Raw genomic sequence first — 57671 nt, forward strand, 5'->3', positions numbered from 1 at the left:
GGACAACCAAAGACAGTCTTTCCAAGTCTAAATACACTGACCGTGATTGCTTGTCTGATCCCTTTCGGGATCGTTCGAGCGATCCGAACCGTGGCGCTGTCTGTCGAGGGCGCGTCATGGGTCAAAGACTTCCGGCCAGGAGGCCAAGGGACGGGTTTGAGGTTTGAACCACCTCACGCAAAAGGGCCTGTCTTCTTCTGGATCGGATCAAGCGCGAGAAGGGCGTTTGGTGGATGCCTTGGCAGCAAGAGGCGATGAAGGACGTGGTACTCTGCGATAAGCCTGGGGGAGGTGAGAACAGCCTTTGATCCCGGGATCTCCGAATGGGGCAACCCACCTGACAGTTGATTATAATTGCCCTTGGGCAGCTTATAATCTTCTGAACCAGGTACTTAATACCTGAATACATAGGGTTTTAAGAGCGAACGCGGGGAACTGAAACATCTCAGTACCCGTAGGAAAGGAAATCAACAGATACTCCCCCAGTAGCGGCGAGCGAACGGGGACCAGCCGAGCCGTGAGAGTGAGCAGAACCAGTTGGGAAGCTGGGCGATATGGGTGACAGCCCCGTATGCGAAGCTTGATCGGACGTATCAAGTAGGGCGGAACACGTGAAATTCTGTCTGAAGATGGGGGGACCACCCTCCAAGGCTAAGTACTCCTTGCTGACCGATAGCGAACCAGTACCGTGAGGGAAAGGTGAAAAGCACCCCGACAAGGGGAGTGAAACAGTCCCTGAAACCGGACGCCTACAAACAGTCGGAGCTTCTTCGGAAGTGACGGCGTACCTTTTGTATAATGGGTCAACGACTTGGTCTCACGAGCAAGCTTAAGCCGTTAGGTGGAGGCGCAGCGAAAGCGAGTCTTAATAGGGCGCATGAGTTCGTGGGATCAGACCCGAAACCGAGTGATCTAGGCATGTCCAGGATGAAGGTGCGGTAACACGCACTGGAGGTCCGAACCCACACCTGTTGAAAAAGGTCGGGATGAGGTGTGCCTAGGGGTGAAAGGCCAATCAAACTCGGAGATAGCTGGTTCTCCGCGAAATCTATTTAGGTAGAGCGTCAGATGAATACCTTCGGGGGTAGAGCACTGGATGGGTAATGGGGACCCACAGTCTTACTGATCCTAACCAAACTCCGAATACCGAAGAGTACTATCTGGCAGACACACGGCGGGTGCTAACGTCCGTCGTGGAGAGGGAAACAACCCTGACCTGCAGCTAAGGCCCCTAATTCGTGGCTAAGTGGGAAAGCATGTGGGACTTCCAAAACAACCAGGAGGTTGGCTTAGAAGCAGCCATCCTTTAAAGATAGCGTAACAGCTCACTGGTCTAAACAAGAGGTCCTGCGGCGAAGATGTACCGGGGCTCAAGCCACGAGCCGAAGCTCAGGGTGTGCACTTTGTGCACGCGGTAGCGGAGCGTTCTGTCTATTAACTCCATGTCTCTTATGTTTTGTGCGAGGCCCGTTTGCGCTCAAGTAGCGAAGCGGTAGCGCAAACAAAACAACGGAGACACGGAGTTTGCGATGAAGCCGGCGCGTAAGCGATCCGGTGGAGCATTCAGAAGCGAGAATGTTGACATGAGTAGCGACAAGGAGTGTGAGAGACACTCCCGCCGAAAGTCCAAGGGTTCCTGCTTAAAGCTAATCTGAGCAGGGTGAGCCGACCCCTAAGGCGAGGCCGAAAGGCGTAGTCGATGGGAATCCGGTTAATATTCCGGAGCCAGGAGGATGTGACGGATCGCGGCTGTTGTCTGATCTTATCGGATTGATCAGGCTTCGAAGCGGTTCCAGGAAATAGCCCTCCATTAGATCGTACCCGAAACCGACACAGGTGGACTGGTAGAGCATACCAAGGCGCTTGAGAGAACTGCATTGAAGGAACTCGGCAAAATGCCTCCGTAACTTCGGGAGAAGGAGGCCCCGTTGGCGCGCAAGCGTTGGCGGGGGGCACAGACCAGGGGGTGGCGACTGTTTACTAAAAACACAGGGCTCTGCGAAGCCGCAAGGCGACGTATAGGGTCTGACGCCTGCCCGGTGCTGGAAGGTTAAAAGGAGAGGTGCAAGCCTTGAATTGAAGCCCCAGTAAACGGCGGCCGTAACTATAACGGTCCTAAGGTAGCGAAATTCCTTGTCGGGTAAGTTCCGACCTGCACGAATGGCGTAACGACTTCCCCGCTGTCTCCAATGCAGACTCAGCGAAATTGAATTCCCCGTGAAGATGCGGGGTTCCCGCGGTCAGACGGAAAGACCCCGTGCACCTTTACTACAGCTTCACACTGGCATCAGGTCAGAGATGTGCAGGATAGGTGGCAGGCTTTGAAGCGGGGACGCCAGTTCCCGTGGAGCTTCCCTTGAGATACCACCCTTCGCTCATCTGATGTCTAACCGCGGTCCGTCATCCGGATCCGGGACCCTGTGTGGCGGGTAGTTTGACTGGGGCGGTCGCCTCCCAAACAGTAACGGAGGCGCGCGATGGTGGGCTCAGACCGGTCGGAAATCGGTCGTCGAGTGCAATGGCATAAGCCCGCCTGACTGCGAGACTGACAAGTCGAGCAGAGACGAAAGTCGGCCATAGTGATCCGGTGGTCCCGCGTGGAAGGGCCATCGCTCAACGGATAAAAGGTACGCCGGGGATAACAGGCTGATACTGCCCAAGAGTCCATATCGACGGCAGTGTTTGGCACCTCGATGTCGGCTCATCACATCCTGGGGCTGGAGAAGGTCCCAAGGGTACGGCTGTTCGCCGTTTAAAGTGGTACGTGAGCTGGGTTTAGAACGTCGTGAGACAGTTCGGTCCCTATCTGCCGTGGGTGTAGGAGACTTGAGAGGAGTTGCCCCTAGTACGAGAGGACCGGGGTGAACGCACCACTGGTGGACCTGTTGTCGTGCCAACGGCAGTGCAGGGTAGCTATGTGCGGACAGGATAACCGCTGAAGGCATCTAAGCGGGAAGCCCCCCTCGAAACCAGGTCTCCCTTGAGGGCCGTGGTAGACCACCACGTCGATAGGTCGGAGATGTAAGCGCGGTAACGTGCTCAGTTGACCGATACTAATCGCCCGATTGGCTTGATCCGATCCAGTGGAAGCCAGGACCAGTCCTGGCCGACCGGAAACGGGAAGCCTTTGACCCAGAACAGTCAGAGAATGAGAAAGACAAGTCTCGTGTGTCCTGCCGACCCAGTCAAAGCGGGTGGGCAGGAGGATGCGTTTTCCAGGTTTGGTGGCAACAGCTGCGAGCGAAACACCCGATCCCATCCCGAACTCGGCCGTTAAGCGCCTCGGCGCCGATGGTACTGCGTCTCAAGACGTGGGAGAGTAGGTTACCGCCAAACCTGATAAACGCATCCCAAAGCTTCTCTTCACAAACGTCCCTCCCAAAAGGGACAACCCGATAACCGGCACGGCACGACCAAAAACAACCGTGCCAAAGCGCAGAAAGTCAACCAGACTTTCAAATGGCGCGGGGTGGAGCAGCCCGGTAGCTCGTCAGGCTCATAACCTGAAGGTCACAGGTTCAAATCCTGTCCCCGCAACCAAAATTACCCAAAAGATATCAAACACATAGGTCGCCCTCCGGGCGGCTTTTGCGTGTCGCAAACCCATCCCGAACACTCCCCAAAAATTCCAAAGGCTTACGAGCATCCTCGATTCCTCCGTGCAACACGGATGCGACACGGGACAGCGCCGATGTTCCGTTCATGTTCTTGACTCAAGGGCGCTCATCTACCAGAGTGCGGCTGTGCATGTGAGCAAAAGGCGGCGCCTGGCACCCCGAATACCGCTGCCGACAAGAACCCAGCGCTGGCGCAATGTCGGTTAGGCTGATGAATCCCGGAAACATCCTTGGAGGACGTGCGATGCACGACATGGATATGTTTGCGAGGGTGCCGGCATCGGGTTCGACTGCCGAGCACTCGCCAATAGAGGATCTGCTGGATGCGTTCGAGGATGAGCGCGAAACTCTGTTCAGGGACGAAACCTACCTCGTGCGGGACAACGGCGCCGTATTCAGGCGTGGACGTACAAATGCTCGGAAGAGGAAGCTCGACAACGTCTGGACCTTCGGAGCGCTGAACAAGCATTCCGGCTACCTCGTCGTGAGCGAGCATGTTGTACATCAGATCATCGCCACGGCTTACCATGGCCCGCGTCCGTCCAACGATCACGTTGTCGATCACATCGACACCAACCGCTTGAACAATCGTCCGGAAAACCTGCGGTGGGTCACACGACTCGAAAACCTGCTCTTGAATCCAATCACGCGACAACGGATCGAACAGGCGTTCGGCTCGCTCGAAGCGTTCTTTGCGAACCCCGGTGCAAGCGCAGTGCCCAATCTGGGGTGGATGCGCACCGTCACCAAGGAAGACGCATCGGAGAGCCGCAGGCGCTTGATGGCTTGGGCGGAAAAAGGACAGGGCGTGAAGGGCGGGTCGCTTGGCGAGTGGCTGTTCACAGGGCGCGCTACGCCCTCACCACAACCCGAGCCCGAACCCGAAGACACTCCTTCGCTGAGCCCGGCGGCCTTCCAACGGAGATGGCGCACACCAACCGAGTTTCCGCAATGCCCCGATCAAGTAAGCGCCGAAGCACTTGAGGAATACCTGGAGCGGCTGACTTTCGGCACTGTGTTCGCGCGCAATCGCTACGGCGAGAGCGTCGTCGTGGCTGCCGGGATGGGCAATGACAATACGGTGTCGGTCCTATGCAACACCCAGAACGGCATCAAGGACTGGACCTTGGCGAAGGTGTTCGTGGAAGGAAACGGCTTCTGTCACGAATCCGGCGGCATGTACTTCACCTTGCAGGGGGCGTTGAAGGCGCATTGCGAGGCTATCGGCGAAGAGTTCGGCGAGTCGATAGACGACTACGCGTGAAACGAGAGCCCTACAGCCGCCGGCCCCTTGGCCCAAAGTGGCCGATTACGCCGCCACCGTCGCCACGCCGTCGAGCCGCACCGCCACGCTGGTGACGCCGTTCCTGGCGGTCCACCACCGTCACGCCTATGGGAAAGCGCCTCGCGGCCGGGGTGGTCGCTTCCTTCGCCGTGTTGTCCCACGCCACGCGCGCCGACCGTCAGCTCGGCGGCGCTGGCTTTCGGCAGTTGGAACGAATTCGGGATCTCGATCGTAACCACCCGATTGGGGCCGCCTTCCTGAGATATTGCTGAGCCCTTAAACGACGTCGTTATTGACGTGGATAACGACGTCTTATGGTCGGAGGCGATATATGCGACATGAAGTCATAGTCGGAGTTGAGCGTCGCCGCCGGTGGTCGGACGATGAGAAACTCTCGATCCTCGAAGAGGTCGAGGCGGGATCCACGGTCGCGGATACGGCAAGGCGTCACGATCTGACCCGACAGCACATCTATCAATGGCGCCAGGCATTGCGTCGCAAGGGGCTCTGGCCTCGGTCGGGCAACGCGGTGTTTCTGCCGCTTGAAATGGCGGCATCAGAAGAGAGGGAGATACCGACGCCTGATGGCGGCGCCGGGCGCGGCGAACTCACCATCGTGTTTGCCAACGGCCGCCAGATCCGGTGCGGCGGCGAGATCGATGGTGCGGCTCTTGCGCGTCTGATCCGGATCGTCGAAACGGTATGATTGGACCTGGGACGGGCGTTCGGGTCTATCTCGCCTGTGGTGCCACCGACATGCGGAAGGGGATCGCCGGGCTTGCCGCTCTGGCCCAGGACGTTCTGCGGCAAAAGCCTGCCAGCGGCGCGGTCTTTGTGTTCCGTGGACGCAAGGGTGACAGGATCAAGCTCTTGTATTGGGATGGCCAAGGCTTCTGCCTCTACTACAAGGTTCTGGAACGAGGCCGGTTTCCCTGGCCATCGGCGGCGGATGGAACAGCCCGGCTGACCTCCGGGCAGATGGCCATGCTCTGGGAAGGGATCGACTGGCGCAGACCGGACTGGGGCGCGCCGCCCTCCCGCGTGGGATAGTTCATCCTTCTGATTCCCCTTGTTTTTATGGCCTTCCGCACGTGCGCATGTTAACCATTGGCATGTCGCACGCGTCCCTTGATCTGCCAGATGACCCAGCCGTCCTGAAGGCGATGATCGCTGCTCTGGAGGCGAAGAACGTCCAGATGTCGGCGACCTTGCAGGCCCATGACCAGCTGATCCAGACCTTGCGACTGCGGATCGCCAAACTCAAGAAACAGGTCTTCGGCAAATCCTCCGAAAAGATCGAGCGCGAGATCGAACAGCTCGAACTGGCACTCGAGGACCTGCAGGTGGCTGCGGCCGAAGGCAGTGACGCTTGCCATGACGAAAGCGACGATGTCGAGGACGGGCCCGCGGCTGAAAGCTCCTCATCAACCGCAAAGCCTCGCCGCCGTCCCCGCGTCTCCGAAAGCACGCCACGGGAGCGGCGCGAACTCGATCCCGGCGAGACCTGTCCCGATTGCGGCGGAGATCTACGCGTGGTGGGGGAGGATGTCAGCGAGTTGCTCGAAATGATCTCGGCCCAGCTCAAGGTGATCGAGATCGCTCGGGTAAAGAAGTCCTGCCGCCGCTGCGAGAGGATGGTGCAGAGCCCAGCCCCCAGCCGTCCGATCCCGGGCAGCATGGCGGGCCCCTCGCTTCTGGCCCATGTGCTGGTCTCGAAATTCGACGATCACATTCCTCTTTACCGGCAGAACGAGATCTTCGCCCGCATGGGGGCGGACATTCCCGACACCACCCTGGTGGACTGGTGCGGCCGGGCGATGAAGGTGCTCGAGCCCGTCATCGCGCGGATCGAGGCCGACATCATGGCAAGCGACCTACTCCATGCCGATGATACCCCGATCCGGGTGCTCGACCGGTCTCGTCGGTCTGCCGGTCTCGGCAAAGGGGTCAAGAAAGGCCGGATCTGGGCCTATATCCGCGATCAGAGACCCTGGGTCGGAACGGCTCCGCCCGGTGCTGTCTATTACTTTGCGCCAGACTGGAAAGAAGATCACGTCCGGCGTCATCTCAGGCACAGCAGCGGCATTCTCCAGGCCGATGGCTACAAGGGCTATACCAAGCTCTACGTCCCTGGACCTGATGGCGGTCCCCAATTCCGGGAAGCTGCGTGCTGGGCGCATCTGCGCCGGGATTTCCACGACGTCTGGATCTCGACAAAGTCCGAGATCGCCCGCGAGGCGCTCGATCGGATCGGCAAGCTCTACAACATCGAGCGCGAAATCTCCGGGCAATCTGCCAAAGCTCGCCGCAAGGCCCGCCAAGAGCACAGCAAACCAAAGGTCGAGGCTTTCAAGGCCTGGGCCGAACAACAACTGACGCGCCTCCCCGGCAAGGGCGATCTCGCGAAGGCATTCCGCTATGGGCTGAGCCGCTGGCCCGCATTCTGCCTGTTCCTGGACGACGGGCGCGTGGCGGTCGACAACAATTGCGCCGAGCGTGGCCTGAGGCCAATTGGGATCGGAAGAAAAAACTGGCTCTTCGCCGGAGCCGACACCGGCGCCGAGACCCTCGCCCGTACCATGACACTCATCGAGACCGCCAAGATGAACGGCCTCGATCCCCAAGCCTACTTGGCCGACATCCTCGACCGGATCCATGATCACAAGATCAACCGTCTTGACGAACTACTGCCCTGGAATTGGACCACGGGCATCGCGCCTCACCATGAGGCCGCATGAACCGAGGTGCCTACCGGGCGGTTACTCTCGATCAGCCGACAGGCGCTCGGAAACGAGCTGCGAGCGATGGGATTTCGCAAACTCGCGGCCCGTCCTCGCCACTATGCGCAGAATTCCGAAGCTATTGAGGAGTTTAAAAAAGTCTGCCGGCCAAACTGGAGGAGATCCGCAAGCGCCTCCCGCTTGGAACGCCTTTAGAATTGTGGTGGCAGGATGAATGTCGGGTCGGACAAAAGAACAAGATCACCCGACGATGGGCCCGCCGGGGAACCCGGCCCTCAGCGCCCAAAGATCAGCGCACGAAATCGGCCTACATTTTCGGCGCCATTTGCCCGGAGAGCGGCAAAGGCGCGGCGCTCGTCATGCCATATGCCGATACGCCCGCCATGCAAGCGCATCTCGAAGAGATCAGCACCCAGGTTGCCAAGGGCGCTCACGCCGTGCTCATTCTCGACCAGGCCGGCTGGCACATGTCCGCAAAACTGGTCGTCCCCGAGAACATTACCCTTCTGCCACTGCCGCCACGATCCCCGGAACCTTGCGTCGCTAAAAACAGTCCCCCGGACTGTTTTCTTCACGCTCCTCACCGGTCGAAAACGTCTGGCAATTCCTGCGCGACAATCATCTCTCGAACCGGATCTTCAAGAGCTACGAAGATATCGTCGATCACTGCTGCGATGCCTGGAAAACCCTCACGGACCAACCGTGGCGCATTCGCTCCATCGGCCTCCGCGAATGGGCGTATGAGTTCTGATCAGGTGGCTTTGGTATAACGCCGGCCGACAGTGGAACGCTGATCATCACGACCAACCTGTCGATGGGGCCGACAGCCTGCCATGCAAGTTCAGGTTATCTGGGGCGTGGGAGTCGGGGCGAACGTCTTTGTCCTGCTTCTGGCCGGCGGACTGGCATTACTCCAGACCGCATTGATCGCCGCAGCCCGCCCCCGATCTCACTAGTACTCATGGGCATGTGTCAGTCTCGTCACGCTGATGACGGGAAGATGCGGGACAGTCGCCTAGCGCCTGCCGCAGTGTCTGCCGGTCGAGGACCTGACGGGACCGTGGTTTTTCCTCAACAAGCCACATGACTGAAACGTGACTGCTATTGGGGGCGCGGATCGACCTTCTCTGCAACGACGGCCAAGCAGTCTCCGGATTTCACCAGTCCCGGGAAATGGCGGCCCACCAGAATGCCGGAGCGACGTGCGTGGTAGGTGGCCGCCGGCACGCCGCTGCGCCCCACGGGCCAGACCCGCGCGATCGGCGCGCCTTCCTCGACCTCCTCGCCGAGATCGACGATCGGCTCGATCAGCCCGTCATCCTCGGAGAAGACGAAGCATTCCGCATCCGGCATGTCGAGGCTCTCTGTCGGCTCCACCACCGGCTCGGCCTTCAGGATGCCCGCATGGATCAGGAAGTTCCGCACGCCCTTCCGCGCGATCCCGACCGAGCGCGCCGTGGCCGTGCCCCCGCCGCCAAGCTCGGTCGAGACAAACACCTTGCCGTGGTTCTCCACCGCCGTGTCGAACATGCCGACATTGTCGATCTCGAGCAGCACCAGCGAATAGGGCGCGTTGAAGGCCTGCATGGCGGCGATGCAGGATGCTTCCTGCAGCTTGGCCTCCAGCCGATGCGCCGCCGCGAAGGGCACGAAGTCCAGCGTCTTTCCGCCTGAATGAAAATCGAGCACGTAATCCGCCATCGGCGCCAGAACCGTATCGAAGTAGTCCGCGATCTTCTCGCTCGGGCTTCCGTCCGGCCGGCCTGGAAAAATCCGGTTGAGGTTCGCGCCATCAAGCGGCGACACGCGAGTAGCCGAGCGGAAGGCGGGCATGTTCATGAAGGGCACGATGATCACCCGCCCTTCGATGTCCTTCGGCTCGAGCTCCGAGGTCAGCGCCTGCAGCGCCACCGGCCCTTCGTATTCATCGCCGTGGCAAGCCCCCGTCAGCAGCGCCGTGGAGCCTTCGCCGTTGCGGATCACGGTGATCGGGATCATCACCGAGCCCCAGGCGCTGTCGTTGCGGCTGTAGGGCAGCCGCAGGAAGCCATGATGCTTGCCGTCCTCGTCGAACGGCACGGTGCAGGCGATCGGGTTCGTAGGGCGGGCGGCAGTGGCGTTCACTTGGATCAGTCCTTGACGATGAGCTTGCGCGGTACATTCGCGAGGCATTCCGGCGCCGTGTCGGTGATCGCAATGCTCTCGGTGATCTCGAATCCCCAGTTCTCCATCCAGAGCCCAGTCATGAAGTGGAATGTCATGCCAGGCTTCAGTTCGGTCTGGTCGCCGGGGCGCAACGAGCAGGTTCGCTCGCCCCAGTCGGGAGGGTAACTGAGGCCAATCGGATAGCCGGTGCGGTTGTTCTTGGTGATGCCATATTTGCTCAGCACCCCGAAGAAGGCATTGGCGATGTCCTCGCAGGTGTTACCGGGTCGCGCGGCCTCAAGCCCCGCGTCCATCCCTTCAAGCACAGCCTTCTCCGCATCGAGAAAGTCCTGCGGCGGCTTGCCGAGAAAGATCGTGCGCGACAGCGGGCAGTGGTAGCGCCGGAAACAGCCCGCGATCTCGAAGAACGTGCCCTCGCCGGTCTTCATCGGCTTGTCGTCCCAGGTCAGGTGCGGCGCGGCCGCATCGGTGCCCGAGGGCAACAGCGGCACGATCGCGGGGTAGTCCCCGCCATAGCCCCAGTCCGGATCAAAGCGCAGCGCCGCGTCCCAGATATCCGCCACGAGATCGCACTTGCGGATGCCCGGCTCGATCTTCTCGGCAATGCGCGCATGCATCCGCTCGACGATCCGCGCCGCCTTGCGCATCCTGTCGAGCTCGGCAGCGGATTTCACGCCGCGCAGCCAGTTCACGATGCCGGTCGCATCGACCAGCTCGTTTGGCAACCCTGAGGAGAGCGCCTGGAACCCTTTGGCCGAGAACCAGTAGTTGTCCATCTCGACCCCGATACGGCCCGTGTGCCAGGCGCGTTCCGTGAGCTTCGCTGCGAGATAGTCCATCGGATGTACGTCGGGCGATTGCACGAAATAGTCCGGATAACCGATGATGTCCGGGTCTTCCATGTAGCAGGTACGCAGGGCGCCTTGCGCATCCTGCTCGCGGCCGAACCAGACCGGCGCGCCGAAGGGACCGATCACCACCGCCTGATGCACGTAGAACGACCAGCCGTCATAGCCGGTGATCCAAGCCATGTTGGACGGGTCCGAGGTGATCAGCACGTCGAGCCCGGCCTTCTCCATTGCCGCGCGCACCTTGGTCAGACGGGTTTCGTATTCCTCGTCGGAGAAGCGGAACGTATCGACGATGGCCATGGCTCAACTCTCGAAATTCTGGCCTGCACCCGCGGTATCCGCACGGCTCAAGGCATAGGTGGCAATAACGGTGTCCTGAACGCCGGTCCCGGTCAGATCGGCGATGGTGATCGCCGCGTCTGCGGACCGTCCGGGGGATTTACCCGTGATGATGTCGCCAAGCTCGGCGAAATTCGTCGCTTCATCGACGATTCCCGCCGCGATGGCAGACCGCAGCTCGCCCAACTCCCTGGTCTGCGACAACCGGTCCGGAACGTAGAGATCGGCCCTCTTGAGACAGGCCGGGTCCAGCTCGCTCTTGGTATGCTGGTCCGAGCCCATCGCCGTCACATGCTGGCCTGAAGAAAGCCAGTCGGCCTTGAGGATCGGCTCGCGCGCAGGCGTCGTGGTCACGGTCACATCCGCTCCCCGCACCGCTGCCTCCGCCCCGGAAGCAGCGCTTGCCGCGATGCCGAGTTCATCTGCCATCTCGACGGCCATCGCCTCGGCCTTGGCCATGTCGCGCCCCCAGATGCGCACCTCGCGGATCGGTCGCACGAGGCAGAGCGCGCGGAGTTGCATCCGCGCTTGTAGACCAGTGCCGAGGATTGCCGCCCGGCTCGCATCTTGGCGCGCCAGTAGCCGCGCGGCGACACCTCCGGCTGCGGCCGTCCGCACATCCGTCAGGTATCCGTTGTCGAGCAAGAGCGCCTCGACCTGTCCCGTCTGCGCCGAGAAGACGACCATGAGCCCCGAGGTAGAAGGAAGACCGCGCTTGGGGTTGTCGAAAAAGCCCGGCGAGATCTTGATGGCGAAACTGTCGAAGCCCGGCACATAGGCGGTCTTCACATCGACCTCGCCATTCGCTGCGGCAATCTCCATCGAGAGGATCGGCGGCATCACCACCTCGCCGGACGAAAGCGCCCGAAAGCCCTTCTCGATCTCATCGATCACATCCATGTCGAGGGACACGAGCCCGCGCAGATCCGGCTCGGTCAGCACCCGAATGCCCATCACGCCGCCTCCGCCATCAGATCGACATCCTCGCCGCTCACGATCCGCAGATGCAGCCCCATGTCGATGTTGGCCCCCGACAGCAGCGCCATGGTCGGCCCCTCGGGGCGCAGCTTGCCGGCCAGAAGTGCGGCCACACCCACGGCCGCCGCCCCTTCGACCACCTGCCGCTCTTCCCTGTAGCAGTGCCGGATTCCGGCAGCGATCTCGGGTTCAGAGAGCAGGATCACCTCGTCGACCAGGTCGCGCACCATCGGATAGGTCCAGCGGTTCTCGAGTCCGACGCCGCCGCCGAGCGAATCCGCCAGCGACGGCAGCTCTTCCACCTGCACCGGGCGGCCCGCCTTGAGGCTCTCGGCCATGGCCGCACCTCGGGCCATCGAGATCCCCACGACGCGGATATCGGGCTTGCGCGCCTTGAGCGCCGCAGCGATCCCCGCGATCAATCCGCCACCCGAGAGCGGGATCAGGGCACAGGCGAGATCCGGCACCGCCTCGATCATCTCGAGCCCCAGTGTGCCCTGGCCGGCCACAATGCGCGCATCGTCGAAGGGCGGCACCATGACCATGGCTTCCTCGCGCACCAGCCGGTCTACCTCTACCTGCGCCTCGTCTTGCGACTTGCCGATGATGCGGACATCGCCCCCCAGAGATTCGATGGCGCGCAGCTTGTTGGCCGGCACGAGGCAGGACATGCAGATCACCGCCCGGACACCCGCGACTTTCGCGGCATGTGCCAGCGCCCGGCCGTGATTGCCCGTCGAGGCGCAGACGACGCCACGCCGACGCTCATCTTCGGTCAGTTGAGCAACGGCGTTCGAAGCGCCGCGCAGCTTGAAGGCCCCGGTGATCTGGTGGTGCTCGAACTTCAGCCATACGGGAACCCCGGCAGCTTCCGACAGGGAAGGCGACACCTCCACCGGAGTAGGGCGAATGAATCCCTTGATACGCTCTTGCGCCGCTTCGATTTCCGCCAACCCGACGGTCGTCATGCGCTGTCTCCAACGTTGGTGCTGCTGGTGGGCAGCCGGCCCTCGGCCGCCGCCGTCAGTTCTTCGATACAAGCCAGGTTCGATGTCAGAACCGGCTTGCCTATTTCCGCTTCTATCCTGTCGGCGAGAGCCATGGCGGGTAGGGCCGTGCAGGATATGAAGAGCCCTTCCGCTTCTGGGTGATCCGCTGCCCGAGAAGCTGCAAGGATCGTGGCATCGTCGACCTCGGCCATGCGGCGATCATCCTCCATACCAAGGTAGGTTGCACGCAGGACGTCAAATCCCGCGTCGGCAAAGAAACACGCAACTGGCAGTGCTGTCTCCGCGAGATAGGGAGTGAGAATGGCCAGACGTCGAACTCTGCGCGCAGCAAACCCGCGAGCAGCGGCACCAAGTGGGGTAATCACCGGCACCGCGGGCCTTGCGGCATGGATTGCGGCCTGGATCGCCTCTTCTCCAAGTACGGCCGTTGCCGCAGTGCAGGCATAACAGATTGCTCTGAGGGGCTCCCCCGGCAGGATCAGCTCAGCGGCATGCCCGAGGTGCACCAACATCTTGCGAAGATTCTCGGGTGTGGTCGGATTCGCGTAGGCAACACGCGTCGAATGGAATGCGGCCATCTCTCCCGGAATACACCGGGCAACGTCACGTTCAGTGGTCATGTCCGTTGCCAGCAGGATGAGTCCCAGCCGCGGCAGCGCGGGCCGAAACCCGATTTCGATCATTGCATTCTCGATTTCGATCGAACCTGCTCGGGTTCTCATAGCCGACTCCATCAGGTCCGTGCGGCCTTGGAAATGATCAGACAACAAGGACCGGGCAATCCGCCAGTCCTGTCACCTTGTAGGATACACTTCCGAGAAGGTAGTTTTCGATCGAACCCAGCCCTCGGCTTCCGATCACGATCAGGTCGACATCGTGTTCTTCCGCAAACGCAATGATACTGCGGGAAGGTGGCCCATTCTTGATGAAAGCACGAACTCGGAACCCACGCTTGGTTCCTTCGCCTTTTGCATGGTCGGCGATATCCCTGGCATACTCTCGCATGGCATCGTCAATCTTTTCCGGTTCCGCCGGGCGCACCATAGAGAAAGACGACTCCAGCAGGCTATAGTGACGGAAGACGGTGATTGTCAGGAGCTCCGCGTTGCAGAGTTTCGCCAGTTCGAAACCCTTATCGAGTGCAATTTCCGCGCCCTTGGAGCCGTCATAGGCGACCAGTATCTTCTTGAACATGTCGATGTGCTCTTATCGGAATGCCAGATCACGTAGGAAAAGCGCAATCTGTGGGAAGAAGATCAAGGCGACCGATACTCCCAGCAGCATTATGATGAACGGAGGCGTGCCTTTGACCACCTCCATGTAGGGGCGTTTGAAAACCGCGATTGCTGTGAAGATGTCGCATCCGAATGGAGGGGTGGCAGACCCGATCGCGACTTGCAGCGTGATGATCGTACCCACCAGAACCGGGTCGAGGCCGACGTCGTTCACCACCGGTGCAAAGATCGGCACCAGAACGAGGATCACCACAATCGGATCGACGAACATGCAGCCGATGAAGAAGGCGACCGAGATGACAAAGAGGACACCGATGGGGCCCATTTCCGAAATGCCGACCCCTTCCAGCACCTGCTGAGGGATCTGTGCGAAAGAGATAACCCAGGAAAAGGCGGCGCCCGCGCCCACGAGGATAAACACGACCGCCGTAATCAGGCCCGTCGATTGCGCCGTGGAATAGACGTCCTTGAACGACATCGACCTGAACACGATGAGCTCCAGGATCAATGCGTAAAGCACACAGGCTGCGGCCGCTTCCGTCGGGCTGAATATGCCGCCATAGATCCCACCGATGATGATCGCGGGAAAGCCCAGTGGCCAAAGCGCTTTTTGCACTGCCATGAGACGCTCGCGGGTGGTTGCTTTCGGTTCCGTCGGAACGTCGTGCTTCGTGGCATACCATACGGAATAGCTCGCAAAGAGAAACAGGATCAACAGTCCCGGCCCGATGCCGGCGATGAACAGTTCCGCGATCGACGTGTTCGAGACCACCCCGTAGATGATCATGCCGATCGAGGGCGGGATCAGAAAGGCAATGTCGGAGGAGTTGACGATAAGCGCGAGGACGAAACTGTCATTGTATCCGGCCTTCAGCATCCGAGGGCGAAGGGGAGATCCTACCGCAACAACGGTCGCTTGGGTCGAGCCTGAGACTGCGCCGAACATCGTGCAGGCCGAGGCTGTCGAAACTGCCAACCCTCCTTTGATGTGACCAACAAAGGACATGACCATGTCAATGAGCCGTCCCGCGGACTGGCCGCGTGTCATGATGTCCGCGGCGAAAATGAACATCGGCACGGCAATCAGCGAGGCAGGTCGGATCCCCGCAAGGATCTGCTGCACCATGGTTTCGAGCTGACCGAAACCGCCAAAAAGTCCGTAGAACCCGACGAAGGCCCCGACAATAAGCGGGATCATCATTGGGAAACCCAGAAGCAGCAAAACGATCATGACGGAAAAGATAGTCATTGCCATGGTGCGTCAGACCTCTTTTTCATCTTCTTCGTAGCCCTCGAGTACGAGCGTCGAAAGCCAGATGTCTTTTTCGGTGACATTCTTCACGGCGGTCAGCAAATACTGGAGCCCCGTCATGAAGAAGCCGACGGGCACCCAGACATACATCCACCATACGGGCACCTGCATCGCCGGCAGAATGCGCCCCTGACCCTTGAGTGTCATGACGTAACCGAACGAATACCAGGCCAGACCGAGCATGAAGACCCCGGTGACGATTGCGATGACGATCATCATGACCTTGCGCACTGGCACCGGCAGTGTGTCGAAGATCGCGGACATGCGGATATGCCGACCATGACGGGCAGCATAGCTGATACCTGCAAATGTTATGAGTACGATCAGTATGCTGTTGAGTTCTTCGGAGAAAAAAAGGCTGGACTTGAACGCGAAGCGCCCCACCACATTCGCAACTGTGTTGAGCGCCATCAGAAGTACGCCGGCCGCGAGCATCACGGATTCGATCCGCGCAATCGTGCCGTCAATGACACCGAGAAATCCCGGCAGGTTCGAGTCCCGGTGGTGGGTCTCAGTCACTGTGTCGTTCAAGCGCTGCCCTCTCCATTAAAGCCATTGGTCGTCGGCATGCGGCGTGAGATCCGCATGCCTTCGTAAGCTGGCGTGACTACTGCACTGCCTCGAGGTCGGATTTCATCTGTTCGAGAATGGCCTGGCCGCTGTCGCCCGTCATTTCGATGAAGGCTTCCTCGACCGATGCAGCGGTTTCCATGAAGGGCTGGCGCTCTTCTTCCGAAAGGATATTGATCTGCATCTCGGGCTTGGCTTCCTTGATCTTGTCGAGCGATTCCTCCTGAAGCCCCTGCTGGTATTCGAGGATGTACTCGAATGCCGCGTCTGTCGCGTTCTGGATGAGTGTCTGCTCCTCTTCACCCAGCCCGTCATAAAAGCCCTTGTTGGCCATGACAGCAGTGGTGAAGTTGTTGTGACCAATGCAGGTGATCACGTCTGTGACCTCATACATCTTGGTCGATTCCAGGAAGAAACCGGGGTTCTCCTGTCCCTGGATGATGCCGGTCTGGAGTGCGCCGTAGACCTCGCCCCAGGGCAGCGGCGTCGGCGTCGCGCCAAACGCCTGGTAGCTCTCAACCAGAAGTGGGTTGGTCATCACCCGGAACTTCACCTCGTTGAGGTCTTCCGGGCTGTGCACCGGTTCCTGCGTGGTCATGCAGACCTCGCCCTCAGGGAACATTGTCAGAAGCTCAAGCCCCTGCTCGGCATAAAGCTCGGGGAACATCTCGTTGATTGCCTTCGACGAGCGGAAGAACTCGAAGAGCTGCTCCTCGTCCTGGGGCAGGAGATACGGCACGAAGAAGACTTGGGCCTCGGGGATCAGCGCTCCGGTGAAGCCGGGCGACTGGTCCACGAACTGCAGGATGCCGGCCTGTGCCTGTTCCATGATATCCGCGCTCTCGCCGAGTGTGCCGAATGGGAACAGCTGGACCTCGTGGTCGGAGTTGGCCTCGATCTCCTCCTTGAACTTCTGGGCGTACATGCCCTGAACTTCGGTCAGCGCCTCTTCGAAGGCATAGCGCCAAGTGTCGGCATTGGCTGCCCCTGCAGCGAAGAGACCAACAGCAGTGGTTCCAAGAATTGCTCGAAGTCGTGACATACAACGTCTCCCACGTATGAATTGATGGGGTCGGCAAAAACCTCCCAGAAGGTCTTCACTCAACCCCGCAATGGAACCGCATGTTCCATTCGAATTTCGAATTGTTTGGGCCGGTCACCTGCTTTTCCCCCACAGGATCCAGCGCGTCTCACTCGCGTGCAAGCGTGAGACAGGCGCAATTGCGTGTCAATTCCGATATTGAATCATGACAATTCTCAGGATGCTTTCGGAGAGTTTCGTGCCCTTCTGCCGAAGAAACGGGCGCAATCCTGTTCAGAGCGCGAGCATGGCCGGCTCTGGTCGGTCCCTGTACAATTGAGCGAGAATTGAAAGTCCGCGCGCGAGTGCTGAGGGTTCTGGCGCCCCTAAGCTGACACGTATGCCGTTCTGGCGCAGGCCGGGCTCGCCAATCACGAAGGCGTTGCCAGGCGCGACAGCCACTCCTTGGTGTCGGGCATGAGCAACGAATGCATCTTCGTTCCACCCATCTCCCAGGGGCAACCAGATATGCAGGCCGTTGCTGGTGGAATTATAGGGAAGGCCCTCAAGGGTCCGGGCGGCGATCTGGTTGCGGTGGCGCAGCGCGCCTTGTTGCCAGCCTAGAAGCTCTGCGGCGGTGCCGTCCTCGACCCAGCGGCTCGCGATCTCTGCCATGAGGGGCGTCGCCATCCAGTTCGTGACCAAGTGCCTGTTCATGCCCGAGGACACCATTGTTTCCGGAAGCACGAGATAGCCGTAGCGCAAGCCGGGCAGAAGACACTTCGTGAAACCTGTCACGTAGAATGCCAGATCGGGAGCGAGTGCCGCGAGCGGTTTTGGGCGGTTCGGCTGAAGTGGGCCGCCGGCATCGTTTTCTATGATCATCACGCCATGACGCCTGGCGATGTCGCAAAGCGCATGTCGTCTCTCAATCTCCATGACCTGCGCCAGCGGATTCAGTCCGTTGGGCACGAGAAAAAGAACGCGAACATCCTGGTTCCGGCAGGCCGAGGCGAAGGAGTCTGGATCTACCCCTCGCTTGTCCGAGCGCACTCCCCCCAGTCGTAGGCCGAGATACCGGGCAAGTGGGGGCAGGGTGTGATGGCTGAGATCCTCGGCCAGAACCAGATCGCCCGGATTGGCCGCCGTCATCAATGCCACCGACAGAGCGGAGGTGCTTCCGTTGGTTGGAAGGACATGTTCCGCGCGTGTGGGTACGCCGCACCGCTGAAGCCATTTGACCGCCGTCCGCCGGTGGCGCTGCAATACCGCCCGGGGGCGGAAGGAAAAGAGGGCATCCACCGGCAGGTCCTGCGCCAATGCTGCGAGGGCCTCGGACATTTTCTGTGCCTGGATGTCGGACGTGACGGGAGTGAGCATGGAGCAGTCGATTGCCGTCTCGCTCGCGCGCAATTGCTGCCAAGGGGTGCGTGCTTCCGTCGGGCCCTCACGCACGAATGTTCCGCGCCCGACTTCGCCGGCAATGACGCCAAGCCGAGCCAATTCCTCGTAGGCACGGCTGATGGTTTGCACACTGACACCGAGCTGGAACGCGAGATCCCGGTGCGTGGGCAGCCGATCGCCGGGACGGACTTCTCCTGCCTCGATCGCTTGAATGAGCGCCTGGGCCAGGAAACGATACACGGGCCGCCGAATGGCAGCCGGCTCTGGGGGCCAGATTGTCATGCCTTTATGCTGGACAGGATTAAGACATTTGGCAAGGTTGCGGCACTTTTTAGGCGACCGCGCGTTTCAGGTAGCGGATGCGCCACTAAACTGATTTCAGCGGTCGGGCCACCGCGACGGATACTGCGGAGAAGTCGACTCGATCGAACAGACGGGGGGAAGAGCGATGGACGACAACACGCAGAACGACAAAGAGCAGCAAGTCCGAGAGACGAGCGAGCAGCGAGAGCCGCTTGGCGGCATGCGATTGGGAGGCCTCATCGCGGGCCCGGCCATCGCTCTTCTCCTCCTCATAGTTCCTGCGCCGGAGGGCATGGAGCCGGAGGCCTGGCGGATGGTTTCCGTCGCCTTGTGGATGGTAGTCTGGTGGCTGACAGAAGCTGTCCCGATCCCGGCAACCGCATTGCTGCCGCTCGTGCTGATGCCGCTGCTCGGCCTGATGGAGATGCAGGAAACCGCGGCTCGCTATGCCCACCCGCTGATCTTCCTCTTTTTCGGGGGCTTTCTTCTCGCTGCGGCCATGCAACGTGTCGGCCTGCACAAGCGGATCGCCTTGCGTATCGTCGCGGCGGTCGGCACGACGCCCTCGCAGATCATACTGGGCTTCATGCTCGCGACGGCCTTCCTTTCCATGTGGATATCGAACACTGCCACCGCGATCATGATGTATGCGGTCGGCCTCTCGGTCATCGACTTCGTGAGCGAGCATACGGATGACGACCGTACGGTCCGCAATTTCGGTGTCGCCCTGATGCTGTCGATTGCTTACAGCGCTTCGATTGGCGGTGTCGGGACCTTGATCGGCACGCCCCCAAATGCCCTGCTCGCAAGCTTCATGCAGAGCAACTACGACATCGAGATCAGTTTCGCGAACTGGATGCTGCTGGGAATTCCAATCGTCGTGATCATGCTTCCGATTGCCTGGCTTCTCCTGACGCGGGTCTTGTTCGCAACAGGCAAGATTGCGATCGAGAACCCTGCCGATTCCATCGCCCATGAAATTAAGGCGCTTGGTCCTCTGGATCGCGGTGAGAAGCTTGTCGGTGTGGTCTTTCTGGGGGCAGCCTTTTGCTGGATCTTCCGGGGGCCGATCACCTCCCTGACCGGACTTGCATTGGATGACACGCTCATTGCCATCGCTGCCGCCCTCATTCTTTTTGCTGTTCCCGTCAGTCGCAGGGAGAACCGCTTCGCGCTCGACTGGATCGCGGCACGCGATATCCCCTGGGGGGTGTTGCTCCTGTTCGGCGGAGGTCTCGCGCTGGCCGGCGGCTTCTCGTCCACGGGGCTGGCCAACTGGATCGGCAATTCGGTCGGCGGGATCGAGGTCTCTACGGTCCTGCTCATCCTTCTGGTCACCATCGCCATCGTCTACCTGACGGAGATCACGTCGAACACGGCCTCGACCGCGACCTTTCTGCCCATCCTCAGTGCCGTCGCGGTCGGCCTGTCCCTCGATCCAAGGGTGCTGGCTGTGCCGATGGCCATAGGGGCCTCAATGGCGTTCATGATGCCCGTGGCCACTCCCCCCAACGCGATCGTATTCTCCTATCGGCGCATGGACCTTGCGGACATGGTGAGGGCAGGGTTTCTGCTCAATATCATCGCAATCTGCGTGACATTCCTGCTGTTCTGGCTTCTGGGAGGCTTTGTCTTCGGCATCGAGATCTGAGCTCCGCCATGGATTGACATGCCCTTTCAAGCGGGAAACTGTGCGGCTCATGTCCCGCATTGCCCTCGACGACCGCGACCTGAGGATCCTGGCTGTTCTCAGCCGGGAGGGCCGCATTTCGAAGACCGAACTGGCCAGGCGCGTCAATCTTTCCGCGACGCCGTGCTGGGAGCGGATGAAGCGCTTGGAGGAAGCCGGGCTCATTCGCGGTTATCGGGCTGACGTGGCGCTCGCGCGGCTCGCTTCCCACGTGGTCGTTTTCGTGATGGTCGAACTGGAAAGCCACCGTTCGGAGGCTTTCCAGACCTTCGAACGCGCAGTCGCGCTTCATGACGAAATCATCGCGGTCTGGGCTCTTGGCGGTGGGTTCGATTATCTTCTGCAGGTTGTGGCGAAGGACATCGATGCCTACCAGCGCCTGATTGATGCGCTGCTTGAAGCGCATGTCGGCATGCGGCGCTATTTCACATACATCGTGACAAAGGATGTGAAGGCCGGTCCACCCCCCTTCGAAATGCTCTCGGTCGGCGCCACGACCTCTGACTGAGATCTGCCGCGGGTTGGTCGCGGCCATGATGGACCAGGCGAAATGACGCTCCGGAGGATTTTTCTCTCTTAGCACCGGACAAAAGAGAGATCCTCTGCATTGGCAGTATTCTTCGGAGAATCTTTCGCGGCAGATGTCGGTATCTTTGAGGCAGTTCAGAACACCAAGCCCGAAAGAGGTTCCCATGCTCGCCGTGAAGACCCATGCCGAAGGCCCGATGTCCGGTCTCGCCGACCGGTCTCTGCTGCGTCATTTCTCGTATATCGATGGTCGCTGGGTCGGGGCGCGCTCCGGCGCCTCCCTGGCAGTGACTGACCCTGCGAATGGCGGGCTCATCGGCCATATCGCCAGCCTTTCCGGTGAAGAGAGCCGCGAGGCAGTCGATGCGGCCGACTCAGCATTTCCGGCCTGGGCCGCCATGCTTCCGCAGGCGCGCGCGGCCCTCCTGCGCCGCTGGTTCGAACTGGTGCGTGAAGCCCGTGAAGATCTTGCCCGCATAATGACCTTCGAACAGGGCAAGCCGATTTCCGAGGCCCGAGGTGAGATCGACTATGCGGCCTCCTTCCTGGAATATTATGCCGAGGAAGCCCGCCGACCCAATATCGAAGGGGTCACCTCGCACCTGCCCGACGCCGAGGTTGAACTCTGGCGCGAGCCCGTGGGTGTGGCCGCCCTGATCACGCCGTGGAATTTCCCATCGGCCATGCTGACCCGCAAGGCCGCCGCAGCGCTCGCTGCCGGCTGCACGGTGGTCGCGCACCCCTCCGCCGAGACGCCGTTCTCCGCACTGGCGTTGGCCGAGTTGGCAGAGCGGGCAGGCATTCCAGCGGGGGTCTTCAACGTCATCACCGGGGAAGCTCCTGTCGTTGTGGAGCCTTGGGTCGAGGACACCCGTGTCCGCGCGCTCTCCTTCACCGGCTCGACCGAAATCGGCAAACTGCTCTATCGCCAATCCGCCGACACGGTGAAGCGCCTGGTGTTGGAACTTGGCGGTCATGCGCCCTTCATCGTGTTCAAGGGCGCGGATCTCGACAAGGCTGTGGATGAGGCGATCAAGGCCAAGTTCGCCACCACTGGGCAGGACTGTCTCGGTGCCAACCGCTTTTTCATCGAGCGCCCGGTCTACGAAGAGTTCTGCCGAAAATTCGCAGAGAAGACCGCGGCCCTTACACTCGGGCCGGGCATCGATGATTGCGATCTTGGCCCTCTGATGAACGCCAAGGCAGTCGCGAAACAGGAGGAGCATGTGGCCGATGCGGTGAACCGCGGAGCGAAGCTGATCACGGGCGGGAAGGTCTCGGATCACGGACCGCTCTTCTTTGAGGCAACCGTGTTGACCGATGTTCCGGCGGAAGCTTTGATCATGCATGAGGAAACCTTCGGCCCCGTGGCTGCAATCTGCGCCTTTGATACCGAGGAAGAAGTGGTTGCACGGGCCAACGCCACCGAATACGGCCTTGTCGCCTACCTGCACAGCCATGACCCTCGGCGAATTTACCGCGTGAGCCGCGCCCTGCAGTTCGGCATGGTGGCGGTCAACCGCACCAAGGTTACCGGCGCGCCGATCCCCTTCGGCGGTATGAAGCAATCCGGCCTCGCCCGAGAGGGTGCCCGTCACGGGCTCGAGGCCTTCACCGACATCAAATACGTCTGCCGCGACTGGGCGTGACGGGAAAGGAGTTTTTGAAATGCTGACGAACGACCAACTTGCGAATTGGGATCGCGAGAACTTTTTCCACCCTTCGACCCACCTGGCCCAGCACGCCCGCGGCGAAACGCAGAGCCGGATCATCACCGGCGGCAAGGGCGTCTATATCGAGGACCGCGACGGCAAGAAGATGCTTGATGCCTTTGCCGGCCTCTACTGCGTCAATGTAGGCTATGGCCGCCCCGAAATCACGGATGCCATCGCGGAGCAGGCGAAAGAGCTTGCCTACTACCACGCCTATGTCGGCCACGGCACCGAGGCGTCCATCACGCTTGCCAAGATGGTGCTCGATCGCGCACCCGCGGGAATGAGCAAGGTCTATTTTGGCCTATCAGGATCGGATGCCAACGAGACCAACGTCAAGCTCGTCTGGTATTACAACAACATCCTTGGACGCCCGGAGAAAAAGAAGATCATCTCGCGTTGGCGCGGCTATCACGGCTCGGGTCTCATGACCGGCTCGCTGACCGGGCTCGAACTTTTCCACAAGAAATTCGACCTGCCGCTCTCCCAGGTGATCCACACCGAGGCACCCTACTATTTCCGCCGCGACGACCTCTCCATGAGCGAGGCGGACTTTGTGGCCCATTGCGTCTCCGAACTCGAGGCACTCATCGAGCGCGAAGGCGCTGATACCATCGCGGCCTTCATTGGTGAGCCGGCGCTTGGCACCGGTGGTCTCGTGCCCCCGCCCGCGGGATACTGGGAAGCGATCCAGAAGGTGCTCGAGAAGCACGACATTCTCCTGATTGCGGATGAGGTCGTAACGGGCTTCGGCCGCCTCGGCACGATGATGGGCTCGGACCACTACGGCCTGCGCCCCGACATCATCACCATCGCCAAGGGTCTCACGTCGGCCTATGCGCCGCTCTCGGGCTCGATCGTGGGTGACAAGGTCTGGAAGGTGCTCGAGCAGGGCACGGACGAGCTTGGCCCCATCGGCCATGGCTGGACCTATTCGGCACACCCGATCGGCGCCGCGGCTGGCATCGCGAACCTCCAACTCGTGGATAGCCTCGGGCTGGTCAAGAACGCGGGCGAAACAGGCGCCTATTTCAAGCAGGCGCTCATCGATGCGCTCGGAGACCACCCGAATATCGGCGATATCCGCGGCGAAGGCCTGCTCTGTGCCGTCGAGTTCGTCGCCAACCGCGAAGGTCGCGTCTACTTCGATGCGTCGGAAAAGATGGGGGCACGGCTTGCCTCCGCTCTGCTGGCGGAAGGCGTGATCGCGCGCGCGATGCCGCAGGGCGACATCCTAGGGTTTGCCCCGCCGCTCTGCATCACCCGCGAGGAAGCGGACAGGGTGGTCGGTGCGCTTGCGAAAGCCGTCAAGTCCGTGCTGGGCTGAACCGCAACCGCCCAAACAAAAAAAGGAGATGCGGATCGAACCGCATCTCCAGATCTCTCGTGCCAGAGCTGCCCAGCCGACATTCCGCCAAGCGGGGCAGCAAACAGGCCTGAGGCTGACAGGCCCCTTAGCGGGTTCTGCCCTTGCCCCACATGTCAATATCCGCACCGAGTTCGGTCTTGAGACGGTCTGATGCTGCGGTCAGAGCATTCAGAACGGACTCGTCAAGCTTGATATCGAGAAGCTTCTTCAGGTCGCGGCTCTGCTGACCATTGCGCGTGCCGACGATCACGCCACCGACGGCCGATTGCGCCTTCAGCCATCCGATGGCGAGCTCCTCCATGCTGAGGCCCGTGTCCTCGGTCATCTTCCAGAGCGCGTCCAGAAGCTCCTGACCGGCCTCTTCGGCACCCTCTTCCTTGTGCGTCACCTCGGCCCACTTGCGATAGTCGAACATCCGGGTCCGGGCCCGGCTGACGGGGAAGTCCTGGAGCGACTTGTATTTGCCGGCCAGAAGCCCCTGCATAAGCGAGGAGTAGCACATGATCGGCACACCAGCCGCTTCACACTTGGGCAGGACTTCGAGCTCGATAGCGCGGAAGAAGAGGTGATAGGGAAGCTGATTGACCGAGATCTCGCCGAGAGCCAGCGCGTCGTCGATGTCCAGGCTCCCGAAATTCGACACGCCGTAGTAGCGGATCTTGCCGTCTTCCTTCAGCTTCTTGAGCGCGCCGATGCTGTCGGCCAGGGGCACGTCCCGGTTCGGCCAGTGCAGCATGTAGAGGTCGATATAGTCCGAGCCCAGGTTCTTCAGACTGCGCTCGCAGGCCGTGATGATGTCATCGGGCGCGAGATTTTCCCGGGCCACCTTCGAGGAGATGACGAGTTCTGAGCGCTTGTCGCCCAATGCCTGGCTCAGAAGCTGCTCGGAATAGCCGGCGCCATAGGCCTCGGCGGTATCGAAGAAATTGATCCCGACGTTGAAGGCTTCCCGAAGGGCCTCGATCGAATCCTTCTCTTCCTGCGCCCCGAAGGCTCCGGCACCACCCATGCATCCGTATACGATAGGACTTGTTACCAGATCGGTCTTGCCGAATGTCGCGTTCACTTTGGTCACCTCATTTTGGAATTGAGCATTGCCTGTGGATCACCAGCTCCACAGGGTCCCGTCTTCCAGTCGGCTGACTGGCAGATAGGAGCGGTTGTAGGGGTATTTCGCCGCAGCCTCCTCATCGAAATCGACGCCCAGTCCCGGACGGTCGCCGACATGTAGCATTCCATCGACCATTTTCAGGTCGTGAGAGAAGACCTCGTTCGATTTCTCCGTGCCGAACCCGACGAATTCCTGGATGCCGAAATTGGGCGCCCAGATATCGATATGGGACTGGGCGGCATAGCAGATCGGCGAAAGATCCGGTGCCCCGTGGGGCGCGATCCGCACGTGATAGAGCGCGGCGAAATCCGCGATGCGCCGAAGCGCCGTGATCCCGCCCGCATGGGTGGAGGCCGTGCGGATATAGTCGATCCACTGGTTTTGGATCATGTCCTTGCAGTCCCAGATCGTGTTGTAGATCTCACCGATCGCCAGTGGTGTCGTGGTGTGATCGCGCACGATCCGGTAGCTTTCCTGGTTTTCGGCCGCCACCGCGTCCTCAAGAAAAAGGAGGTCGTAGGGCTCGAGCATCTTGCCCAGCCTTGCCGCCTCGATGGGAGTGAGGCGGCTATGGACGTCATGCAGGAGATGCAACTCGTTCCCGAACCGCTTCCGAGCTTCCACGAAGAGCTCCTCGATGGAGTTCATGTATTTCTTCGTTGACCATGGATGCTCCGGGGGCAGGGGGCGGTCATTCTGAAGCTCGAAATAGTCCTTCTTGTCTCCCAGAACGCCGTAGCTGCCATCGAGCCCAGGCACCGAGGACTGCAAGCGAATGGCCTGGTAGCCCTGACCCACGAGTTCGCCTGCCCGATCTAGCGTATCCTCGACCGTATTGCCGGTGGCATGCACATAGACGCCGACCCCCCGCCGGCTCTTTCCGCCTAGAAGCTCATAGACCGGCAGGTCGGCCGCCTTGCCCTTGATGTCCCAGAGCGCCACGTCCACCGCCGCGATGGAGGCCATGTTTATCGGACCTTTACGCCAGTAGACACCCTTGTAGAGGTATTGCCAGATGTCCTCGATCTCGTGCGCATTCCGACCGATGAGACAGGGCGCGACGTGCTCCCTTAGATAGGTCGCCACAGCCTGTTCACGTCCGTTGACCGTCGCGTCGCCCAGTCCGTAGATCCCGCTTTCGGTCGTGATCTTCAGCGTGACGAAGTTCCGGCCCGGGCAGCTGACGATCACCTTTACATCCTCGATGATCAGCTTTCTGTTCCCGCTCATTCGTTCTGTCCTCTGGTCGTGCCGGATCGTGTCGGCACCGTAGTTGGAATTGCGCGCAGCCGATCCTTCAGCCGTAGATCTCGTCGACCAGCGCCTTTAGATGGGCGAGGTCGTGTCTGGCAAAAGGCAGCACATCGTCGCCCATGCGCTGGCCATGAACGCCGGCCTGCTGGCTGTATTCGATCGGCATGCAGAATGTGCCGTCGAAACCGATGCGATGAAGCTCGGTGACAAGCTCGCGCCAGTTGTACCCGCCATGATCATTGGTCGACCAATGCACAACGTATTCCGCCGGAAGCTCCGGCCCGTTGGCACGCAGATGCATGGCGCTCTTGAAGTTCACAAGGCCGTTCAGCAGCGGCCTCGCGATGTCGATGGCCATCTTTACCGGCTCTCCATCCACGGCGCAGTGCCCCATGTCGAGCACGCCGCAGACCTGTGCCGGGTCGTAGCCTTCCAGCAGATGTGCGAGCCCTACCGCACTGGCCACATGATAGCCGTAGTGGTTCTGCACTCCGATCGCGACGCCGTGCCGCTCGAGAGCCGGAAGCAGCGCATCGAACGTGCGGCGGTAGGCATCGACCGACGCGCGGTATCCCTTCTCCATGTCAATCGGCGCACAGATGCGGATGATGCCGACGCCTGCCTCTCCGCAGGCAGCGATGGTGTCCTCGTCCGTGTTGCCGGCAATGCTCGGTGTCGAAAGACCATGTTGCTTGAGCAGTTCGACAGCCGCGGGCAGCCCCTGGCGAACATTCTCCGGCTCGACCTGGTATCCGGGGCGCACGGCCAGTTCGACGCCGTCGAACCCCAGACCGGCCAGTTTTTCCGCAAGCTGTGGAAGCGGCTCGTCCCAGGGCTTGGTAAACGCCGTGATCTGGGGTCGTTTCATGATTTCTCCGTGCACGCTTGAATCTTCGATGGAAAGGGGCAGGGCTGGGGTCAGCCCTTCAACCCCGTGGTTGCGATCCCGTCGATCAGTTTCCGCTGGAAGACGAAGAACACGATGAACATCGGAACCAGCGAGAGGAGCGACATGGCGAGCATCGGACCCCAGGAACTCGCCCCGCGCGCTGCCTGCAAGAGACGCAGACCCTGCGGAACCACGTAGTTCTCGATCGAGGTCAGGTAGATCAACGGCGTCAGGAAATCCTCATAGGTCCAAAGGAACGAGAACACGGCCGTCGTGACAAGCGCCGGGGACATCAGGGGAAGGATGATCGAGAAGTAGATCCGCACCGGACCCGCGCCATCAATGGCCGCCGCCTCATCCAGCTCACGCGGGATACCGCGGATGAACTGCACCATCAGGAAGACGAAGAACGCCTCGACCGCGAGGAATTTCGGCGTGATGATGGGCAGGATCGTGTTCACCCACCCAAACGCGTTGAAGAGAATATACTGCGGGATCAGCGAGGCATGGACCGGCAACATGATCGTCATCAGCATTAGCGCGAAGAGCGGTTTCTTGAAGGCGAAGTCGAGGCGAGCGAAGGCGTAGGCGACGAAGGAGCACGAGAGCACATTCCCGACCACCGCCAGCGCCGAGATGACGAAACTGTTGGCGAAGAAGATCTTGAAGGGTGCTGCCACTCCCGCCCAGCCCCGAGCATAGTTTTCCCACTCGAAGTGTCGCGGGATAATGCTGGTGTCCGAAAAGATGATCTCCGAAGGCTTGAACGAGCTCACGGCCAGCCAGATGAGCGGATAGAGCATCAGAAGCCCGAAAGTGATCAGGAACGCGTGCATCATCCAGCGTGTGCGGGTCTTTGACTGGGCCGTCACCTCTTCGATGTCGCCGGCCTTTTCGTTGGTATCTGTGAGGGCCATGGTCATCAGTTCTCGTCTCCGTAATGCACCCAGTATTTGGCGCTCAGGAAGGAAATCGTCGTTGCGATGGCGATGATGCCGACCAGGACCCAGGCGATCGCCGAAGCGTATCCCATCTCGAAATCGGTAAAGGCCTGCTCGTAGAGGTAGAGCGTGTAGAAGAGCGTCGAGTCTGCCGGTCCGCCGGTGCCGTCCGATATGATGTAGGAGGGTGTGAAGGCCTGGAACGAGTTGATCGTCTGCATCACGAAGTTGAAGAAGATGATGGGCGTCAGCAGTGGAAGCGTCACGTAGAAGAACTGCTGCACCGGGCGCGCGCCATCGATTGCGGCGGCGTCATACATCTCCTGCGGGATCTGCTTCAGCCCGGCAAGGAAGATCACCATCGGCGCGCCAAACTGCCATGCAGCCAGAAGGACAAGGGTTCCCAGGGCGTAGTCGGGATTGGTGATCCAGCTTGGCGCATCATAGCCGAACCAATTCCAGAGGAACTGATTGACGATCCCGTCATAGGAGAAGATCTGGCGCCACATGAGCGCCACGGCCACGCTCCCGCCCAGCAGGGAAGGCAGGTAGAAGACAGATCGGTAAAAGCCCAGGCCACGCAGTCCACGGTTCAGGATGAGAGCGATGAAAAGCGCGAAGCCGAGCTTCAACGGCACCGAGAAGAACACGTAGGTGAAGGTCACCTTGAGCGACTCGATATAGCGTGGATCGCCGCCCATCAGTTTTGCGTAGTTGTCGAAACCCGTCCATTGAGGCGCGCTGAACAGATCGTAATCCGTGAAGGAGAGATACATCGATCCCAGGATCGGGCCCAGCGTCAGGAGGAAGAACCCGATGAGCCAGGGAGAAAGAAACAGAAAGGCAACGCCATTCTGTCTTTTTGACAGGTTTTTGGTCGAACTCATGAGGCCTCACCATCGTTGTCTTGCAAGGTGATGCACTCCGCGCCCCTGGGGAGGAGTAGAAGGGACGCGGAGGCTAAGGGGCAAGGCAAGCTGGTTTGATCGCCCTGCCGTCTTGCGCGTGCTCAGCCCTTGAGCGCTGCGAGCTTCTCGTTGATCTCGGTGACCACGGCCTCGGCCGCTTCCAGCGGCGTTGCATCGCCGAAGGCCACGGCCTCGTTGCCGCGGCGGAACATGCCGCCAAGACCGCCGACACCCGGACGGCGCGAGGGAGCCGGATCTTCGCGCAGCATCCTGAGGTAGGAGACAAGCTTCTTCTCTTCGGGCGTTCCGCTGGTGCCGAACTTCTCGAGACCTGCGGTGGAGGCCGGGATCATGCCGCTGCCAGTGTAGTAGAGTTCGACGCCTTCCGGGTCGAAATGCATGAAGCGGATGATGTCGACGCAGAGATCCTTGCTGGCGGCATTCGCCCAGATCCCCGTCGAGTTCCCGGCATAATCGTAGAGATGCTGCTTCATCTCGCCGCCTTCGAAGCCGTTCGGCAACATCATCAGGTCAAGCGGATCTTCCATGAGCGCCCCGATGCCGATGAAGCTGTCGGTGGTCTGGACCAGCATGGCGGCGCGGCCGCGCACGATGCCGAGCGAGGCGGAATTGTCGCCGGCCTGGGCCTGGACATCGGCCGGCGGGCAGCCGCCCGACTGGCGCATGTCTTCCCAATACTGGAACCATTCCGCCAGATCCTCAGCCCCGAAGCCGATCGTGTGCTCGGGCGTGAAGAGCGCCTTGCCTTTCGCGCGCAGGAAGATGTCGCAGGGCAGGTTGTTGCCGCCGCCGTCCTCGATGCCCCAGAAACCGCGGCCATGCTCTTTGCTGAGCGCAACGGCGGTCTCCTGAAGTGTCTCCCAGGTGTAGAACTTGTCCGGGACTGCCACGCCCACGTCGTTGAACTTCTTCGGGTTATAGAAGATCGCGGTGGCGATGGCATCGTTGGGCATCGCATACATCTGCCCGTCATAGGTGCAGGAAAAGACGCTGCCGTCTTGGTAATTGGAGACGTCGAGCGGCTCGGGGATGTAGTCGGTCAGCGGGGTGAGCACACCGCGCGCGGCATATTCGGCAAGAAGATCCACGTTGACGCTGAACATGTCCGGAGCGTTCCCGCCCGCAGCTTCCGTTGCCAGCTTGTCGGTGAAGGACCGGAAAGTCGAGAATTCGGGCAGGATCGAAACGCCGGGGTTCTTGGCTTCATAAGCCTTCAACACCTTGAGCGTGGTGGCGAGCTGCTCTTCGGATTCCACGAAACCACTGAAGCGCACCTGCTGATTTCCCTGCGCCACCACAATGCTTGAGATGCCACTCAGGGCAACGCCACCAAGTGTGGCCGAGCCGGCCTTCAGGAATCCTCTGCGAGATGTCGAGATCGTCATTTCAGTCCTCCCATTTGGACAATGTGCCAGTTTGATTCGGCGACTATTGGTGAAACGATAGTGCATCGTTACACTAATGTCGATTTCCGATATCGCAATTTCCGAAAAACCTTGAAAGTCACCCTTGATATTGCATTGCACAATCGTAAAAAGCATAACCAAAACAGGATTATACCCAACGATATATGGTCTCCCATGGTGCCGTGGCTCTGTATTCCGAGCGGTCATCTCGCGTGAAATCGCCCTCTGGCAGAGAGGTGTCTCAAAACTTTTTTCACCGTGGGGGCTAGCATTTCTCGCACACTGTCGGCATTTTGGTGTAACGTAACACTTGCGGCGCGCTCGTCGCGACTCATGGTTGCGACAAGCCGGCACTCAAGCACCGGCAAAGCCGGGGAGAAAGCCAGATGGCAGGGTCAATGGCAGGGTTGAAGGATGTTGCGCGCCTCGCGGGCGTGTCCGTCAGCACGGTGTCCAACGTCATAAACGGTCGCCATCAGAAGATGTCTCCGAAGACCCTCGAGCGGGTCGAGAAGGCGATCGCCGATCTCAGTTACACGCCCAACGCCGCCGCACGACAGCTCAAGTCGGGGCTTGCGCGCGCCTTGGGTCTGATCGTGCCGTCGGTTGCGAACCCGTTCTGGGGGCACGTCTCGCATCTGATCGAGAAAAAGGCGCTGGAGCATGGTTATCAGGTTCTGATCTGCAACGGAGAGCGTGATCCGGAAGTCGAGGCAAGCTACGTCGAATCGCTTTACGGCTCCTCGGTCCGGGGCGTCATCCTCGGTTCCTCTCCCGTTTCCTTCGACCACCTGAAGCTGCCCGCAGAGCGTGGCATGAAGATCGCCGCCTTCGACCGCCAGACGAGGGGCGCCAAGGGTGTTGTCGCCTGTTCCGTCACGATCGATCAGGAAAAGGGCTCCCGCCTCGCCACAAGGCACCTCATCGGTCTGGGGCATCGTCGCATCGGCTTCATTTCCGGGCCCCTCGGGACCGCCAGCAGGAACGCCCGACTGTTGGGAATGCGCTCCGAGCTCGAGCGCGCGGGCATTGCACTCGATGATGAACTGCTGTGGCTGGGGCGCGTTGCGAAGAACTTCGGCGACTCAGAGGCGGCAGAACTCGGCCGCCGCGGCATCCGAGACCTGATGACCCTGGATGATCCGCCCACCGCCATTTTCGCGGTCAACGACATGTATGCCATCGGCGCCTGCTCCGGTGCGGTCGACCTTGGCTACCGAGTTCCCGATGACCTCTCGGTGGTCGGGTTCGATGACATCTTTCTCTCCCCGATCATGAAGCCTGCCCTGACCACCGTGCGACAGCCGGTGGAGGACATGGCCGCGATCATCGTCGAGAAGCTGATCGGCACGCTCGAGAAGAATGTCGGGGGCGATGAGCCGCATGTGAGCCTGCAGCCCGAACTGATCGTCCGGGCCTCCACCGCGCCACCAGCCATGAAAAGCAACAAGATGACCGGAGGGATATCAAGGTGAGCGAAATCAGATCCATGTCGGGGCGTCGGGTCCTCATTGCTGGTGCCAGCAGCGGCATGGGGCGTGAAACCGCGAAAGCCGCCGCCCGCGAGGGTGCCGAGCTTGTGCTGCTCGCTCGTGACGAAGCGCGGCTTGCTGCAATTGGCGATGAATGCAGTCAGCTGGGGGCAGGGAAGGTCCTCACCATCCAGGCCGATGCCAGCAATGCGAAGGCTCTCGAGGCCGCGATCTCGAGCAACATGGAAGTCCTCGAAGCTGTCGACACACTGGTCAACACCATCGGCATGAACATCGTCCGGCGCGCCTTCAGCGAGCTGACTGCCGAAAGCTGGGCATCGATGATCGACGTCAATCTGAACGCCGCTTTTAATCTGTCCAAGGCCGTCCTGCCGATCATGCGCCGGCGCGGGGGCGGGCTGATTGTCAATGTCTCTTCCACCGCGGCCAAGAAGCCCGATCCCTCGGGCGCCGCCTACCAGGCAACAAAGGCCGGTGTCGCTGCCATGACCCATGCGATCATGGAGGAGGAATGGGGGAACGGGATCCGCGCCACAGCCATCCTGCCCGGCATGACCGACACGCCCCTGCTCGAAAAGCGGCCCTCCCCGCCGACGCCCGAGATGCGCGCGAAAGCCCTCAAGCCCGAAGATGTGGCCGAAGCCTGCATGTTCGTCATGCGTCTGCCGGCACGGGCCCATGTGTCCGAAATCGTGATTCAGCCGGCCATCCGATGAGCCTGAGCGAAGCGCATAAACAGGGTCTGCCGAGATGACATACGCCCAACCGATCAAGACAACCTCGCATGGTCTGAACCGGCCAAGGGTTGCCGTCCTCATTCCGGAGGAAGTGCGCGGCCGCATCTTCCCCGACACAGTCACGAAGGCATTATCCGAATTCGCCGAGCCGGTCTTCTACGCCGACGATGAGTTGAGGGATCAGGATATTGCCCCGGCTCTTTCGGGGATCACGGCTGTCATCACTGGCTGGCAGAGCCCCAAATTGCCCCTCGACTCTCTGGCGCCCCGCGGCAGTGTCCAGATCATTTCCCATGCCGCAGGTTCGGTCATTCGGCTGGGGGTCAAGGAGGCGCTTGAAAGAGGCGAGATCCGTGTCAGCCATTCCGCACCGGTGATCGGTGAGGCCGTGGCGGAGTTCACGCTCGCTCAGATCCTCGCGCATCTGCGTCGCCACCGTGATACGGACGCGGCCATGCGCAGGGGCGAGGGCTGGTTGCAGGTGAAGCAATCCTATCTGGGTCAGCTTCTGAGTGCACAGAAGGTCGGTATCGTCGGACTCGGCTATGTCGGGCGGATGGTTCTCGATCTGCTCAAGCCTTTCCGCTGCGAGGTCATGGTCTTTGACCCCTATGTCAGCGAAACCGAGGCCGATGGACTTGGCGTCATTTCGTGCGACCTCGAAACCCTTTTCCGCGAATGCTCTGTCGTCAGTCTTCACGCGCCGAACATCGAGGCGACGAACGGCATGATCACGAAATCCCTTCTCGACCTGATGGCCGAGGGCGCGCTCCTGGTGAACAACGCCCGGGCGGGCCTTCTGGAGAAGGGCGCGCTGCTCGAAACCCTGGACGCGGGCCGCATCTTTGCCGCGATCGATGTGTTTGATGTCGAGCCGCTTCCCGAGGGTGACCGGATCTTCGACCTGCCCAATGTCTACCTCTCGCCGCATAGTGCCGGTCATACGCACGAAAGCTACGTCCGCCAGGGCCTCTCGGCCGTCGAGGATGTGCGCCGCTTCTTCACTGGCGAGAGACTTCTTCAGGAAATACCGCCCGAAAGGGCCGCAACGATGGCCTGACGCCCCGGCATTCAAGTCTGCAGAAAAACCAGAAACACGACCTCGAAGGGAGGAAAAACCATATGGCATCCGTCGAACTGCAATCGCTCAAGAAATCCTTCGGATCACATGACGTGATCCATGGCATGAACCTTTCGATCGAGGACGGCGAATTCGTCGCGCTCGTGGGGCCATCCGGCTGCGGGAAATCTACCCTGCTGCGCATCATCTCGGGGCTCGAGCCCGCCTCCGATGGCGAGATCCGGATCGGCGGCCAGGTGGTCAACCACATGAACCCGCGCGAGCGCAACATCGCCATGGTGTTCCAGAACTACGCGCTCTATCCGCACATGTCGGTCGCGAAGAACATGGGTTTCAACCTCAAGCTCTCGGGCGTGAAGAAGAAGGAGATAGACGCCAAGGTCCGTGACGCCGCCAGGCTTCTCGAGCTTGAAGCGCTTCTCGATCGCAAGCCCGGCCAGCTCTCGGGCGGCCAGCGCCAGCGCGTCGCCATGGGCCGCGCCATCGTGCGGAACCCGGCTGCGTTCCTCTTCGACGAACCGCTCTCGAACCTCGATGCCAAGCTCCGCGTGCAGATGCGCTCCGAGATCAAGACGCTACACCAGCGGGTCAAGACGACCTCGATCTATGTCACCCATGACCAGATCGAGGCCATGACACTGGCCGACCGTGTCGTGATCCTCAATGGCGGCCGGATGGAACAGGAGGGCCGGCCCATCGACCTCTACAATTCCCCCGCCAACCTCTTCGTGGCGGCCTTCATCGGCACACCTTCGATGAATCTCATCGACGCGACCATCATCGCGGCCGACAACGGCTGGGCAGCCGAACTGCCCGGCGGCGATATCATCCAGCTTGGGGCACGACGCAATCTCGCGCCCGGCCAGGAGGTCGTTGTCGGCATGCGCCCGGAGCATTTCGAGCGTGGCGGTGATGGCGTAAGTGTCACAGGCACGACCACGCTCGTCGAGCCCACCGGCGCACAGACTCATGTCACGATCGAACTGCACGGCCAGCCCGCAACGGTAGTGCTGGATGGCGGCATCGATCTGGCCGTGGGCGCGCCCATGACGGTCTCGATCCCGCAGGACAAGATCTACCTGTTCGACCGCAAATCCGAACAGCACATCCCCCGGTAAGGCCGGTTTGACCAACTATCACGAGAACGCGCAACCAGAGGGGGAGAGCGGCAATGACCGGTGAAAATACGAAACCCAGGCTGAAGGTGCTCATTGCCGGCACGGGCTTTGCCGGTCAGGGGCACGCGGAGGCCTTTCGGGCCTATGGCGCGGATATCGTCGGCATGGTCGGGCGAACCGCCCATGTGGTCGAGGAGGTGGCTGGCAAGATGGCCATCCCCCATGCCGGTACGGACTGGCAGGAGGCGCTGGAGATCTGCAAGCCCGACATCGTCTCGATCGCCACACCGGGCGGTGCGCATTACGTGCCCATCAAGCAGGCCATCGCCGCAGGGTGTCACGTCTTCGTCGACAAGCCGATGACGGAAAGCGCGGAGACGGCAGTGGAACTATACCGGCTTGCGCGAGAGAAGGGCGTCAAGACGGCCTATTCCGCGAGCTTTCGCTACACGCCGAGCGTGTTGCACGCGCAGAAACTCGTGGCAGAAGGCGCAATCGGCGAGCCGACGGAGATCGAATGCATCTCGCATTTCAATCTCGAGCGCGAAATCCCCTTTGGCTGGTCACACCGCAAGGAGGCGGGCGGCGGGCGGCTCAACAACAACTTCACTCATACGCTGGCCATCGCCTCTGCCGTAGTGGGTGGGCGGATTCTCGGTATCATGGGCGAGGTGCGCGACGACCTTGGGCGCGCCCCCATCGTCGATGGTGTTCACAACTTCGCCACACGGCGCAACTTCATCCCGAAGGATCTTGACGACCCGTCGCTCAAATGGGGCGAGAGCAATGTCGAATGGTCCTACACCGTGTTGGCGAGGCTCGGCAGTGATCTTGCCACCAAGCCCGTTTCGGTGCTGTTCAAGCATGGCGGCCTCGTGCCGCGCTTCCATGAGGATCATATCGTCTTCTATGGCCGTGAAGGGGCCATCTATCTCAAGAAGCATTACGGCAGCGGGCCGCTCTATCTCTATGGCAAGGACAAGACCTGGGCCGAGCTTCCCCTGCCGCCGGAAATTGCCGCCGACGTGCCGGACGTTAAAGGCGAAACGGAGCAATGCTGGCACTATCTGGCCCGAGAATTCCTCAAGGATATCAGGGGCGAGGCGGTCGCGCCCTATCCGACCTTCAGGGAAGGCAGCCAGTATCAGCAGATCATCGACATCATCCGCCAGAATAACGACTGGACGGACGTCACGCACTTGGACGAGGCACTCGACGAAGACAGGCTCGTGAGCGTTTGACAGTCGCGGCGGGCTGGGAAAGAGTTCCGGGTGTTTCGGAACTCTTGCCGAGAGGCTCATGCCGCTACCCAAACTCTCACTTCAGGTGCTCGAGGCCTTCGAGCAGGTAGCCCGATCCGGCTCGATGCAGCAGGCGGCACAGGAACTCGGACTGTCGATTTCCTCGGTCTCGCATCATGTCGCGCGGCTCGAGAATGAACTCGGGGTGGTGCTGCTCGACAGAACGTCACGCCCGTTTTCCCTGACTCGCGAGGGGCGTGAGGCGCTCCACCACCTGATGCCGGGACTTCAACATATCCGGCGCGCGACCAGCGAAACAGTCGTTTCCGGTCTCTTGGGGGCAAGATCGCTGCGCGTGGGGTTCGTCGAGGATTTCGAGAACAACCTCGCGCCTGATCTTGCCGTGATCCTGGCTGGTCGAATGCCACGGGCAAAGCTGTCCATCCGCAACGTCCTGAGCCACGAGGCGCCGGACCTTCTGCGCCGAGGTGAACTCGATCTCGCCATCGTATCCGCGCAGGACGGAAAACCATCGGATCTGCCTGTATTGCCGCTACTGAAAGATCCTTTCGTCATGCTGTCTCCGCGGGATTCCCTCGCGGCGCCCGAAGAAATGGTGGGCGGAAGATCGGGTCTTCCCTTCCTGCGGTTCAACCCCGGTCACCAGATCGGACGGCAGATCGAAGCCCATCTGACTCGCCACCGGATTGCCCTGCCCGAACGCTTCACCTTCGATACGGTGGAGTCGATCATGGCCGTGGTGGGCAGCGGGGGCGGCTGGTCGATCATTTCGGCATTGGGCCACGCCAGGGGGAGGCGCTTTGCCGAGCGCATCCGCCTCGCACCGCTCCCCACGACATCGCTTGCGCGCCGCATCTGCCTCATGACCCGCGGCGACTTCGACCGCCCGACCGCGCAGGCCATTGCCACGCTCGTCCGCGAGCGTATCCGCCATGTCGTACGGGAACCTGCGATCCTTGCTCACGAATGGCTCGAAAGCGCCTTTGTCGTGCTCGAAGAGGAGAACTGAACCTTTGCGCGTCAATTGGATGCATCTTGCGCAAGGACTGTATCACCGTGCCAGTTCAGTTTCGATTTTTTCGAAACTGTAGCCTTCCGTTTGACCGAAACTTGCCGGATCCCCCTCAATGGCCGTCAGGAACAGGTTTCAGGAACGAGTGGCTGCAATGCGAGATCAGGCAAGGGTTGTCATCATCGGGGGAGGAATAGCCGGCTGTTCGGCGCTCTATCACCTCACAAGGGAAGGCTGGACAGACGTCATGCTCATCGAGCGGGACGAGCTTACGTCCGGCACCACCTGGCATTCCGCCGCCCAGGTCACGAATTTCGGCATGACCCAGACGATGGTGGCGCTCAAGAGCCACTCCATCGCACTGTACAAGGAACTGCGGGACGACCCGGACTATCCGGTCGGCTACAATCACGGTGATGGCGGTATCCGGCTCGCCAACACTGAGGCGCAGATGGACGGTTATCGTCACTTTGCTTCGGTCGCGGCCGGCATGGGGGTGGAATTCGAAGTCATCGACGCCGAGGAATGCGCCCGCCGCCACCCGCTGATCTCGACCGAAAATCTTCTGGGCGGGCTCTGGGATCCGACCGACGGCCATACCGACCCGGCCCAGCTCTGCCAGGCGCTGGCGCGTCGCGCCCGGCTCGCAGGTGCCGAGGTCAATCGCCACACCCCGGTCACCGGCCTCACCCAGCATGCGGATCAGACCTGGACCGTTCACACCGAGAAGGGTGACGTGAAGGCGGAGATCGTCGTCAACGCCGGCGGCTACCGCTGCAACGAGATCGGCGCAATGATGGGAGTGAGCCACCCGGTCGCCTCGATGGAGCACCAGTATTTCCTGACCGAGGACATTCCGGCCATTGCCGAGGCTGGCCACCGGATGCCGCTTCTGCGCTGCCCGATCAGCGATTATTACTGCCGTCAGGAAAAGGGCGGGCTTCTGCTCGGCTTCTACGAGCAGGATTGCCGGACCTGGGGCATGGACGGCATCGACCCGAAATTTTCGAACGACCTCTGCCCGGACGATCTCGAGCGGGTCATGGATGTGCTGGAAGGCGCTTTCGAGCGCATGCCCGCACTGACGGAGACCGGCATTCGCGAGATCGTCAATGGTCCCATCACCTACACCATCGACGGCGCACCCCTTGTCGGGCCCATCCCCGGCAAGCGCAACGCGTTCTGCATCATCGGGCTCCGCGCCGGCCTCGGCGAGGGCGGCGGCCATGGCTGGCTGCTCGCGCAGCAGATCGTGCATGGCGAAGCGGAATACGACACTTGGGTGATCGATCCGCGCCGGTTCACCGGCCATGCGACGGTTGAACTGACGGCGCTGAAGGCCATCGAGGACTACCAGAACGAGTTTCGCTTCCACTTCCCGCACGAGCATCGCCCCGCGGGTCGTCCGATGAAGACAACGCCTCTGACGCCGGTGCTCGCGGCCGAAGGAGCCGAGTTCGGCACGGTCAACGGCTGGGAGCGGGTCGATTACATCAAACCTTCGCCCGGCTTCACCGAAACGCTCGGCTTCCGCTTCAACGAGGTGCATGAGGTCGTGGCAGAGGAGGTCAAGGCTGTCTCGACCGGCGTCGGACTGACCGAGGTCTCCGGCTTCAACCGGTTTGAACTCGTTGGTAAGGACGTCCATGCTTTCCTCGACCGGATGATCTGCGGCCGCGTTCCGAAGCGCACGGGAAAGGTTGGTCTAGGCTATCTCCTGAATGACTACGGTATGGTCAAGGCCGAGGCGACCATCGCCAACATTCCTGCCTCGGATCGCGGGCCTGAGCGCGTCTGGTATGGCTCGGCCGCAGCATCCGAATATCATGACATGGACTGGCTCACATCCCACATCCTGCCCGAAGAGGACGTGACGATCCGTTCCCTGACCAACCAACAGACAATTCTCGTGCTGGCTGGCCCGAAGGCGCGCGACGTGCTCACGGCGGCTTCTCGAGGGGATTGGTCCCGTGAGGCCTTCCCGTGGCTCTCCGTGCGGGAAGCCTACGTGGGCATCGCGCCGGTGACCGTTCTGGGTGTAAGCTTTTCCGGCGAACTGGCCTATGAAATCCACGTTCCAAACGAGAGCCTGTATGCGGCCTATCTCACGCTCCGCAACGCCGGCGAAGCCCACGGTCTGCGCCTTTTCGGTGCGCGCGCGGTCGACTCGATGCGGCTCGAGAAGGGCTTCCTGCACTGGAAGGCCGATATCCTCACCGAGTTCGATCCCTTCGAGACCGGGCTTGACCGGTTCGTGAAGCTCGACAAGGGCAATTTCATTGGCAAGGACGCACTGCTCAAGCGCTGGGAAGCAGGCCCGAGACGCAAGCTGGTCACCCTCGCCGTCGAGACGGATGAGGCGCCAGCCCATGGCGGAACCTCGGTGCGCAGCGAGGGGTCCATCGTCGGCACTGTTACCTCGGGCGACTGGGGGCATCGTACTGGCCTCAACCTGGCCTATGCCTTCGTTGAACCCTCCCTGGCCGAAGCAGGGACACGGCTCACCGTCGATGTGCTGGGCAAGCCCGTCCCGGCGCGCGTGATCCCCGCTTCACCTTACGATCCCGAGTATCTCAGAATGCGCGGGTAGGGCCGCGCTCGATGTTGCGCCGCACGGGTCTCGATCCTGCGGCGCGGCATTACACGAGAGCAATGTTTGCGAACTGGTCATAGCGAAGCGTTCTTCTGGCCCTACTTCGAGGGCGATTCTTTCAACTATATGGGCTCAATCGAAATTCTCAGACCGAGGGTCCGTCATGTTCGCAAGCAATCTCCTCCCCACGACCCCATCCGATGTCTTTACCACCTATCGGCAGGTCAACCTCATCAACGCCGCTCGTATTGCGGCGCACACATCGCTCGATGTCCTGAATCCGGCCACCGGTGAGGTGCTCGGCCAGGCCGCGGCCAGTAGCGCGGAAGAAACGTCCGAAGCCATCGCATCTGCCAAATCCGCACAGGTCGCATGGGCGCAGATCCCGGCGCGCGAGCGTGGCAAACGCGTTTCGGCAGCGGCCCGCGCCGTGGCAAGCAAGGCCGAACTGATCGCCCAGGTGCTCGCCCGCGAAACCGGAAAGGCAATCCGCACCGAGTGCCGTGGCGAGGTGGATGTGGCCGCCGACATCGTCGATTTCTACGGCAACCTCGGCTCCGAGCTGAAGGGGCAGACGGTGCCCTACGATCCCCGCATCCTCACCCTGACCACCCGCGAGCCACTCGGCGTCGTGGCGGCCATCGTGCCGTGGAACGTGCCGCTCGTCCTTATGGCGCTCAAGATCGGTCCGGCCCTGGTCGCGGGCAACACCGTTGTGCTGAAATCCTCCGAGGAAGCCCCCTTCGCCACCTACCTCATGGCGGAGATCATGATGCAGCACCTGCCCGCGGGTGTGCTCAACGTGGTCAACGGAACCGGTGCCGAATGCGGCAACGCGCTCACCACCCATCCCGACATTGCAAAGATCACCTTCACCGGGTCGGAGGCCGTGGGCGAGGCGATCTACAAGGTCGGCGCGAGCCGCATCATTCCTGTCTCTCTGGAGCTTGGTGGCAAATCCCCGATGATCGTCTGCGAAGATGCCGATCTCGACAAGGCTGTCGCCGGTGCGATCTCGGGAATGCGCTTCACCCGCCAGGGACAGAGTTGCACCGCCTCGAGCCGCATCTACGTGCATGACAGCCTGATGGACGTCTTCATGGCGCGTCTCGGTACTGCGCTGGACGAACTCGTGATCGGAGATCCGCTCGACGAGGCCACCGATGTCGGGACGATCATCAACGCGCGCCAGGCGGCGACGATCCGGGATTTTGTCGCACAGGCCGAAGCGACCCCCGGAGCGACCGTCAAGCGCTACGGCAAGCTGCCCGAGGATGCGGCGCTTTCGCCCGAGCTGTACCTTCAGCCGACGATCCTCATGGGTCTCCCCGATGATCACCCCTGCGTCATGCAGGAGATCTTCGGGCCGGTCGCTGTCGTGCAGGGCTGGACTGACTATGATGACGTCATCGCGCGGGCAAATGGTACGCACTACGGCCTGGCCGCCTCCGTCTGGACGAAGAGCCTGTCGATTGCACTCGACAGCACCTCGCGCCTGAACGCAGGCTTCGTTCAGGTCAACCAGAACCTCACCATCCGTCCCAACGTCTCCTATGGCGGCTTCGGACGGTCCGGTCTCGGTAAGGAGGCGTCGCTCGAGGCAATGCTGGAACACTTCACCCGGTCCAAGACAATCGTGATGAATTTCGACTGATGGAAGACATTCTGGTTCTGTCGGTCGCCACCTTGGCGGCCGGCTTTCTGCGGGGCGTGACCGGGTTCGGTTTCGCCCTCGCGGCCGTTCCGCTCTACAGTCTGAGCGTGCCTCCGGTATATGCCGTAGTGATGGCGCAGATGCTGCAGATCGCCGCCGGGCCGCTGGACATCTACCACAATCACAAGAAGGTCGATCGCCGGGCGCTCGCCTTGCTCTGCGGCGGCGCGCTGCTCTTCACGCCGCTTGGCGCATTCCTGGCCACGCGGCTGCCCGCCGATGTCATGCGGCTGACGATCGCCATCGCCGTCCTGCTCGGGCTCGTCGCTCTTGTCGCAAAGGTGAGGATACGGGAAGGCAAGGGGCCGGCAATGACCGCCGGTGCCATGGCCGGCCTCCTCGGCGGGCTGGCCGCGATGCCCGGACCGCCCGCAGTGGCCTATTTCCTGGGCCGCGGAGCGGACAAGACCGAGAGCCGCGCGACCCTGCTGCTCTTCTTCGCCTTCACGTCCGTCATTGCGCTTATATCCATTGCGCTGGGTTCCGATGCCGTGACCTTCAAGGTCTTCCTCAGTGCGGTCGCGAGCTACCCGGCGCTTCTGCTCGGCACCTATCTCGGCACGCTGCTTTTCCAGCGGCTTGGGGACGGGCACTACCGATCCGCCTCCATGGGGGTTCTGTTGGTCTCCGGGCTGATGGCAGGCGCAAAGGGGCTTGTTGGATTGATTTAGCCCCCCGGTCGAGGCACTTCCCGCTGACCATGAGAGAGTGCTGCTCCCCGGAGCAGCGCTTTTTCTTTGGCCAGAGGTGAGCCCTCACACTCGTAAACCGGCGCAATCGCCGTTCCTGACGCGTTCTTCGAGGCCCTGTCGCTGGCAAGCACGAAAGCATCGGGTCGCACGGATGCAAGGCGCTGGCGGTTCGCCGGATCCAGGCCTTCTGCCTTGGGCAATCTGTCGAGGCCAGGAGCAAGGGGCATGTGCACACCCTCGCCAGGGGGCGCCCCGCCGAGCTAAGCATGGCGCATGAAAAACGCCGCTCCGAGGAGCGGCGTTTGCGTTTCTGGTCAGGTATGGATGGAGCTGGTCGGCTATGACTGGCCTTTCCAGGGTACCAGCACGTTCTCGAGCTTGCGCATCAGGATGTCGATCGCGAAGCCGATCAGGCCGATCAGCACGATCCCCATGATGACGATATCCGTCGCCTGGAACTTCGAGGCGGCGACGATCATCTTGCCCGCGCCCTTCTCTGCGGCGACGAGTTCCGCCGCAACCACCGTGCCCCAGCAAACGCCCATCGCCACGCGCGCCCCGGTAAAGACCTCAGGCAGCGAATTGGGCACGATCACATGGCGCAGCACCTGCCATTTCGATGCCCCGAGCGAATAGGCGGCATGAACCTTTGAGATGTTCACTCCGGAAACGCCCGCGCGCGCCGAGATGATCATCACCCAGAGGGCCGCAAGGAACAGAAGGACGATCTTGCCGTTCTCCCCGATACCGAACCAGATGATGACGAGCGGGATCAGCGCCAGCGGCGGCACGGGCCGCATGAACTCGACGATCGGATCGAGCCAGCCGCGCGCCCAACCCGAAAGACCCATGGCATAGCCGAGCGGAATGCCGATCAGCGAGCCCAGGATGAAGCCCGCCAGAACGCGCCAGAGCGACCAGCCCACATGCTCCAGCAGCGCCACGTTCTGATAGCCGTTCTTGGCGATGTCGAAGAGCTGTGCCACGACCGCTTCGGGCGGCGGCATCCAGATCGCTTCCATCTGCAGGCCCTTGTCGGGCGAAAAGTTGAGCGAGCCCTTGGCCGTCATCGCAACGGACCCGTTGGGCACATCGACGGTCTCGCCTGGTGCGATCGGCTTTCCGTCCACGGAGATGATCGTCGCATCCTCGCCATCGTTGCGCTGGGCGGGAATGAGCACCGAACGCCATTCCGCAACCGTCGTGCTGTCGCTCACCGCAAAGCCGGTTGCAGGACCGGGGGCAGGGTCCTCCGCATCGGCGCCCATTTCGTGAACCAGCACGGTGACCGTGCCTTCGGCCGTTTCGCCGCTCGGATTTTCGGCGGTGTAGGAGAAGGAAGTCGTCCCACTGAACGGGCCGGGGACATGGAGCGGCACCAGTTTCGAGCCGGTGAATGCCCCCCAGACGAGAAAGACCACCACGACCGAGATGATCGAGGCCACCCGATCCGGTCTCACGGCGCTTTCGTCGCCGAAGGTCACTGTCTTGAGAGAGGTGAAATCCGTCACCTTCTCCATCGAGGCGCGCGCAAGGCTGACCGCGACATAGGTGCCGAAAAACAGCGCGATATAGACCGCAAGTATTACGATACCCGTCATGCTACTTTTCCGCTCCGCTCATGATTTCCTCTTCCATCTCCCAGATCATCCCGAGGATTTCCTTCTTGGTCGCGTTGAAGGCGGGATCATCCTTGACCGCCCGCAGATCGGCGCCCACGGCACGGTCCGCGAAGGGCAGGCGGTATTCCTTGAAGATGCGGCCGGGCCGCGGCGCCATGACGAGCAGCCTCTCGCCGAGCAGCAGCGCCTCGTCTACGGAGTGGGTGATCAGGATGATTGTCTTGCCGGTCTTCTTCCAGAGATCGAGCACCAGCCCCTGCATCTTCTCGCGGGTCAGCGCATCGAGCGCCCCGAGAGGCTCGTCCATCAGGATCACGTCGGGATCGTTGGCGAGGCAGCGGGCCAGGGCCACGCGCTGCTGCATCCCGCCCGACAGTTCATAGACGGCCTTGTCCTTGAAGGATCTCAGTCCGACGGTGTTGAGCAGGTTCTCGACGATGGTGTTGCGCTCGGTTTCCGGCATTCCCTTCATCCGGGGGCCGAAATCGACATTGTGCCGCACGTTCATCCACTCGAAGAGCGCACCCTTCTGGAACACCATGCCGCGCTCGGCACCGGGTCCCTTCACCGGCGCGCCGTTCAGCGTGACGGTGCCGGAAGTCGGCGCGAGAAAGCCTGCGAGAATGTTGAGCAACGTTGATTTGCCGCAGCCCGAAGGGCCGAGGACTGAGAGCAACTCGCCCTTCGCGATGTCGAGACTGACATTTTCGAGGGCCTGAACATGACCGCCATTCGGCAGGTCGAAACGCATGGACAGACTGTCGATGCTCAATGAAGCCATGAAGCGGTTTTCCAGAAGCTAGGAGTGGAGGAGAGGCCGGCGGGCGCCAGCCTCTCGAGGCGGGACCCTACTGGGCCGCGGCGAGCGGTGCGGTGTTGACCGCGTCGTCGTAGCTGTCGAGCGCACTGTCGATGCTGCCGGACTCGACGAAGACATCCGCGACGCCCTTCATGAAGGACTGGACGTTTCCGCCCAGCCACCTTTCGGAAAGCTGCGCTTCGACCGACGGGAAGGTGAAGGTGGAGATCGACGCCTCAGTGGCCTCGACCGACATGCCCGACTCGGACGCGATCTTCTCGAGCATGTCCGCAGGGTGGCCGTCGTTCCAGGCCGCATTGGCTTCCGCGGTTACCTTGAGGAAGGTCGAGACGATGTCGTCGTTCTCGATGACGAAATCGGCCGGCGCCGAGGTCACGTCGAACACGAGAATGCCGAGCTCTTCCTTCTCTTCGCCGGAAAGCAGCACGTTGCCGTGTTCCTTCATGCGCGAAAGGCCACCGCCCCAGCCGCAGGCGAAATCGACTTCACCCTGGGCCAGCGCCGCGGCGCCATCGGTCGGCGCCATGTCGACGATGTTGAGAGAGGAGACGTCGATGCCGAAATGGTCCATCTGGCGCAGGAAGCCGTAATGGGCGGCGGTGCCGATTGGAACGGCAACCTTCTTGCCGTTGAGTTCCTCGGCGCTGTCCTTGTCGATCTCAAGTTCGGTCGCCACGACGCAGTTGTCGTTCTCGGAATAGCTTACGGCGATATCGAGCACCTGAAGCGCCTGGCCCGCGGAGGTGGCGACCACGAAGGGGGGCAGGCCCTGCGAGACCGAGATCTGCACGTCGCCCGATGCCATGGCCGCCGACATCGCGGTGCCCGTCTCGAAGCTCACCCAGTTCACCGGCATGCCGAGAGCTTCCGCATATGCCCCATCGGCCTTGGCGGCGAGGAACGGCATCGGCCATTCGAGGAAGTATCCGACGGTCAGTTCCTGCGCCGTTGCCGCCTGCGCGGCCAGCAATGCGCTGCCACCGGCCAGAAGGGTTGCGATTTTCTTCATCTCTCACTCCAAGTTGTCGTCTTTGGGCCATTCGAACCGCGTCAGGCGATCCGGCTTGACTACTGCCGTTGCGCAGGCGTCCAACTGCCGCGCCTGGTGCAAAGTTAAGAAAAGCTTTGCACCTTACCACAACACGGGGTTCCAACTGGACTCAGCGTTTGGTCTGCTCTGGCCCTACTCGCGCTGCAAATTTGTGCACTATTGGGGTTAACAGCCCGGAACGGTGCAAATGACGATGCGATTCGACCGGTGCGACCTTTCTATCAGTGACGGCTTTCACCTGGAGGGACCCCCGTGACCTATTCTGCCCCCAAGAACGACTTCGACGAGATCATCCGGGCCGATCGCGCCCATGTCTGGCATCACCTGACGCAGCACAAGCCGCTCGAGACGATCGATCCGCGCGTGATGGTCGAGGGCAAGGGAATGCGCCTCTGGGATGCAAAGGGCCGCGAGCATCTCGATGCGGTTTCGGGGGGCGTCTGGACCGTGAATGTCGGCTACGGGCGCGAGAGCATCGCGAACGCCGTGCGCGACCAGCTGGTGAAGCTCAACTACTTCGCCCAGTCCGCGGGCTCCATTCCGGGCGCGATGTTCGCAGAGCGCCTGATCGGGCGGATGCCCGGTATGAGCCGCGTCTACTACGTCAACTCGGGCTCCGAGGCGAACGAGAAGGCGTTCAAGATGGTCCGCCAGATCGCGCACAAGCGCTACGGCGGCAAGAAGCACAAGATCCTCTACCGCGAGCGCGACTACCACGGCTCGACGATCACCACAATCTCGGCCGGCGGCCAGCCCGAGCGCAACGCGCAGTATGGTCCCTACACGCCCGGTTTCGTTGCCGTGCCGCACTGCCTCGAGTATCGCGCGCAGTGGGATGTCGAGAACTACGGCGAGCGATCTGCTGACGCCATCGAGGAAGTCATCCTGCGCGAAGGCCCCGATACGGTCGGCGCGATCTGCCTCGAGCCGGTGACGGCAGGGGGTGGCGTCATCACTCCGCCGCGCGGCTACTGGGAGCGCGTGCAGGAGATTTGCCGCAAGTATGACATCCTCCTGCATATCGACGAGGTCGTCTGCGGCGTCGGCCGGACCGGAAAGTGGTTCGGTTACCAGCAGTATGGCATCCAGCCCGACATGGTCACCATGGCCAAGGGTGTTGCGTCGGGTTACGCCGCAATCGCGTGCCTGGTGACGACCGAAGCGGTCTTCGACATGTTCAAGGACGACGCGAGCGACCCGATGAGCTTCTTCCGCGACATCTCGACCTTCGGCGGCTGCACCGCAGGCCCGGCTGCGGCGCTTGAGAACATGCGCATCATCGAGGACGAGAACCTGCTGGCGAACACCGAAACCATGGGTGCGCGCCTGATGGACAATCTCCATGCGCTCAAGGACAAGCACGAGGTCATCGGCGATGTGCGCGGCATCGGGCTCTTCTGCGGCGCCGAGCTTGTCGCGGACCGCGCTTCCAAGACCCCGGTTGCCGAGGCACAGATCCAGGCGGTCGTTGCCGACTGCATGGCTCAGGGCGTCATCATCGGTGCCACCGCACGTGCCCTTCCGGGCATGAACAACACGCTCTGCCTCTCGCCCGCCCTCATCGCGACGGCGGACGACATCGATGCGATCACCTCCGCCATCGACACCGCACTGACGAAGGTCTTCAGCTGATCGCAGACGCAAATTGCACTGGGGGTTCGGGCCGCATAGCATAGGTCCAAATCTCCAGCGCAACAGGTCCAGATTTGGCGATACCTCCCGAGGTCTTTCTTCTTCCCCCGCGCAGCGACGCAACCCTCCAGCAGCAGATCCACCAGATTGTCGCCGAGGCAATCGTGTCGGGCCGATGTGCGGCCGGGGAGAAGATGCCTTCGTCGCGCAAGCTTGCCGATCACCTCGGCGTTTCGCGCATCACCGTGACGCTGGCCTACACGGAACTCGTGGCAAACGAATACCTGGTCTCGCGCGACCGGTCGGGGTATTTCGTTGCCGACACCGCACCAAAGCGCCCGGATTTTGCCGATGACACCGTGACCGGGCAGGGCGGTGTGGACTGGAACAGCAAACTCACCCGGCGGGTGGAATACCGCAACGACATCCTGCGCCCGCCGAACTGGACCGACTACAAGTATCCCTTCATCTACGGACAGTCCGACCCGGACCTGTTTGACCACCGCAACTGGCGCAACTGCGCGCTGCGAGCGGTGGGGCGTCGGGATTTCGACGCGCTCACCCACGACCACTACCAGAACGACGATCCGATGCTGGTGGAGTTTATTCTCCGCTACATCCTGCCGCGTCGCGGCATACGCGCCCATCCCGACGAGATCCTGATCACCATGGGTGGCCAGAACGCGCTCTGGATGATCGCCCAGCTTCTGCTCTCGGAGGGCCAGAGGGCAATCGTCGAGAACCCCTGCTTCCCAGGGCTCCGCCGCATCTTCGACCAGATGCGCTATGTCGGGACGTCCATTGATGTCGACAGCGAAGGCCTGCCGCCCGACCTCGTGCCCGCTTCGGCGGATGTCGTATTCACGACGCCAAGCCACCATTGCCCGACGAATGTCACGATGCCGCTGGAGCGCCGCCTCGCGCTGCTGGAACGGGCCATGCGCGACGATTTCATCATCGTGGAGGACGACTACGAGTTCGAAATCTCCTTCCTGAACTCCCCGTCGCCAGCCCTGAAATCGCTCGATCAGACAGGTTCGGTGATCTATCTCGGGTCCTTCTCGAAATCGATCTTTCCGGGGCTGCGCCTGGGCTACGTCGTGGCCGCCAAGCCCTTTATTCAGGAAATGCGCAAACTGCGCATGGTGGTGCTGCGCCACCCACCAAGCCACATCCAGCGCACCACGGCCTACTTCCTGTCACTGGGTCACTACGACAGCCAGATCAGCCGAATGGCCCGCACCTACAGCAAGCGCCGCGCGATCATGGAGAACTGCATTCGCGAGTTTGGGCTGACACCGGACGGAAGAGAAATGTTCGGCGGCTCGTCCTTCTGGCTCAAGGCCCCGCCGGGTGTCGATACCACCCAGCTTGCCCTGGACCTGCGAAGGCATAGCGTGCTGATCGAGCCGGGCAACGCCTTCTACGCTAACCGATCGCCCGACACGTCGCACTATCGGCTGGCCTATTCCTCCATCAATGCGAATCTCATCCGCGATGGAATGGTGCTCGTGGCAGAAGGGCTCGACGCCGCGCAGCAGGCCGCCTGAGCCTTCCCGAAACATACATCGCAAATTCGTTAATCACTGCACACGCCGAGCGGTCAATAATTAGACAGCTTCGGCGCAATTCGGCTGCGTATGAAAAAAGTCCGGAAAATTTCATTGCCTTACCGTGAAGAATATGGCGATATTTTCACGAGGCCAGACGCGGCACGCCCGCGAACCGAACGCGTGAAAGTAGGAAGAATGTCGGACGACGAGACACTTGGTCAGGATATTCGGGCTCTGCGGCACTCCCGCAAGATGACGCTCGAAGAACTTGCGAAGGCGACGGGAAAATCGCTGGGCTGGGTGTCGCAGGTCGAGCGCGGCCTGTCCGTCCCGACCGTCGATGACCTGCACCGCATTTCCCGCGTTCTGGAAGTGCCGATGTCGATGTTCCTCGGTGTGGCCGACGCTTCCGAGGAAGAGCGCGGCCTGATCGTGCGTGCGTCCAAGCGCCGCGAGATCGGTGAGCGTGACAGTGGCCTCTTCGAGACACTGCTCTCACCCGACCTGACCGATGATTTCGAGGTCATCCATTCAACCTTCCTGCCCGGCGCCACGCTGGAGGAAACGCGCCAGCGGGCCACCTCCGAAGTCGTCTACCTGATCTCGGGCAGGCTCGATGTCTGGATCGAGGACAGGAAGTTCATCATCGAGGCTGGCGACAGCTTCCGCATCAAGGGCTCGGAATATCGCTGGGCCAATCCCTATGACACCCCGGCCTCGGCGGTCTGGGTCATCTCTCCTCCGGTCTATTGAGGTTTGGCCATGAGTGTTCCTTCTGTCGCCCGCGTGGTGATTATCGGTGGCGGTGTGGTCGGCGTATCGGCGCTCTATCATCTGGCCAAGGCCGGCTGGACGGACTGTGTCCTTCTGGAGAAGAACGAGCTGACCGCGGGCTCCACCTGGCATGCCGCCGGAAACTGTCCGAACTTCTCGACCAGCTACGGCGTGATGAACATGCAGCGCTACGGCCTTGCGCTCTATCGCGACCTGGCCGCGGAGGTCGACTACCCGATCAACTACCACGTGACCGGCGCCATCCGCCTCGCCCACAGCCATGAGCGGATGATGGAATTCGAGCGCGTCCGCGGCATGGCCGCCCATATGGGGCTGACCATGGACATGTGCACGCCCGATGAACTTCAGGCGCATTTCCCCTTCATGGAAACCCACGATCTCGAAGGCGGCCTCTGGGACCCGCTTGACGGCGACATCGACCCGAGCCAGGTCACGCAGGCGCTCGCCAAGGGCGCGCGTGCGGCGGGCGGAACCATCGCGCGCTTCACCCCCGCAACCGGCGTCAGCCGCGAGAACGGCGAATGGGTCGTCCACACCGAGAAGGGCGACATCCGCTGCGAATACGTGGTCAACGCCGCGGGCTACTACGCGGCCCGTGTCGGTGAATGGTTCCTCCCCCATGGCGGGCGCCGCGTGCCGCTCACCGTGATGAGCCACCAGTATTTCCTGACCGAAGGCATCCCCGAGGTCGCGGCGTGGTCGAAGGAGCATGGCCGCAAGCTGCCGATGGTCCGAGACGTGGACAGTTCCTACTACCTCCGCCAGGACACCCACTCGCTGAACCTCGGTCCCTACGAGCGCAACTGCCAGGCCGCCTGGATCACGGCCGACGACCAGATGCCCGAGGACTTCAGCTTCCAGCTCTATCCCGACGATCTCGACCGCTTGGAATGGTATATCATGGACGCGATGGAGCGCGTGCCGCTCCTGGGCAGCCAGGGCGTTCAGCGCAACATCAACGGCCCCATCCCCTACGCACCCGACGGCCTGCCGATGATCGGCCCGATGCCTGGCGTGCCCAATGCCTTCGAGGCCCACAGCTTCACCTTCGGCATCGCCCAGGGCGGCGGGGCAGGCAAGGTCCTTTCCGAGTGGATCATGCACGGCCAGACCGAATGGGACATGTGGGCGGTGGATCCGCGCCGCTACACCGATCATGCCGACGCGAGTTTCTCCCTCGGAAAGGCGCTCGAAACCTACGGCAATGAATACGCGATGCAATTTCCGCATCACGAATGGCCCGCCGAACGCAACCGCAAGCTCTCGCCGAACCACGAACGCCTCCTGGCGGATGGTGCGCAAATGGGGGCCTACAATGGCTGGGAACGGGCCAACTGGTTCGCCAAGCCCGGTGACGACACCTCCGAGGCGGCAACCCACACATGGGACCGCAACGGCCCCTGGGAGCCGCGGGTGCGCGAAGAGGTCCAAGCCGTGCGTGACGGCGCCGGCGTCATCGATCTCTGCGGTTTCTCGCGCTACGGTCTGAGCGGCGAGGGGGCTGCCGAGTTCCTGCGCGGCCTTGTCGCGGGCGGCCTGCCGAAAGTCGGGCGCATGAACCTCATCTACCTCCCCGACAGCCGCGGCCGTGTCCTCACCGAGATGTCCTGCATCCGGCACGGGGATGACGACTTCACCCTCATGACCGCCGCTGTCGCCCAGTGGCACGATTTCGAGATCCTCTCGCGCAACCTGCCCGAAGGGCTCACGCTCACGGATCGGACCGCTGACGTCACCTCGATGCTCGTCACCGGCCCAAATGCGCGCGATCTGCTGGCGCCGATCACGGACGCCGATCTCTCGCTCGGCTGGCTCACCCACCAGAACGCCACGGTGGCAGGCAAGCCCGCGCTTCTGGCGCGCGTGTCCTTCGCCGGAGAACTGGGCTGGGAAGTGCATGTTTCGCCCGAGGATGCGAGGGAGGTCTATGCCGCCATCCGCGATGCCGGCGCCGTACCCTTCGGCATGTATGCCCTCAACTCCATGCGGATCGAGAAGGGGTATCTCACCTGGAAGGGCGACCTCTCCACCGACTATTCGCTGCTGGAGACCGGTCTTGGCCGCTTCGTCCGGCTCGACAAACCGCAGGATTTCCCGGGCAAGGCTGCCCTTCAGGCCGAAGCCGCCAAGGGTCCGTCGAAGCGGCTCGTGACGCTGATCGTCGAGCCGGGGAAACAGGACGCGCCCTATATGGCCGCCGTCTTCGCGGATGGCGCGCGCGTGGGTGAGGTGACCTCCGCCGCCTATGGCTACCGCGTCGATGCCGCCATTGCGCTGGCCATGCTCGATGCCGCCGTGGCCCCCGGTGCTTCCGTCGAGGTCGAAGTCTACGGACAGCGCCTCAAGGCTACCGTTCAGGAGAGTTCGTGCCTCTGGGATGCTGACAACACCCGCATTCGCGCCTGACCCCAATCGCCTGTCCCAAACGCAAGGACTTCTGAAAAATGGCTCTTCCCCCTGAAAAAGCTCGGGTTGTCATCGTTGGCGGCGGCGTGATCGGCTGCTCGGTCGCCTACCACCTGACCAAGCTCGGCTGGACCGATATCGTCCTGCTCGAGCGCAAGCAGCTCACATCCGGAACCACCTGGCATGCGGCCGGCCTCATCGCCCAGCTCCGCGCGACCCAGAACATGACCCGGCTCGCGAAATACAGCCAGGAACTCTACGGCGCGCTCGAGGAGGAAACCGGCGTCGCCACCGGGTTCCGTCGCAACGGTTCGATCACCGTGGCCCTCTCGGACGAACGCCGCGAAGAGATCCTTCGCCAGGCCTCCATGGCGCGCGCCTTCGGTGTCGAGGTCGAGGAAATCAGCCCCGAGGAACTCCGGTCGCGCTACCCGCATGTCAGTGTCGAGGACGTGAAGGCCGCGGTCTATCTCGACAAGGACGGGCAGGGGGACCCGGCCAATATCGCCCTCGCCATGGCCCGCGGTGCCCGGCAGCGCGGCGCGAAGATCCTTGAACGCGTGAAGGTGACGGGCTTCGACCGCGAGGGCCGCCGGATCAAGCGCGTCTCCTGGGAGGCCGAGGGCGAGAGCGGCACGATCGCCTGCGATCACGTGGTCAACTGCTCCGGCATGTGGGGCCGCGAGGTGGGGCGCCAGATGGGCGTCAACGTGCCGCTTCATGCCTGCGAACACTTCTACATCGTCACCGAAACCATCCCCGAGTTGCAGCAGCTTCCCGTGCTGCGCGTGCCCGAGGAATGCGCCTACTACAAGGAGGATGCCGGCAAGATCCTCCTGGGCGCCTTCGAGCCGGTGGCCAAGCCCTGGGGCATGAAGGGCATTTCGGACGACTTCGAGTTCGACCAACTGCCCGAGGATTTCGACCATTTCGAACCCATCCTCGAAATGGCCGTCAACCGCATGCCGCTGCTGGCCGAAGCCGGCATCCACACCTTCTTCAACGGCCCCGAGAGCTTCACGCCCGACGACGCCTACCACCTCGGCCTCGCCCCCGAGATGGACAACGTCTGGGTCGCGGCGGGCTTCAACTCCATCGGCATCCAGTCCGCGGGCGGTGCCGGCATGGCGCTCGCCTCCTGGATGGACACGGGCGAAAAGCCTTTCGATCTCGGCGACGTGGACATCGCGCGGATGCAGCCCTTCCAGGGCAACCGCCACTACCTCTTCGAACGCTCGAAGGAGACGCTTGGCCTGCTCTATGCCGACCACTTCCCCTACCGCCAGAAGGACACCGCGCGCGGCATCCGCCGTTCGCCGCTCCACGAGGCGCTCAAGGCAGAAGGCGCGGTCTTTGGCGAGGTTTCCGGATGGGAACGGGCGAACTGGTTCGCCGATCCGGGCCAGGAACCGGCCTACAAGTACAGCTGGAAACGCCAGAACTGGTTCGACAACGCCGCCCGCGAGCACAAGGCGATCCGCGAGAATGTCGGCATCTACGACATGTCCTCCTTCGGCAAGATCCGTGTCGAGGGCCCCGATGCCGAAGCCTTCCTGAACTACGTCTCCGCCAGCAACCTCTCGGTGCCGGTGGGCAAGATCGTCTACAGCCAGTTCCTCAACGCATCCGGCGGGATCGAGGCCGACGTGACGATCACGCGCCTCTCCGAGACCGCCTACCTGGTGGTCACGCCCGCCGCCACGCGTCTCGCCGACCAGGCCCGGATGCGCCGGTACATCGGCGATTTCCGCGTGACCCTCTTCGACATGACCGCCGCCGAAGCCGTGATCTGCGTCATGGGTCCGAATGCGCGCACCCTGCTCGAAAAGGTCTCGCCCAACGATTTCTCGAACGCCACCAACCCCTTTGGCACCTGCCAGGAAATCGAGATCGGCATGGGCCTCGCCCGCGCCCATCGCGTGACTTATGTTGGCGAACTCGGCTGGGAGCTCTATGTCTCCGCCGACATGGCCGCCCATGTCTTCGAGGTCCTGCGCGGCGCGGGCCGCGAGATGGACGCAAGGCTCTGCGGCCTGCACATGATGGACAGCTGCCGGATCGAGAAGGGCTTCCGCCATTTCGGCCACGACATCTCGAGCGAGGACCATATCCTCGAGGCGGGCCTGGGTTTTGCCATCAAGAAGACCGACGTCGATTTCGTCGGCCGCGAAGCGGTTTCCCGCAAGCGCGAGGAGGGCCTTCAGAGACGCCTGGTGCAGTTCCTTCTGAGCGATCCCGAGCCACTGCTCTATCACGCCGAACCCATCGTGCGCGACGGCAAGATCGTGAGCTACCTCACCTCGGGCAGCTATGGCCACCACCTCGGCGCCGCCATGGGCATGGGCTATGTGCCGTGCCCAGGGGAGACGGCGCAGGAGGTGCTCGCCTCGAGCTTCGAGATCGAGGTGGCCGGCCGCCGCGTGGCTGCGACCCCCTCGCTCAAGCCGTTCTATGACCCGAAATCCGAGCGCGTGAAAGTCTGACTTGAAGGCCGCAGCACCTGCGCGCCCGTCGCAATTCCAATTACCCCGTAGTTCCCGAGGACCCTGCAGATGAGAATACTCGTACCCGTGAAACGCGTGATCGACTACAACGTGAAGGCCCGCGTCAAGGCGGACGGCAGCGGTATCGATCTTGCGAACGTGAAGATGTCGATGAACCCCTTCGACGAGATCTCCGTCGAAGCCGCCATCCGCCTCAAGGAAGCCGGAATCGCCACCGAGATCGTGATCGTGTCCATCGGCGACAAGAAGTCGAGCGAAACGATCCGCACCGGGCTTGCTATGGGCGCCGATCGCGGAATTCTGGTCGAAGTGGCAGAGGCCGGCGAGATCGAGCCGCTCGCCGTCGCCAAAATCCTGGCGAAGATCGTCGAGGAGGAAGCCCCCGAACTGGTCATCCTCGGCAAGCAGGCGATCGACAACGACCTGAACGCTACCGGGCAGATGCTCGCCTCCCTGCTGGACTGGGGCCAGGCAACCTTTGCCTCCGAACTCGAGATTGCGGACGGAAAGGCCACGGTCACCCGCGAGGTCGATGGCGGTCTGCAGACGATCACCGTGAACCTGCCCGCGATCATCACCACCGACCTCCGCCTCAACGAGCCGCGCTATGCGTCGCTGCCCAACATCATGAAGGCGAAGAAGAAGCCGCTGGCCGAGAAGACGGCAGCCGACTACGGCGTCGATACCGCACCGCGGCTCAAGGTGGTCGAAACCGTTGAACCTGCCGGCCGCGACGCCGGCATCCGCGTCGGCTCGGTCGACGAACTGGTTGGTAAACTCAAGGAAGCGGGGCTGGTCTGATGGCTGTAATTCTTTTGGCAGATGTCGCAGGGGGCGCACTGGCGCTCGACGCAACGGCAAAGACCGCGACGGCTGCGGCGAAACTCGGCGATGTGACCGCAATCGTCTGCGGCCCGAAGTCGGCGGGTGAAGCGGCGGCGAAGATCGCCGGGATCTCCAAGGTTCTCGTCTGCGAGGATGCCGCCGTCGCCAACGGTCTCGCGGAGAATGTCGCGAAGCTGGTGCTGGAGAATGCCTCTGGCGCCACCCATATCGTCGCCCCGGCCAGCAGCGCGGGAAAGAACGTTCTGCCCCGCGTGGCCGCACGCCTCGATGCCATGGTGATCACCGACGTCATCGAGGTCGTCGATGCCGAAACCTTCAAGCGCCCGATCTATGCGGGCAATGCGATCCAGACGGTCGCCTCGAGCGACGCGGTCAAGGTCTTCACCGTGCGCACGGCCGCCTTCGATGCGGCGGGCGAGGGCGATGCCGCGCCGGTCGAGGTCGTGACCCTCGCGGAGGTCTCCCCCCACACCGCCCATGTGGAAGACAAGGTCGTCGCCAGCGACCGCCCTGAGCTGACGTCGGCGAAATGCGTCGTCTCGGGGGGGCGCGGTGTCGGCTCGGAAGAGAACTTCGCGCTGATCTCGGGCCTTGCTGACAAGCTCGGTGCTGCGGTGGGCGCCTCGCGGGCCGCGGTCGATTCCGGGTTTGCCGCCAACGACCTGCAGGTCGGGCAGACCGGCAAGGTGGTTGCCCCCGACCTCTACGTGGCAGTGGGCATCTCGGGCGCGATCCAGCACCTCGCGGGCATGAAGGACAGCAAGGTGATTGTCGCGATCAACAAGGACGAGGAAGCTCCGATCTTCCAGGTCGCGGACTACAGCCTGGTCGCCGACCTGTTCGAGGCGGTGCCGGAACTGACCGGGAAGCTCTGACCCATGACAGCCGAGCTGATAGACGGGAAGGCCTACGCGGCGCGGGTTCGCGAGAAGGTGCGCGAGCGTGTCGCCGCGCTGAGTGCCGAGACCGGCCAGTCGCCAGGCCTCGCCGTGGTGCTGGTCGGGCAGGACCCGGCCTCCGAGGTCTATGTCCGTTCGAAGGGCAAGCAGGCACTCGAGGCCGGCATGAAATCCTTCGAGCACCGCCTGCCCGCCAATACCCGGGAGGCGGAGTTGCTCGAACTGATCGAGCGGCTCAACGAAGACCCGCTGGTGCATGGCATCCTCGTGCAGCTGCCGCTGCCCGCCCACCTCGACCCGCGCCAGGTCATCAACACCATCTCGCCGGTCAAGGATGTGGACGGCTTCCACACTACGAATGTGGGCATGGTCGGGACCGGGCAGGACGCCATCGTGCCCTGCACACCGCTCGGCTGCATGATGATGCTGCGGCATTACCACGACGATTTCCGGGGCAAGACCGCCCTGGTGATCGGTCACTCCAACGTGGTCGGCAAGCCGATGGGCCGCCTGCTGCTCAATGCCGATTGCACGGTGATGGTGGCGCACAAGTCCTCGACGAACATCCCCGAGCTCGCGCGGCTCGCGGACATCGTTGTGGTGGCCGCCGGTGTGCCGGGGCTCGTGAAGGCGGATTGGATCAAGCCCGGCGCCACGGTGATCGACGTCGGCATCAACCGCATTCCCGCGCCCGAGAAGGGCGAAGGCAAGCACCGCCTGGTGGGTGATGTCGATTTCGAGAATGTTCGCAAGGTCGCCGGCGCCATCACTCCCGTTCCCGGCGGCGTTGGCCCGATGACGATCGCCTGCCTTCTGGCCAACACGCTCAGTGCCTATTGCCACCTGCATCAGCTTCCCGATGAGCCGTTGCTGCTCGACGAACAGGACCCATCATGACCAAACTCTGCCTTACCGTCACTTGCCCGTCCCGGCGCGGCATCGTAGCGGCGATCTCGACCTTTCTCGCGGACCACGCCTGCAACATCACCGACAGTGCCCAGTTCGACGACATGGAGACCGGCAACTTCTTCATGCGGGTGAGCTTCAGGCCCGAGGAAGGCGCCGAACTCGACGCGCTGGAGAAAGAGTTCGCCACCATCGCCGAACCGTTCGGGATGAAGTACGAATTCCACGACGAAAGCCGCAAGATGAAGGTCGCGATCATGGTATCGCGCTTCGG

Annotated in this window: 46 protein-coding genes, 1 tRNA gene, 2 rRNA genes and 1 pseudogene (1 of these 50 cut by a window edge); 31 read left to right on the forward strand and 19 right to left on the reverse strand. The window is 61.8% G+C overall.

Annotated features, from left to right (window positions below; genetic code table 11):
- The first annotated feature begins 205 nt into the window (after positions 1-205).
- The 9 genes and pseudogenes from ACP15W_RS00020 (at position 206) to ACP15W_RS00060 (ending at position 8599) form a co-directional block, all read left to right on the forward strand.
- Positions 206-3078, forward strand: a 23S ribosomal RNA gene (locus ACP15W_RS00020).
- Positions 3079-3220: 142 nt separating this feature from the next.
- Positions 3221-3336, forward strand: a 5S ribosomal RNA gene (gene rrf, locus ACP15W_RS00025).
- A gap of 127 nt (positions 3337-3463) precedes the next feature.
- Positions 3464-3540: transfer RNA gene (locus ACP15W_RS00030), tRNA-Met, on the forward strand.
- Positions 3541-3861: 321 nt separating this feature from the next.
- Positions 3862-4881 (forward strand): HNH endonuclease signature motif containing protein, encoded by a 1020-nt coding sequence (locus tag ACP15W_RS00035; protein WP_424930780.1) that lies wholly within the window; start codon positions 3862-3864, stop codon positions 4879-4881.
- A gap of 352 nt (positions 4882-5233) precedes the next feature.
- On the forward strand, positions 5234-5608 hold the full coding sequence (gene tnpA / locus ACP15W_RS00040; protein WP_424930781.1) for an IS66-like element accessory protein TnpA: 375 nt from the start codon (positions 5234-5236) through the stop codon (positions 5606-5608).
- The gene (gene tnpB / locus ACP15W_RS00045; RefSeq protein ID WP_424930782.1) at positions 5605-5952 is read left to right on the forward strand and encodes an IS66 family insertion sequence element accessory protein TnpB; all 348 of its coding nucleotides are present in this window, start codon (positions 5605-5607) and stop codon (positions 5950-5952) included. The genes tnpA and tnpB overlap by 4 nt, the downstream gene beginning before the upstream one ends.
- Positions 5953-6014: 62 nt before the next feature.
- A complete protein-coding gene (gene tnpC, locus ACP15W_RS00050; RefSeq protein ID WP_424930783.1) occupies positions 6015-7640 on the forward strand; it encodes an IS66 family transposase in 1626 nt (541 codons plus the stop codon).
- Positions 7641-7664: 24 nt separating this feature from the next.
- Positions 7665-8394, forward strand: a pseudogene (locus ACP15W_RS00055) (IS630 family transposase); the annotation flags it as partial.
- 82 nt (positions 8395-8476) lie between these two features.
- Complete coding sequence (locus ACP15W_RS00060) at positions 8477-8599, forward strand: hypothetical protein (RefSeq protein WP_424930784.1); 123 nt, start codon at positions 8477-8479, stop codon at positions 8597-8599.
- Positions 8600-8744: 145 nt separating this feature from the next.
- Here ACP15W_RS00060 and doeB read toward each other — a convergent pair whose 3' ends face one another.
- From doeB to ACP15W_RS00110, 10 genes are all read right to left on the reverse strand, one after another.
- Positions 8745-9776 (reverse strand): N(2)-acetyl-L-2,4-diaminobutanoate deacetylase DoeB, encoded by a 1032-nt coding sequence (gene doeB / locus ACP15W_RS00065; RefSeq protein WP_424931579.1) that lies wholly within the window; start codon positions 9774-9776, stop codon positions 8745-8747.
- Complete coding sequence (doeA, locus tag ACP15W_RS00070) at positions 9773-10960, reverse strand: ectoine hydrolase DoeA (protein ID WP_424930785.1); 1188 nt, start codon at positions 10958-10960, stop codon at positions 9773-9775. The genes doeB and doeA overlap by 4 nt, the downstream gene beginning before the upstream one ends.
- 3 nt (positions 10961-10963) lie before the next feature.
- Positions 10964-11953 (reverse strand): ectoine utilization protein EutC, encoded by a 990-nt coding sequence (gene eutC, locus ACP15W_RS00075; RefSeq protein WP_424930786.1) that lies wholly within the window; start codon positions 11951-11953, stop codon positions 10964-10966.
- Positions 11953-12945, reverse strand: coding sequence for a hydroxyectoine utilization dehydratase EutB (gene eutB / locus ACP15W_RS00080; protein WP_424930787.1), 993 nt, complete (start codon positions 12943-12945; stop codon positions 11953-11955). The genes eutC and eutB overlap by 1 nt, the downstream gene beginning before the upstream one ends.
- Positions 12942-13709, reverse strand: a complete 768-nt coding sequence (locus ACP15W_RS00085; protein WP_424930788.1) for an ectoine utilization protein EutA — start codon at positions 13707-13709, stop codon at positions 12942-12944. Before ACP15W_RS00085 ends, eutB begins: the two co-directional genes overlap by 4 nt.
- Before the next feature lie 37 nt (positions 13710-13746).
- Positions 13747-14181: a universal stress protein gene (locus tag ACP15W_RS00090; RefSeq protein ID WP_424930789.1), complete on the reverse strand. Its 435-nt coding sequence runs from the start codon at positions 14179-14181 to the stop codon at positions 13747-13749.
- A gap of 12 nt (positions 14182-14193) precedes the next feature.
- Positions 14194-15477 (reverse strand): TRAP transporter large permease, encoded by a 1284-nt coding sequence (locus tag ACP15W_RS00095; protein ID WP_424930790.1) that lies wholly within the window; start codon positions 15475-15477, stop codon positions 14194-14196.
- Positions 15478-15483: 6 nt separating this feature from the next.
- On the reverse strand, positions 15484-16065 hold the full coding sequence (locus ACP15W_RS00100) for a TRAP transporter small permease (protein ID WP_424930791.1): 582 nt from the start codon (positions 16063-16065) through the stop codon (positions 15484-15486).
- Positions 16066-16141: 76 nt separating this feature from the next.
- Positions 16142-17146 carry a TRAP transporter substrate-binding protein DctP gene (gene dctP / locus ACP15W_RS00105; RefSeq protein WP_424930792.1) on the reverse strand — a complete coding sequence of 335 codons (1005 nt, stop codon included), beginning with the start codon at positions 17144-17146 and terminating at the stop codon, positions 16142-16144.
- 273 nt (positions 17147-17419) lie between these two features.
- Positions 17420-18811: a PLP-dependent aminotransferase family protein gene (locus ACP15W_RS00110; protein ID WP_424930793.1), complete on the reverse strand. Its 1392-nt coding sequence runs from the start codon at positions 18809-18811 to the stop codon at positions 17420-17422.
- A 166-nt stretch (positions 18812-18977) separates the two neighbouring features.
- Between ACP15W_RS00110 and ACP15W_RS00115 the strand changes: the two genes are divergently transcribed.
- The 4 genes from ACP15W_RS00115 to ACP15W_RS00130 all read left to right on the forward strand — a co-directional run bounded on the left by ACP15W_RS00115 (position 18978) and on the right by ACP15W_RS00130 (position 24089).
- Entirely contained in the window at positions 18978-20483 is a 1506-nt protein-coding gene (locus ACP15W_RS00115) for an SLC13 family permease (RefSeq protein WP_424930794.1), read from the forward strand.
- A gap of 49 nt (positions 20484-20532) precedes the next feature.
- Positions 20533-21030, forward strand: a complete 498-nt coding sequence (locus tag ACP15W_RS00120; protein WP_424930795.1) for an Lrp/AsnC family transcriptional regulator — start codon at positions 20533-20535, stop codon at positions 21028-21030.
- A gap of 184 nt (positions 21031-21214) precedes the next feature.
- Positions 21215-22699 carry an NAD-dependent succinate-semialdehyde dehydrogenase gene (locus tag ACP15W_RS00125; protein ID WP_424930796.1) on the forward strand — a complete coding sequence of 495 codons (1485 nt, stop codon included), beginning with the start codon at positions 21215-21217 and terminating at the stop codon, positions 22697-22699.
- A 19-nt stretch (positions 22700-22718) separates the two neighbouring features.
- Positions 22719-24089, forward strand: coding sequence for an aspartate aminotransferase family protein (locus tag ACP15W_RS00130; protein ID WP_424930797.1), 1371 nt, complete (start codon positions 22719-22721; stop codon positions 24087-24089).
- A gap of 127 nt (positions 24090-24216) precedes the next feature.
- Here the strand turns inward: ACP15W_RS00130 and ACP15W_RS00135 are convergent, their stop codons facing one another.
- The 6 genes from ACP15W_RS00135 to ACP15W_RS00160 form a co-directional block, all read right to left on the reverse strand.
- Positions 24217-25197: an aldo/keto reductase gene (locus ACP15W_RS00135; protein WP_424930798.1), complete on the reverse strand. Its 981-nt coding sequence runs from the start codon at positions 25195-25197 to the stop codon at positions 24217-24219.
- A gap of 39 nt (positions 25198-25236) precedes the next feature.
- Entirely contained in the window at positions 25237-26472 is a 1236-nt protein-coding gene (manD, locus tag ACP15W_RS00140) for a D-mannonate dehydratase ManD (protein ID WP_424930799.1), read from the reverse strand.
- 67 nt (positions 26473-26539) lie between these two features.
- The gene (locus ACP15W_RS00145; RefSeq protein WP_424930800.1) at positions 26540-27364 is read right to left on the reverse strand and encodes a sugar phosphate isomerase/epimerase family protein; all 825 of its coding nucleotides are present in this window, start codon (positions 27362-27364) and stop codon (positions 26540-26542) included.
- A gap of 50 nt (positions 27365-27414) precedes the next feature.
- On the reverse strand, positions 27415-28308 hold the full coding sequence (locus ACP15W_RS00150; RefSeq protein WP_424930801.1) for a carbohydrate ABC transporter permease: 894 nt from the start codon (positions 28306-28308) through the stop codon (positions 27415-27417).
- A complete protein-coding gene (locus tag ACP15W_RS00155) occupies positions 28308-29213 on the reverse strand; it encodes a carbohydrate ABC transporter permease (RefSeq protein ID WP_424930802.1) in 906 nt (301 codons plus the stop codon). Before ACP15W_RS00155 ends, ACP15W_RS00150 begins: the two co-directional genes overlap by 1 nt.
- A gap of 122 nt (positions 29214-29335) precedes the next feature.
- Positions 29336-30640 carry an ABC transporter substrate-binding protein gene (locus ACP15W_RS00160; protein WP_424930803.1) on the reverse strand — a complete coding sequence of 435 codons (1305 nt, stop codon included), beginning with the start codon at positions 30638-30640 and terminating at the stop codon, positions 29336-29338.
- A gap of 407 nt (positions 30641-31047) precedes the next feature.
- On the opposite strand from ACP15W_RS00160, the gene ACP15W_RS00165 reads away from it, so the two are divergent.
- From ACP15W_RS00165 to ACP15W_RS00205, 9 genes are all read left to right on the forward strand, one after another.
- Positions 31048-32136 carry a LacI family DNA-binding transcriptional regulator gene (locus tag ACP15W_RS00165; RefSeq protein ID WP_424930804.1) on the forward strand — a complete coding sequence of 363 codons (1089 nt, stop codon included), beginning with the start codon at positions 31048-31050 and terminating at the stop codon, positions 32134-32136.
- On the forward strand, positions 32133-32870 hold the full coding sequence (locus ACP15W_RS00170; RefSeq protein WP_424930805.1) for an SDR family oxidoreductase: 738 nt from the start codon (positions 32133-32135) through the stop codon (positions 32868-32870). The genes ACP15W_RS00165 and ACP15W_RS00170 overlap by 4 nt, the downstream gene beginning before the upstream one ends.
- Positions 32871-32904: 34 nt before the next feature.
- Positions 32905-33951 carry a hydroxyacid dehydrogenase gene (locus ACP15W_RS00175; protein ID WP_424930806.1) on the forward strand — a complete coding sequence of 349 codons (1047 nt, stop codon included), beginning with the start codon at positions 32905-32907 and terminating at the stop codon, positions 33949-33951.
- 62 nt (positions 33952-34013) lie between these two features.
- On the forward strand, positions 34014-35090 hold the full coding sequence (locus ACP15W_RS00180; protein ID WP_424930807.1) for an ABC transporter ATP-binding protein: 1077 nt from the start codon (positions 34014-34016) through the stop codon (positions 35088-35090).
- A 53-nt stretch (positions 35091-35143) separates the two neighbouring features.
- Positions 35144-36331 carry a Gfo/Idh/MocA family protein gene (locus ACP15W_RS00185; protein ID WP_424930808.1) on the forward strand — a complete coding sequence of 396 codons (1188 nt, stop codon included), beginning with the start codon at positions 35144-35146 and terminating at the stop codon, positions 36329-36331.
- Between the two features lie 58 nt (positions 36332-36389).
- The gene (locus tag ACP15W_RS00190) at positions 36390-37361 is read left to right on the forward strand and encodes a LysR family transcriptional regulator (protein WP_424930809.1); all 972 of its coding nucleotides are present in this window, start codon (positions 36390-36392) and stop codon (positions 37359-37361) included.
- Between the two features lie 157 nt (positions 37362-37518).
- Positions 37519-39954 carry a GcvT family protein gene (locus ACP15W_RS00195; RefSeq protein ID WP_424930810.1) on the forward strand — a complete coding sequence of 812 codons (2436 nt, stop codon included), beginning with the start codon at positions 37519-37521 and terminating at the stop codon, positions 39952-39954.
- A gap of 166 nt (positions 39955-40120) precedes the next feature.
- The gene (locus tag ACP15W_RS00200; protein WP_424930811.1) at positions 40121-41611 is read left to right on the forward strand and encodes an aldehyde dehydrogenase family protein; all 1491 of its coding nucleotides are present in this window, start codon (positions 40121-40123) and stop codon (positions 41609-41611) included.
- Positions 41611-42342, forward strand: coding sequence for a sulfite exporter TauE/SafE family protein (locus tag ACP15W_RS00205; protein WP_424930812.1), 732 nt, complete (start codon positions 41611-41613; stop codon positions 42340-42342). The genes ACP15W_RS00200 and ACP15W_RS00205 overlap by 1 nt, the downstream gene beginning before the upstream one ends.
- 359 nt (positions 42343-42701) lie before the next feature.
- On the opposite strand, the gene ACP15W_RS00210 is transcribed toward ACP15W_RS00205, so the two are convergent.
- The 3 genes from ACP15W_RS00210 to ACP15W_RS00220 all read right to left on the reverse strand — a co-directional run bounded on the left by ACP15W_RS00210 (position 42702) and on the right by ACP15W_RS00220 (position 45814).
- Complete coding sequence (locus ACP15W_RS00210; RefSeq protein WP_424931580.1) at positions 42702-43955, reverse strand: ABC transporter permease; 1254 nt, start codon at positions 43953-43955, stop codon at positions 42702-42704.
- A 10-nt stretch (positions 43956-43965) separates the two neighbouring features.
- The gene (locus ACP15W_RS00215) at positions 43966-44766 is read right to left on the reverse strand and encodes a taurine ABC transporter ATP-binding protein (protein WP_424930813.1); all 801 of its coding nucleotides are present in this window, start codon (positions 44764-44766) and stop codon (positions 43966-43968) included.
- Between the two features lie 67 nt (positions 44767-44833).
- Positions 44834-45814 carry an ABC transporter substrate-binding protein gene (locus ACP15W_RS00220; RefSeq protein ID WP_424930814.1) on the reverse strand — a complete coding sequence of 327 codons (981 nt, stop codon included), beginning with the start codon at positions 45812-45814 and terminating at the stop codon, positions 44834-44836.
- Positions 45815-46108: 294 nt separating this feature from the next.
- Here ACP15W_RS00220 and ACP15W_RS00225 point away from each other — a divergent pair, with 294 nt between their 5' ends.
- The 9 genes from ACP15W_RS00225 to purU all read left to right on the forward strand — a co-directional run.
- Positions 46109-47488, forward strand: coding sequence for an aspartate aminotransferase family protein (locus tag ACP15W_RS00225; RefSeq protein WP_424930815.1), 1380 nt, complete (start codon positions 46109-46111; stop codon positions 47486-47488).
- Positions 47489-47562: 74 nt separating this feature from the next.
- Entirely contained in the window at positions 47563-49038 is a 1476-nt protein-coding gene (locus tag ACP15W_RS00230; RefSeq protein ID WP_424930816.1) for a PLP-dependent aminotransferase family protein, read from the forward strand.
- Positions 49039-49221: 183 nt separating this feature from the next.
- Positions 49222-49794: a helix-turn-helix domain-containing protein gene (locus ACP15W_RS00235; protein ID WP_424930817.1), complete on the forward strand. Its 573-nt coding sequence runs from the start codon at positions 49222-49224 to the stop codon at positions 49792-49794.
- Between the two features lie 9 nt (positions 49795-49803).
- On the forward strand, positions 49804-52242 hold the full coding sequence (locus ACP15W_RS00240; protein ID WP_424930818.1) for a GcvT family protein: 2439 nt from the start codon (positions 49804-49806) through the stop codon (positions 52240-52242).
- Between the two features lie 38 nt (positions 52243-52280).
- Positions 52281-54725 carry a GcvT family protein gene (locus ACP15W_RS00245; protein ID WP_424930819.1) on the forward strand — a complete coding sequence of 815 codons (2445 nt, stop codon included), beginning with the start codon at positions 52281-52283 and terminating at the stop codon, positions 54723-54725.
- Positions 54726-54794: 69 nt separating this feature from the next.
- Entirely contained in the window at positions 54795-55547 is a 753-nt protein-coding gene (locus ACP15W_RS00250) for an electron transfer flavoprotein subunit beta/FixA family protein (RefSeq protein WP_424930820.1), read from the forward strand.
- Positions 55547-56467: an electron transfer flavoprotein subunit alpha/FixB family protein gene (locus ACP15W_RS00255; protein WP_424930821.1), complete on the forward strand. Its 921-nt coding sequence runs from the start codon at positions 55547-55549 to the stop codon at positions 56465-56467. The genes ACP15W_RS00250 and ACP15W_RS00255 overlap by 1 nt, the downstream gene beginning before the upstream one ends.
- A gap of 3 nt (positions 56468-56470) precedes the next feature.
- Positions 56471-57388, forward strand: coding sequence for a bifunctional methylenetetrahydrofolate dehydrogenase/methenyltetrahydrofolate cyclohydrolase FolD (gene folD / locus ACP15W_RS00260; protein ID WP_424930822.1), 918 nt, complete (start codon positions 56471-56473; stop codon positions 57386-57388).
- Positions 57385-57671, forward strand: the 5' portion of a protein-coding gene (purU, locus tag ACP15W_RS00265) for a formyltetrahydrofolate deformylase (protein ID WP_424930823.1). 598 nt of this gene lie beyond the right edge of the window; only the first 287 of its 885 coding nucleotides appear in the window; its start codon is at positions 57385-57387; the stop codon falls past the right edge of the window. The genes folD and purU overlap by 4 nt, the downstream gene beginning before the upstream one ends.

The organism is Amaricoccus macauensis (genome assembly GCF_049800915.1).
In the GTDB taxonomy this organism is placed as follows: Bacteria; Pseudomonadota; Alphaproteobacteria; order Rhodobacterales; family Rhodobacteraceae; genus Amaricoccus; species Amaricoccus macauensis_A.

What these genes read in the sequence shown, in the direction of transcription:
- manD (WP_424930799.1), bottom strand. Translation starts at nt 26,472, where the DNA reads ATGAGCGGGAACAGAAAGCTGATCATCGAGGATGTAAAGGTGATCGTC.
- eutC (WP_424930786.1), bottom strand. Translation starts at nt 11,953, where the DNA reads ATGGGCATTCGGGTGCTGACCGAGCCGGATCTGCGCGGGCTCGTGTCC.
- ACP15W_RS00250 (WP_424930820.1), top strand. Translation starts at nt 54,795, where the DNA reads ATGAGAATACTCGTACCCGTGAAACGCGTGATCGACTACAACGTGAAG.
- ACP15W_RS00110 (WP_424930793.1), bottom strand. Translation starts at nt 18,811, where the DNA reads ATGACAATCTGGCCCCCAGAGCCGGCTGCCATTCGGCGGCCCGTGTAT.
- ACP15W_RS00175 (WP_424930806.1), top strand. Translation starts at nt 32,905, where the DNA reads ATGACATACGCCCAACCGATCAAGACAACCTCGCATGGTCTGAACCGG.
- ACP15W_RS00245 (WP_424930819.1), top strand. Translation starts at nt 52,281, where the DNA reads ATGGCTCTTCCCCCTGAAAAAGCTCGGGTTGTCATCGTTGGCGGCGGC.
- ACP15W_RS00240 (WP_424930818.1), top strand. Translation starts at nt 49,804, where the DNA reads ATGAGTGTTCCTTCTGTCGCCCGCGTGGTGATTATCGGTGGCGGTGTG.
- ACP15W_RS00155 (WP_424930802.1), bottom strand. Translation starts at nt 29,213, where the DNA reads ATGAGTTCGACCAAAAACCTGTCAAAAAGACAGAATGGCGTTGCCTTT.
- tnpC (WP_424930783.1), top strand. Translation starts at nt 6,015, where the DNA reads ATGTCGCACGCGTCCCTTGATCTGCCAGATGACCCAGCCGTCCTGAAG.
- tnpA (WP_424930781.1), top strand. Translation starts at nt 5,234, where the DNA reads ATGCGACATGAAGTCATAGTCGGAGTTGAGCGTCGCCGCCGGTGGTCG.
- ACP15W_RS00125 (WP_424930796.1), top strand. Translation starts at nt 21,215, where the DNA reads ATGCTCGCCGTGAAGACCCATGCCGAAGGCCCGATGTCCGGTCTCGCC.
- ACP15W_RS00130 (WP_424930797.1), top strand. Translation starts at nt 22,719, where the DNA reads ATGCTGACGAACGACCAACTTGCGAATTGGGATCGCGAGAACTTTTTC.
- eutB (WP_424930787.1), bottom strand. Translation starts at nt 12,945, where the DNA reads ATGACGACCGTCGGGTTGGCGGAAATCGAAGCGGCGCAAGAGCGTATC.
- tnpB (WP_424930782.1), top strand. Translation starts at nt 5,605, where the DNA reads ATGATTGGACCTGGGACGGGCGTTCGGGTCTATCTCGCCTGTGGTGCC.
- ACP15W_RS00160 (WP_424930803.1), bottom strand. Translation starts at nt 30,640, where the DNA reads ATGACGATCTCGACATCTCGCAGAGGATTCCTGAAGGCCGGCTCGGCC.
- ACP15W_RS00090 (WP_424930789.1), bottom strand. Translation starts at nt 14,181, where the DNA reads ATGTTCAAGAAGATACTGGTCGCCTATGACGGCTCCAAGGGCGCGGAA.
- ACP15W_RS00060 (WP_424930784.1), top strand. Translation starts at nt 8,477, where the DNA reads ATGCAAGTTCAGGTTATCTGGGGCGTGGGAGTCGGGGCGAACGTCTTT.
- ACP15W_RS00115 (WP_424930794.1), top strand. Translation starts at nt 18,978, where the DNA reads ATGGACGACAACACGCAGAACGACAAAGAGCAGCAAGTCCGAGAGACG.
- ACP15W_RS00085 (WP_424930788.1), bottom strand. Translation starts at nt 13,709, where the DNA reads ATGAGAACCCGAGCAGGTTCGATCGAAATCGAGAATGCAATGATCGAA.
- ACP15W_RS00120 (WP_424930795.1), top strand. Translation starts at nt 20,533, where the DNA reads ATGTCCCGCATTGCCCTCGACGACCGCGACCTGAGGATCCTGGCTGTT.
- ACP15W_RS00095 (WP_424930790.1), bottom strand. Translation starts at nt 15,477, where the DNA reads ATGGCAATGACTATCTTTTCCGTCATGATCGTTTTGCTGCTTCTGGGT.
- ACP15W_RS00190 (WP_424930809.1), top strand. Translation starts at nt 36,390, where the DNA reads ATGCCGCTACCCAAACTCTCACTTCAGGTGCTCGAGGCCTTCGAGCAG.
- doeA (WP_424930785.1), bottom strand. Translation starts at nt 10,960, where the DNA reads ATGGCCATCGTCGATACGTTCCGCTTCTCCGACGAGGAATACGAAACC.
- ACP15W_RS00180 (WP_424930807.1), top strand. Translation starts at nt 34,014, where the DNA reads ATGGCATCCGTCGAACTGCAATCGCTCAAGAAATCCTTCGGATCACAT.
- ACP15W_RS00185 (WP_424930808.1), top strand. Translation starts at nt 35,144, where the DNA reads ATGACCGGTGAAAATACGAAACCCAGGCTGAAGGTGCTCATTGCCGGC.
- ACP15W_RS00200 (WP_424930811.1), top strand. Translation starts at nt 40,121, where the DNA reads ATGTTCGCAAGCAATCTCCTCCCCACGACCCCATCCGATGTCTTTACC.
- ACP15W_RS00150 (WP_424930801.1), bottom strand. Translation starts at nt 28,308, where the DNA reads ATGACCATGGCCCTCACAGATACCAACGAAAAGGCCGGCGACATCGAA.
- ACP15W_RS00195 (WP_424930810.1), top strand. Translation starts at nt 37,519, where the DNA reads ATGCGAGATCAGGCAAGGGTTGTCATCATCGGGGGAGGAATAGCCGGC.
- dctP (WP_424930792.1), bottom strand. Translation starts at nt 17,146, where the DNA reads ATGTCACGACTTCGAGCAATTCTTGGAACCACTGCTGTTGGTCTCTTC.
- ACP15W_RS00205 (WP_424930812.1), top strand. Translation starts at nt 41,611, where the DNA reads ATGGAAGACATTCTGGTTCTGTCGGTCGCCACCTTGGCGGCCGGCTTT.
- ACP15W_RS00220 (WP_424930814.1), bottom strand. Translation starts at nt 45,814, where the DNA reads ATGAAGAAAATCGCAACCCTTCTGGCCGGTGGCAGCGCATTGCTGGCC.
- ACP15W_RS00255 (WP_424930821.1), top strand. Translation starts at nt 55,547, where the DNA reads ATGGCTGTAATTCTTTTGGCAGATGTCGCAGGGGGCGCACTGGCGCTC.
- ACP15W_RS00145 (WP_424930800.1), bottom strand. Translation starts at nt 27,364, where the DNA reads ATGAAACGACCCCAGATCACGGCGTTTACCAAGCCCTGGGACGAGCCG.
- folD (WP_424930822.1), top strand. Translation starts at nt 56,471, where the DNA reads ATGACAGCCGAGCTGATAGACGGGAAGGCCTACGCGGCGCGGGTTCGC.
- ACP15W_RS00035 (WP_424930780.1), top strand. Translation starts at nt 3,862, where the DNA reads ATGCACGACATGGATATGTTTGCGAGGGTGCCGGCATCGGGTTCGACT.
- ACP15W_RS00165 (WP_424930804.1), top strand. Translation starts at nt 31,048, where the DNA reads ATGGCAGGGTCAATGGCAGGGTTGAAGGATGTTGCGCGCCTCGCGGGC.
- ACP15W_RS00215 (WP_424930813.1), bottom strand. Translation starts at nt 44,766, where the DNA reads ATGGCTTCATTGAGCATCGACAGTCTGTCCATGCGTTTCGACCTGCCG.